Raw genomic sequence first — 57671 nt, 5'->3', positions numbered from 1 at the left:
GATCTGACGGGTGAACTTGTCCATCCGCGTGGCGGTGGTAGGACCGGCAGGGCCGACCACTTCGTCACCGACCGGATCGACCGGGCCGACGTAGTAGATGAAGCGACCTTTCAGATCCACCGGCAGGGTTTCACCCTTGTTCAGCATCTCGACCATGCGCTTGTGCGCCGCGTCGCGACCGGTGAGCATTTTGCCGTTGAGCAGGACGGTTTCGCCCGGCTTCCAGCTCTGCACTTCTTCAGGTGTCAGGGTATCGAGATTGACGCGACGGGCCGACGGACCTGCTTCCCAGACGATTTCCGGGTAGGCGTCCAGCGGTGGCGCTTCCAGCGAGGCCGGGCCGGAACCGTCGAGCACGAAGTGCGCGTGACGGGTGGCGGCGCAGTTGGGGATCATGCACACCGGCAACGAAGCGGCGTGGGTCGGGTAATCCATGATCTTCACGTCGAGCACGGTGGTCAGGCCACCCAGGCCCTGGGCGCCGATGCCCAGTTGGTTGACCTTCTCGAACAGCTCCAGACGCATCTCTTCGATACGGTTGGACGGGCCGCGCTTCTTCAGCTCGTGAATGTCGATGGACTCCATTAACACTTCCTTGGCCATGACGGCGGCTTTCTCGGCGGTGCCGCCGATGCCGATGCCGAGCATGCCAGGTGGGCACCAGCCGGCGCCCATGGTCGGAACGGTTTTCAAAACCCAGTCGACGATTGAGTCGGATGGGTTGAGCATGGCCATTTTCGACTTGTTCTCGGAACCGCCGCCCTTGGCCGCCACGTCCACTTCCACGGTGTTACCCGGAACGATGGAGTAGTGAATAACGGCCGGGGTGTTGTCCTTGGTGTTTTTACGAGCGCCCGCCGGGTCGGCGAGGATCGAGGCACGCAGGACGTTTTCCGGCAGGTTGTAAGCCCGGCGCACGCCTTCGTTGATCATGTCGTCCAGGCCCATGGTGGCGCCATCCCAACGCACGTCCATGCCCACGCGCACGAACACGGTAACGATACCGGTGTCCTGGCAGATCGGGCGGTGGCCGGTGGCGCACATGCGCGAGTTGATCAGGATCTGCGCCATGGAATCGCGGGCTGCCGGCGATTCTTCACGCAGGTAGGCCTCGTGCATCGCCTGGATGAAATCCACGGGGTGGTAATAGGAAATGAATTGCAGGGCGTCGGCAACGCTCTGAATCAGGTCGTCTTGCTTGATCACGGTCATGAGTCGCGCTCCTCTAAAAGACGGGAACATTCAATAAGGTGCTTGCAGCTTGGGTGCATCGGTCGGTTGCAAGCACCTTTCAAGGCACGCCGGGCATGCTGGCGCGACGCTAAAAAGGCGCGGCAGTATAGCGCGCCTCGATGGCGGGCACATCCGTTGACAGTCAAACGTTGGTCGCATACATCGGTGGTTATGATCGCCAGTTATCGCACGACGCGAACCTGTAGCAGCTGCCGAAGGCTGCGTTCGGCTGCGAAGCAGTCGCAAAATCAGATTTTGCGGTATGTCAGGCAGACCGCGTCAGCCGGATTCACGACTGCTTCGCAGCCGAACGCAGCCTCGCAAGCTCGACAGCTGCTACAGCGAACGCAGGCTTCGCCAGCTGCTACAAGGAATGCAGCAAGGCTCGGCTCCTATGGAAATGGGTCATGGCTTTGACGCCAGTTTTTTGCCCAGAAAATTGAATGGTCATTTATCAGACTCGCCACTAAAGTGGCATCCGGCCTGTAGAGTAGGACACTCGATCAGCCTCCTTTTCCACGGTGAATCAACGATTGACCCATAACGCCATCCAGCGGCTTTTGCTCAAACGCTTTGCCCTCGCAGCTGGCACCTACGCCCTGGCTTTGCTGCTGCTGTGGCTGGCGTTTTTCACCGGTCACTATCAGGAATCCGTCAGCGGCATGGCGATTGGCAGCGCGTTGGTGGTGCTCAGTCAGGCGGTGTTGTTCGCAGTGTTCTCCAGCGGCTGCAACCTGCGGTTTTCCGACCCGAGCCTGACCGAAGCGCAAATACTTCTGGGGCTGGGTTGGCAAACCTGGCTGATCGCCCATCTGAACGAGGCGCGCGGCGCGTTTCTGGTGTTTTACCTGTTGATTCTGTTGTTCGGGTTATTTCATCTTTCGCGCACGGCTTTCGCCCGTTGCGCGTTTCTGGTGTTTTTCAGTTTCAGCGCCCTCACCTTGTGGGAGGGTTACCACTTTCAGCTGTCCGACCCGACGCTGGCGCTGTTGCAGGTGTGTGTGCTGTTTGTGGTGCTCGCGTGGCTGGTGCTCTACGCCCGTTACGTGCAGATGTCGCGCCAGCGTATGCGTCAGCGGCGGTTCGCCTTGCAGGCGCACCAAGACACCCTGCGGGGCATGATGCGCCAGCTCGAAGACCTGGTGGCGACCGACGAACTCACCGGGCTGTTCAATCGCCGGCATTTCCTGCGCCTGGCCTCCCGCGAGTTGAATGCCATGGAAGCCGACGTGGTGCATGGCCTGGCGTTGATCGACCTGGACCACTTCAAACGCATTAACGATGTTCACGGCCATGCCGCCGGCGATCAGGTGCTGCAAGCGTTTGCCGCAGTGGCCACCGCCTGCCTGCGCGATGGCGATGTTCTGGCCCGCTATGGCGGCGAAGAGTTCGTGGTGCTGTTGCCCGATTGCGATGCCGAGCGCCTGACGGCGTGTTGCGAGCGGTTGCGTATTGCCTTTATGGATGTCGAGTTGGTCGGCCTGGATGTGCGCAACCTCAGCCTGTCGGCGGGCATGACCCTGCTGCAATTGGGGGATGATCTGGACGACGCCTTGCACCGCGCCGATCAGGCGCTGTATCGCGCCAAGCGTGATGGCCGTAACCGTTGCGCGGCGGCTTGGGAGAATGTCGATGCCTGAGTTACGCGTCGGCGAACGTCAATGGACGGTGGCGGCGGGCAGCAATTTGCTCGATGCCTTGAATCAGAACGGCGTGTCGGTGCCCTACAGCTGTCGCGCCGGCAGTTGCCATGCGTGCCTGGTCAAATGTGTCGAGGGCTTGCCCAGCGACAGTCGTCCCGATGCCTTGAGCCATGAGCAGCGTCAGCAGGGTTGGCGGTTGGCCTGTCAGTGCCAGGTGGTCGACGATCTGCAAGTCGAAACCTTTGACCCGCTGCGTGATGGGCTTGCTGCGCAGGTAGTCGCCAGCGATTGGCTGAGCCCCAGTGTTTTGCGCTTACGCCTCACCAGTGAGCGACCGTTGCGCTATCAGGCGGGGCAGCATCTGGTGTTGTGGGCGGGTCAGATTGCGCGGCCGTATTCCCTGGCCAGTCTGCCGGAAGAAGACCGTTTTCTGGAGTTCCACCTCGATTGCCGTCAGCCGGGGCAATTCAGTGATGCGGCGCGTTGCTTGAAAATCGGCGATCCGATTCGCCTCGGCGAGTTGCGCGGCGGGGCGCTGCATTACGACCCGGACTGGCATACCCGACCGTTGTGGTTATTGGCGGCCGGCACCGGTCTGGGGCCGTTGTTCGGTATTTTGCGCGAAGCATTGCGCCAGGATCACCAAGGCGCCATCCGTGTCATTCACCTGGCCCATGACGCAGAGGAGCATTATCTGGCCAAACCCCTGCAAGCCATGGCCGACGGCCGTGAAAACCTGACAGTCGAGCTGTGGACGGCGGCCGAGTTGCCCGCGGCTTTGGCGCAACTGCGCCTTGTTTCGCGGCAAACCCTGGCCTTAGTCTGCGGAGCCCCCGACAGCGTCGACGCCTTTGCCCGGCGCCTGTACCTGGCGGGTTTGCCGCGCAATCAACTGCTGGCGGATGTCTTTCTACCCCGTGGTTGAGCGCTGATTTTGATCCTCTCAGGTCAGGACTCACCATGCCCGATACCATCCGATTTGAACGCGAGCGCGGCCTGCTGACCCTGCGCATCAATCGCCCCGAAAAGAAAAACGCCCTGACTCGCGCCATGTACAGCCACTTGGCCGAGGCCCTGAAGCAAGCCGATACCGACCCGGAAATCAATGCGGTGCTGATCACCGGTGGCGCTGAGTGTTTCACCGCCGGCAACGACATCTTTGATTTCCTCCAGCAACCCCCGAGCAACCTTGACAGCCCGGTGTTCCACTTCATGCTCAATTTACTGGAGTGCCGTAAACCGGTGATCGCCGCCGTGGCCGGTGCGGCGGTGGGGATTGGCACGACGATGCTGCTGCATTGCGATCTGGTTTACGTCAGCACCGACACCCGGTTGCGCATGCCGTTCGTCAACCTCGGGTTATGCCCGGAGTTCGGTTCCAGCCTGATCCTGCCGCGCTTGCTCGGGCAGGCCAAAGCGGCGCAGTTGTTGTTGCTCGGCGAAGCGTTCAGTGGTGAACAGGCAGCCGCGTGGGGGATAGCGACTGAAGCGTTGCGCAGTGGCGAAGCGGTGTTGGCCAAGGCGCGGGAGATAGCGTTGCGATTTGAATCACTGCCACCAGAGGCGGTGCGCATCAGCAAGCAATTGATGAAAGCGCCGGATCGGGAACAGTTGCGCAAGGTAATAGAAGAAGAGGGCGCATTGTTTACCCAGCGGCTGCGTTCGCCGGAAGCGATGGCGGCGTTGTCAGGGTTTCTCAACAGGCATTAAATTCGCGGTGGCCGGGCGGGCCTCTTCGCGGGCAAGCCTCGCTCCTACAGGTTTTGTGTTGAACGCTGATTTTGTGGACACCCGCAATCCCTGTAGGAGCGAGGCTTGCCCGCGAAGAGGCCCGCCCAGACCACACATCTCCAGGATCAAAAAACCAAAAAGCCCCGCCATTCACATGGCGGGGCTTTCCTTTTTCAGCAATCGATATCCGCAGACCATCGGATCGCCAGCAGGCGAAGGTAGTTAAAGAGGCAACCGCATAAGGCGGTGAACGGTTGCTTTTGATGGGCCCGTTGTCACTGGCTGGTGTTCAGAAAGCGCGCGATCAAGGCTGCGTAGCTAAAGCCGCCCCAGTCGCCTACCACCAGTATATTTCCATCCTTTTGCAGGCCCATGTTTTGAGCGACGGTGTAATGATTTTCGAATTTAGTAGAACTCCAACCCTTGCCGCGCCCAAATTCGAGATCCAGTTTGCCGTCAAGCTGATAGCGAGCTACTACGATTGAAGGTTGACCGCTTGCCGTTGACATCCTCCCGGACACGATAATTTTTCCGCCAGTTATCCCGACACTCATAAATAAGACATTATTTTCGTTTTCAAAGGATTGAAACAGTACGTTGCCATTATTGAACGATGGATCGAGTTCGCCGTTATCTGCGAGTCCGACCAGCACGCCCTGACGCGGGGTTAATCCCCAACCTGCGATAACAACCTTTGATTCGGAGTAGTGACTGAGCTTCTCAAAAGATACTTCGGTGTTATCGATCAGTTTGAACCCACTTTCACCGAAGCGAGTATCGAAAGATCCGTCGTCATTAATACGAGCCACCATGCCTTTGTTTGCCAGCGTTCCGCACACGGTGATTTTCCCGTTATGCACCAGCACATCCTTGATAGAGCTATTTCCCCAATATTGATTGGTCACGGCGACATAACCGACCTTGTTGAAGTCTGTGTCAAACGATCCATCAGTGTTAAGCCGGATCAACAGCGCGACGTTGGCGATCCAGGTGGGCATGTACATTTCCATGACAACATGAATTTTCCCATTCGATACCGTGCAAGGCCCTGAGGCATTGACGCCGACTGTCGTCGACGGTTTAAAACCCAGTCCGAGATTTTTAGCGAGGCTTTGCGGCGGTTTGACAGTCAACAGGCCTTTAATGCCGAAATTCTCATCTACACGCCCGTTGGCATAAAGACGAGCTAACACGACTTCTCCTTTTTTAGTATCGATACCGGATAGAAGAATTCTTTGTTCCCCTCCGACCATCAGAAAAAGGATCTGTCGCAAGTGGGTGTCTTGCATGGGGCTAAAAGGTAAGACTACATACCCCCCTTCGCCGAATTCTGTATCGGGTGTGCCATCCTTGTGCAGGCAGGCGATACCTAGCTTGTGAATGACGTCATCAGTTTCGGCGTCAACGCCTCCGCCAACGTAGATTTTGCCGTCGGGACCTTCTTCAATACATTCACCAGTAGTATCTCTGGCACCAGGGAAGCGCATGACCAACTGGCCATTGCCATTGAATGTCGAGTCGAGATCACCGGCGGCACGAGAGGTCATTGCTGTAGAAGGACTCATCGTTTTATTCCTTTAATCGATGTGGATACCCGTCGAGTGCTGCCAAATGACGGGACCGCAACAGCCAAGCGAGCGATAGTAGCGGTGGACAAGATCGATTAAAGGGGAGGATCGGAGAGACGTCTACTGTCACATCTGACAGGTGATAAATGTTTAAAAGGCGTATTCATCTGTTTTTTGAACCAAAAAGCCCCGCCTTCACATGGCGGGGCTTTGGTTTTTTCAGCAACCGGTCACTCAAACCCACGCTAACCCTGAGGGAGAGGGCTTGCATCAAAATGCAATTACTCGATCAGTCCACGGGCAACGCAAGGGACAGGCCGCCCTGCCACGATGACGCGGCCGAGAAATGTGGCCTTGCCCTCCGTGAATGCAACCGCACTTCTGAACGCTTGTTCAATGGCAAACATCCGCCAACCCTTGCCGTTCGCGTATGACTTGTCGAGGGTGCCGTCATCGATGAACCTAGCAACAACATAGTTGGCAGCATCACTGGATAGTTTCCCGAAAACCAGAATGTTTCCATTGCTCAGGATAGAAGCGGACTGCCAGACGGTTTGATACCCGTCCAGTTTAGTCAGCAACGACTTGCCGCGGTTGAACTGGATATTTTGGCTACCGTCGGCTTCTCGGCTGACTAGCAGACCAGACACGTTTCCTCCTCCCGTATATCCAACGGCCAAAAGGCGCCTGTTCGTTTGTTCGATAATTTTCTCGATACTCAAATCAATGATGTTTTGTTCTGGAGTTACCAACAGATAACCATTGTCGGCGAATGAAGCGTCGATCTTCCCCGCGTGGGTTAATTGAGTCAGCAATGCTGAGGCGGAATAGCCATCGTCATTGTAGACTGTGCCCGCCAGTACATAAGTACCGTCCTGTTTGGCCAATAGATCGTTCAACAACGTGTGGGCAAAATTCGGATGAGAAATATGAACGATCCCTTGCTGGTTAAAACTCGTATCCAAGACACCGTCTGCCGAAAGTCGAATGACCGCGGTAGTCGTTTTCTCGAAGCCCCAACCGACTGATTCATGCAAAAGAATCCTGCCGTCTGGCAACACAGTCGAGGGGTGGTTTTCACCCTGAGATTTCGCAGCCAAGCTGGAAGGTTCGCGTGAAATCTGCAAATGGTTGCTTTCGTCCTTGAGGTCAATAATAGCTTTGCCCTGTTGACCAAATTTCAGATCCAGGCTGCCGTCGGAATTCAGACGTACAAGTGCTTTGGATTTTTTCAGGCTGCCGTCAAAAAAAATGCCGATCAGGAGCAACTTTCCATCGTCCAGTTCCACTATTTCATGGGCATGCGAATGTGTGATTCCTCCATCATCACGATCAAAACGGCCGGTGACATAACCGTCCTTGCCAAACGCAGTGTCGACTTTGCCTTGAGTATCCAGTTTTACGCAGCAATAGTCAGAACGGGCCGTCGAGCGAAGGACATCTCCGGAAATAAAAGTATTCCCCAAGGTGTCGACGAGTAACCCCCTCTGCGTGAACTCCTGATCGAGGGGGTCAGGCGTTTTCAGAAAGACCTTGCCCGCCTCGCCGAAATCCGGATCCAGTTTGCCTCGTGAGACAGTCGTCAGTGTCTGTTGCAGATTCATTGTTTGCATCCTCCCTGAGCACGGGGTGTGTCCAGTTTTTGGTGAGTGGGTAGCGCATCTCCACGTTACTCAGGAAAAAATCAATGGACTACTGACAGAGCTGACAGTCGAATCAACCCAATTGGCATAAAAAAGCCCCACTGTAATAACAGCGGGGCTTGGTTTTTCAGCAATCGATTACTCAGACCTGCGGGTCACCCACGTGCAGGATTTTCATGCCGTTGGTGCCGCCGGTGGTGTGGTAGCTGTCGCCCTTGGTCAGGATGACCCAGTCGCCTTTTTCCACAACGCCGCGCTTGACCAGCTCGTCGATGGCCTTCTGGCTGACTTCGTGCGGTTCCAGCGAAGCCGGTTCGAACGGTACGGTATATACGCCACGGAACATCGCTGCGCGCGCTTGAGTCTCGCGGTGCGGCGAGAAGGCGTAGATCGGCACCGAAGAGCGGATGCGCGACATGATCAGCGGGGTGTAGCCACTTTCGGTCAGGGCGATGATCGCTTTAACGCCCGGGAAGTGGTTGGCGGTGTACATGGTCGCCAGCGCGATGCTTTCGTCGCAGCGGGTGAATTCCTTGCCGATGCGGTGGCTGGACGTCTTGCCGGTCGGGTGCTTTTCAGCGCCGACGCAGATGCGCGCCATGGCTTGCACGGCTTCCAGCGGATACAGGCCCGCAGCGGATTCAGCCGAGAGCATCACGGCGTCGGTGTAGTCGAGCACGGCGTTGGCTACGTCGGACACTTCGGCGCGGGTTGGCATCGGGTTCTGGATCATCGACTCCATCATCTGGGTCGCGACGATCACAGCTTTGTTGTGGCGGCGTGCGTGCAGAATGATTTTCTTCTGGATGCCTACCAGCTCGGCGTCGCCGATTTCCACACCCAAGTCACCACGAGCCACCATCACCGCGTCGGAGGCTTTGATCAGGCCGTCGAGGGTTTCGTCGTCGGCCACGGCTTCGGCGCGTTCGATCTTCGCCACCAGCCAGGCAGTACCGCCGGCTTCGTCGCGCAGTTGGCGGGCATATTCCATGTCGGCGGCGTCACGCGGGAAGGATACCGCGAGGTAGTCGACTTCCATTTCGGCAGCGAGCTTGATATCGGCCTTGTCTTTCTCGGTCAGGGCCGGTGCGGTCAGACCGCCACCGCGACGGTTGATGCCTTTGTGGTCCGACAGTGGGCCGCCGATGGTCACGGTGCAATGCAATTCGGTGGCGGTGGCGGTATCGACGCGCATGACCACGCGACCGTCGTCGAGCAGCAGCTCGTCGCCCACGCCACAGTCTTTCACCAGGTCCGGGTAGTCGATGCCGACTACTTGCTGGTTGCCTTCGGTCAACGGATGGCTGGTGGAGAAGGTGAATTGATCACCGATCTTCAGCTCGATCTTCTTGTTGGCGAATTTGGCGATACGAATTTTCGGGCCTTGCAAGTCACCCAGCAGGGCGACGAAGCGGCCGTGCTTGGCAGCGAGGTCACGCACCAGCTTCGCGCGAGCCTTGTGCTCGTCGGGGGTGCCATGGGAGAAGTTCAGGCGGGCGACGTCCAGGCCAGCCAGAATCAACTGTTCGAGAACTTCCGGCGAGTTACTGGCCGGGCCAAGGGTAGCGACGATTTTGGTACGACGGACGGACATGCAAAGACTCCTGAGTTCAAGCGCTAGCAGAGGCTACTATGGTCTTTGGGTGTAGTCATTGTTCGTTTGCACTACTTATTGCTTTCTTTATTGAACCCCGACAACTTTGCAGCAAGCCAGCCTGAAGATTTCCGCCAACGGGTCGATACAGAGCTCAAGACAGGAGATCCCCCATGCGATTCGTGCTCATTGCCGTCCTTGCCCTCAGTGTTGTGGGCTGCACCCGTTGGTCGATGAACCATCATTTGAATAATGCCTACAGCGCCTATGACCGTGGTAATTGCGAGCAGGTGATGCTTGAGTTGTCCAAGGTCGAGCGCGCAAGCCAGGCGCGGCCTTATGTGTGGCCGGAAGTGTCGATGATGCGCGCCCAGTGTCTTGAGCGGCAGAAAATGTTTATCGATGCGGCGCAGACTTACCAGTTCATCATCGCCTCATACCCGCAAAGCGAATACGCCTACCGCGCCCGTGCCCGTCTGGAAACCTTGCAGAGCCTGGGGCATTACCCGACCCGCAGCGCGGCGGCCGTGCGCCCGACCCGGTTCTGATTGAAGCGGCTGGCTGACCGGCGGCGGTGAGCTATAGTCGAATAAATCGACTTAGAGCCTTGCTTCTAATCGAGGTAACACCTGTGATCGGCAGCAGTAAGCGACAGCGGATGAATGGACTGTCGCACCAGGATCGGGGAGAGCGCGGCTTATGCCTATGAAGCAATAGGGCAGGCCCGTTCCGAAGCATTAGTGCGGCCCTGCTTAAGGGCCTTGCATAGCGAAATCAGCATGTTCACTGACCGCCGGATCGAGCGGCATCAACTGCCGTATTTTCTCAAAGTGTTCAACAGCGTCACCGACAAGCCCATTGGCTTTCTGGGCAATCTGTCCCAGGACGGGCTGATGTTGATCAGCCAGTTGCCGATGATGGTGGGCGCCGATTTTAATCTGCGCCTGAAAATCCCTATGGATAGCCATTGTCAGCAAGTGATCGACCTCAATGCCTGCTGCCTGTGGTGCCACGAAGACGCAACCCCCCATCACTATGACGCCGGCTTCAGCCTGCAACGGGCACCGCCGGAGTATGAGCAATTGATCGAGGCACTGAAGCAGTACTTCAGTTTTCAGCCGTTGCCTGCTTCGGCCTGAGGGGCTGCGGCGCTTTCACTATTGCTATCGCGAGCAGGCTCGCTCCCACAGTTTCGGCGGTGTTCACTTATTGTGTGTTCACCGAAGATCCCTGTGGGAGCGGGCTTGCCCGCGATGGCGTCAGACCAGACGGCCAATACTTAAAAGCTAGGCCGGCTTAATCGCCCGCTCGTTATCCAGCGACCTCTCCGCCAGCATCAACCCCATCTCACTCATCTGATAAATCGCCATCGCAAGATGCCGCTGTTTGTCTTCCAGGCTTTCCGCCAGGTCGAGTAGCAGAATGCTGACCGAAGAAAAGGTTTCGTAGGTCTGGATGACGAGGGCTTCGGGATTTGCATCAGCTACGACGGTGAACATTTTCATGGCACGGTCCTGGGGTGAGCGCAGCGATTCGATGTCGGGTTTGAGGTAATGGTCGAGGGCCTTTTTGGCGGCGGCGTGGAGATTTTTTTTTTGAATCGAGGGTGGCGTAGGGGGAAACCGGGTCGGTTTCGGGTGGTGGATTGGGTGTGGCTTTGAACATGGTAAATCTCCTTGTTGGAGCTACCACCGGCTCGCGACTAAACGAAGGGTGGCGGCTGTACGCAGGTTAGTCGACCGGGAGGAGATATGAAAAACCGGCGCGCCCGAGGGCGCCCTGCGCACAGCCACCATCAAGTGCGGGGATAGGGATTACCCGACTGTATGACGCTTATACACATTCATATCACCTCCGGGCGACTAAACCCGATCGCTGATTGGCAGCGACGTGGATCAAGTTACGGGGCAACGCCAAGGTGCACAAGCCGGCGGATTCTGAGTGATGTGTAGGCAACGGCGCAAGCCGCTGTAGCCATGTGATGGCGGCTGAAGGACGCCGCCGTACTTGGATGTGGGATAAGTTACCGCTCGTCGGGACTGTCAGATTTTACAGGTGTGGGCGCACTTGCCTGTTTAGTACAAAGGGTCTTATCGGGACGAAGTCCACAGCAGGAGTGCAACCATGCCAGAAGATAAACACACGACAATCAGTTTGTCACAGGGCACTTCCATTCCCGAGGAGCCTGAGCCGCCTCTAGAGTCCGCAGATGCGAACTCGGAAATTCGGGGTTGGAAGCCTATCGAGTTTCCCCAAAGGAATAGGACATTACTCGTCTGGTCGATGATGCCGCTTACGTTCAATGTTCCGGCCTATTCAGGAGAAAGCCATCAGGTTTGGTTGGATTTCCACTCTGTAAACAATCCAAGCGCTTACCGGAGAATCCTTCATGGCGCGTGGTTCGAAGCTGTTAAATGGAACACTATTCAAATTAATGCGGGAATCGTGGAAGGTAGGGCGAGACTTGACGCTAAATGGCATAAAGGTGACGAAGAGGCCCCTTGGACGGCGCAGCATATTTGGGTGAGAAAGCCTGCTTATTTCGATAACCCCGCAGTGGTAACCACGCAAATTAAGGTATGGGCCCGTGCAGGTAGCACCATCACGCTTGTGCGTTACGGCACGACCGTGCCGCAGAGCGTCCCGATCATGAGCCCTAATGCGGACATGTGGATGGACTGCAGGCTGTTGCCGAGCGTTCGCCAAGGCGTGCACGACTTGCAAATCCGTGAAGACGTTGCCGGGACACATGGCCGATACACTGAGAGAAAGACTTACACGGTTCTAGCCCCTCCCTCCATTACCCTGCCGATCTCTAATCCGCCAACTGCTGCTCAGCGCCCCGTGATCAGCGGCTCGGGGGCACATCCGGGAGCCCAAATTACTGTTTACGTATCGAACTCTGGTACGCCAGTCGTAGTCGACGAGACGGTAAAGGGCGATGGAACGTGGAGCGCAACCAGTCTCCATACGTTTGCGCCGGGGCCCCACTCCATTGTGGCCAGACAGACCTATCAGGGAGTCACCACTGCGTGGGGGGCAGATCGCGAGTTTTATCTTGTTGGCCCTCCTCGAATTACAACACCCGGTTCGTTGCACACCGTGGAGGGGACCTCGACGTTTGAAGGGGCGGCCCCTGCGCACCGTTGGGGGAACTCTGTCAGATTACGTTCGGAAACCACAAACGCTGACTTGGGCAGCACTTCGGTCATTTACGAGACCGGTAGGTGGTCCACATCAGTCACCTTGACGCCGGGCCCGCATTCGATTGTCGGCACCCACACCTATCTGGACGTGACTTCAGTAGGTAGTTCGCCATTCACCTTGCTTGTGCGGCCGGCCAAACCGACCCTGTTATCCAGGCCAAAAGGGGACGGTGTTGAGCTACATGGCACCGGCGACAACGGTGCCCGAATGGATATTCATTTCTCTAACAATGAAACTCCTTATCTTGATACATCCGTTTCTTCCATGGGGATTTGGACGAAGGATCTACCGACTGATTTAGTGCCCGCCACCCATCGATTGACCGGTCGGCAAAGCGTTTCCGATGGTGGCAGCGGGCGTATCTATAATTCCGGTTGGGCCAATGAAGTCTCGGTCAGCATCCCCACGCCCCCACCGACGAACGTCATCGCCACCGTCTACGGGCAGAGGGCCACCTTTTCCGGCAGAGGGCGTCAGTGGGGCACGTATGAGGTCAAGATCGGCATTTACAATAATGGTAGCGCCCTGGCCGGCGTGCCACAGACCACCGTGCAGACCAACCTCGGCTGGAGCATCTCTGCAACTGCCGATCTTGCACCTGGCGTTTACTCCGACCTGACTGCTCGGCAATGGGTGAACCATCGGTGGTCCGGCGACAGTGCCAAAATTGCAACAATGACCATCCCTTCGCCTCCCCCCGAATTCATCAATCCGCCTTCGAATGTCCCCAGCGGGCAGCGCCCGCAGATTTCCGGCAGTGCCTGGCCGGAGTCGGCCATCGTTTTGAAGATTCCGGAAAAACCCGATGTACCGCTGACGGCCACGCTCGGCACGTTTACCCTGAATGCCGACGAAGACTGGGCGCCGGGCACCTATACCCTCACGGCCACAGCGGCTTTCGGCGGCGGGTTGCCGTCTGCACCGGGCTCGCGATCGTTTACGGTTAAATCCCCGGTACCGATTATCACAACGGCTGGCAATGCCGAGGTCGATCTTGTTCCGGTCATTGAGGGGACAGGTTTCCCGGGTTGCTGGGTGGTTATTTATTCGCAAGCCACTCATCTGGCATTGGGAAGCAATCAGGTGCTTGCTGACCGTAGATGGACGATGACGCTGGCTGAGCAGGCCCCGGCCCACCTGACTATTTATGCCATTCAACAGGACGCTCAATTCAGTGATAACAAATCCGACCCGACTGCAGCGCAGACTGTGAAGGTTCGCGTGCCGAAGCCCGGAATAACGCTGCCGGAGCCAAACGGCAGGCCGGCCCGTACCTCAATGTTTTGCGGAACGGCGAATTATCCCGGCTTTGTCGCGTTGTCGATCAAAGGTCAGCCCCAGCCCTTCCTCAAAGACATTGCGGTAAATGAGAACGGCACCTGGGAGGCGAGGGTAACGCTGGACGCTGGCGGGCCCGTCACGATAGAGGCGAGGCTGCAGCAAAAAACCTTCACCAGTGAGCCGGCCGAGCGTGTGATCACCGTGGTGCCGGCGGTGCCGGTGATCGATACGCCACGCGACGGTGAGGCGCTGGGCCGTTACTTGAGGATTTCCGGGCATGGCCATGTCGGCGATGAGGTGATTCTCCAAAGAACGGGCAATCCTTATAACTTCGCTTCCCTGCTTGTCACGGAGGATGGCACCTGGTCGGGGCGCTTTGGGCACAACATGCTTGCCGGCGATGGTATGAGGGCGTTTGCGCGGGCGGGTGCGGGGCTGGATTCCTCGGCATCCGACATTCGGATTTTTTCCTTGCTCGGCGCTGCCCCGCAAATCACCGAACCTCTGCCGGGCGACTGGGTGGGCGTCCGGCCACTGTTCAGCGGGATTGCCACGCCCGGGGCAACCGTCGCCGTGGCCACCTGGTTCAATACCGACGAGGTCCTTGCCCCGCCGGTGGAGGCGGATGCCAATGGTCGATGGGCAGTGACGGGTAACAAGGACCTGCCCGTCGGCGCGGCGCGAGTGGTGGTTCGTCAGACGGTAGAGGGCGTGCGTTCAGAGTGGGCCAAGAGCGGGCGCTTTATGGTGGAGCGCAAGGCCAGCGATTTTGACGCCCCCACGGTAGATTACCCGCTCATGGGCCAGGAGGTCGGGCGGTGGCCAATGTTTTCGGGGACGGGAGAGCCGGGGGCCGAAGTTTTGATTGTGAAAACCAATGATATGTCCACGGTATTGGGCCGCGTGTTGGTCTATCGTGACGGACGCTGGGCATTGCGCTCGCAGATCGAGCTGCCGGTTGCAGCGAATGCCTATGCCTATTCGGTTCGTCAAAGCCGCGACGGTGCCACCTCGCAGTGGCTGCTGCCCAACCGCTCCGTTGTCGTGGCGCAGGTTGCCGCCAATTTCGAAAAACCGGTCATTGGAAAACCGTTGAACGATGCAACTCAGGTACTGGAGCGCTTACCGCTATTCAGTGGCACGGGCGTGCCGGGTGCAGAACTCAAGGTTTACCGACATTCAAGCGATGAAGTCTATGCCACGACGAGGGTAAATGCCCAAGGTCGCTGGTCGGTTCGAAGTCAGGTTGAATTGCCCGTTCAGGAAGCTGCGCATCAGATTGCTGCTCAGCAGAACATGGACGGCCAGCTCTCGGCTTGGTCGGGCGCCGAAATCACCTTCAAGGTGGCAGACAGGATCGACAATCCCGTGTTCACCCACCCGGCACAGAACGCCTTCGTTTCACCGCATACGGTTATCCGCGGAGCCGCACTGCCTGGGGCGGAAGTGCAGTTGGTCACATCAGGCAATGCCGGCAAGCTTTGGGGCAAGGGGATAACGGATGAGCAAGGGCAATGGGTGATCGTGGTCAATGATCTACCGTTGCCGGAAATCAGCTTGTCAGGCAAGGCATACAAGAACGGCAACGCCTCTGGCTGGATGGCTGGTCTTGTATTGAACGTGATCGATGTGGGCTAAGCCCCCGCTCCTGCATTGGCCTTCTTTTGAGGGCCTTTTTTTCCCGCTTCGAAATGGCCTGCATGACTGCGTTTTCCGATCAGCGGTCATCAAACCTGTCAGATATGACAGTAGACCTGCCATCGTCAGCAGGCGCTAAATCATCCTGACGCAAGCAACCGCCAACCTGCTCACGGGATTCGGCTCTGGTTTTGCCTGAAGGGAACATAGCGCAATGAATGCATCCGACCATCGCCCGATTCATCAATTGGTCAAGGCCGTACTCGGCGAGCGCAACGATAAATCATTGCGGCCTTTCGATGGGTACATTGAACAAAACCCGAGCGTGTTCGATCTGATAAAACTGGGTGCTGTCGGGTTGCAGCAGCTCGGCCTTGACCGCAAAGAGGCCCATGCCCTGATGGCGCGCGGCAATGCCATGGCGTTGTACGTGGCCCGCTTGTATCGCGAACAGAGCCTGCGCGCTGCACCGCCTCCAGACGATGAAAAAACCCTGGTAACGCTCCCCTCGTACAAGGAGCAATTCAATCCCGACATCGACGGCGCCGCTCTGCCGGGCAGTCCCGAACACATCGCTTCAACCACCGCGTACATGGTGGCCCTGCGCGAATGGGTGCAAGAAAATATCGTGCCCAAGGGGGAAGATGGAAGATTTACCCCACTGCAAGATCGCCGCCCCGATGTGGATGCGTTGCTGATCGATGAGCAGGCCATCAACCAGGTGCTGTCACGGCTGCAGATCGCCAACTTGGTGCTTGAAGCGCTGATTCTGAGCCGCTACAGGCTAACTGACTCGACCGTCAAGTCGTACTTGCGCACGATCCGTTTTCATAACAGTCTGCCTTATGACCACGACTGGGAGAGCATCACCCATGTCGCCGCCACGGCAATCAAAAACGGCACGCTGGGCGACGTTGTTCGTCGGGTCGATCAGGATTATCCATATTTCAAGAATGCGAATGGCCGTGGATCGCGCGCCGAGGTGGCGATGCAACTGAACATCGGCATCGGACCTCTGCATTTGGCATTGTTGCTCGAAGATCCGTACTTCAAGCTGAAGCCCGATGCCCCCGATTCCATTCTTTTCAGGGTGGATCCTCTGACCCGGCTGGTCGATCCGAATCCGCAACAGTCCGCCACTGATTTTTATTTAACCAACTTTGGCAGCATGTCCATCGGTCTTCAAAATGTGCGCCAACTGTGGGTCTTCAAAGATTCGACGCGCCTGAGTCAGCGCGAGGTCGATTGTCTGTTTGCCATTGGCCCTTTCACCCCCACGCTATCGAGCAATGCGCCTCTGCTGGATGACCCTGATGTACCCGTCACCGGCGTAGAAACCGGGGCGAGGTATATCCATGGCGCCGAAGCGCCCGCAATAGAACTGATTCCGGATGGCATTGGGAACCAGTTCCGGTTGCACCATGTGGGAGAGGTTGGTTTCGCTCAGTTCGAACATCGCATGGACCGGATCAATCGCAAGTGTCGCCTGGACCGCATGTTGCAGTTGCCCAGTTATGAGGTCGATCAACTGCTGATAGCTGCGATGAATGCCGAGCGTCGCGGTACCGGAGAGGAGACGAACTGGATCAGAGCCAACACCCTGCGCTGCCTGGGATTGTTCAAGGAGTTGAATAATGCTTACGGCTGCAAGGCCGAAGAGTTCTCCGCGTTGATCGATGTCTTGTCGGTATACGGCCAGGATGGACAACCGTCGCACTTTGACCGTGTCTATAACCGCGAGAACGGGTTTGAGGATTCGTTGCGCATCGATGGCGAAAATTTCGCGGTTGTGCCGCGCACGCATGACGAACAACAGACGGTGCACCAGATTTGCAGCGCGCTGGAAATCAACTTCGAGACCTATCGCTACCTGGCCAGTGTGATCGCCAACGCTTATGGACTCACCACCCACCTGACGCGAACCCTGCCGATACTGTCCAGTTTCTGGCGGCTGGTGTGGGTGGGCCGGTTATTCGGGGTGACGCCTATCGAATCCACGGCACTGCTGCAATCGCTGGGCAACGGCGACGGCATGGTGGCGCAGCTGGCCTGTGAGCCTGTGGTTTCCGACCACGGCTCATTCGACGGTGCGGATGCACTCAGTGCCATACGCGGGTTGATGAGCTGTGCCAAATGGTGCCGCGAATATGAATTGCCGCCGTTGTGGTTGATGCAAAACGTCAGCCCGGTCTATGTGCCGACTGTCTGGACGGAAAGTCAGGAACAGTTTTTGCGGCAATTGCGCAGCCAGGCCAGCTCGGTACTGGTAGAGCCGGCGACGTTGCTGGAGGCCGGTGCACCGCTGCGTGACTCAAAACACGTGCTTATCGACTGGATGCAGCAACTGAGTCAACTGGTCGATTCCCAAGGTGTGGTCATCGGCAGCATTGACGAAACGCAGGCGCAGTACGAGGCGCGTATCGAGCTCGTGGTTGTCGATCTGGTCGCGACTATTTTCAGCGATATTGAGGATGAACCCAAGCGCGAGCCGCTGAAGAACCTCATCGTGACGATTGTGTTGCGCTGCCGCGACGAGCAGCGGGTCGTGGTGGAAGAAGGCCTTGCGGTCTACCTGAGACTCGACTCATTGCTCGCGGCGCAAGTGCTGGGCTGGGCGCAGGGCCACCCTTACGAAATTCTCGCCAAGGCCATGCCGCTGACGCCGGCTTTTACGCGGGTCGGAGAGGTTCCGGAAAAACCGGATTCTTTCCTGCAAATGCTCGCCGAGCTGGAACGCCGTGGACGGATTGCCGCCAGGCTCGAGTTGAGCCCGGCCATGCTCAAGATACTGCTGACGGGCGAGCAATACCTGTGGTTCAGTCTCAATAGTCCTTACGAAATTTCGCTTCGTACAGTGTACTACCTGGCGTTCTACCGTCGACTGATCAGTCGGGCCAGGCAACCCGAAGAAAAAATGCTCGACTACCTCACTCAGGTCAACACGTTGCCCACTGACATGAGCGAGGACGGCCTGCTCCTGGTGCGCGATGCCGCCGCTGACAAACTGGCCAGTTACCTCGGCTGCGGGATTCGCCATGTACTCGAATGCGCTGCTCATATCAGCGAATCGGGGGAAGAAAGTGACACTGCGCCGCCGCCCATTTTGTGCACTCTGGCGCATCTTGATTTGCTCGATCGCACCCTGGAGCTGGCTCGCAACGGCATGGACGCAACCGCGGCACTCGCACTAGGCCGCTTGTATACGCTGGATCAGGAACCGGCTTACGCAGCGGCTGCCCAAAATGCGCTGGAAAGCCTGGCTCGCTTCAACGCCATGAGCACTCCACAGGACTCGGCTGAAGTTGGACAAAGTTTCACCAGTCGATGCGTGGTGGACAACCCGATTCTGATTGCGAACGTGTCACAGGAAGTCGCCACTTACCGGATCACCCTGACCGATTTCTTCGGCAAACCCCTCAGGGGCGTCGTTCTGTACATCGGAACAGACTTGGGAGCGGTACTCACTCCTGAAGTACGCACGGATGACCAAGGGTGCGCATGGGCGCAATTGCAGGCCGGGAAATGGATGGGCACCGCCCACTTGCACTACAGAGTGCCGCTGTATGAACCGGTCTACGCGCCCTCGGTGCTGATCGATTGCGACGAGCCTTCACTGCAGTTCAACCCCCAATTGGGTGGGCTACCACCCAAGGACGCGGTGCTGGCAGGGCGTTTGTGGGCGCAGGAAATATACGCCGTGTTGAGCGACGCTTACGGCAACAGAGGCGCTAACCGCCAGGTGGCCTGGTCCACCACCGTGGGTGAAATTCGCCCCGCCGAAACCTACACGGACAAGGACGGCGTGAGCCGGGTGTGGATTTCCAGCCTCAGTCCGGGTGACGCCTTTGTAACGATCAGCAACGTCGAGGGCAGCCACAGTTACAAGTGGAACAGGCCCATTGTGTTCGACAACATTCCACGAATCTTCGATGCGCCCGCTGTCCTTACGCCTGCATTGATCAATCAGGCGTTGCGGCTCAATTGCCAGGTTGTGGGACTCGATGATCTGCCCGTTGAAGGGGAGACGGTGGTTTGGTCGACCAGTGCCAATGATGAGCAAGAAGAAATCCCGAGCGATGACGAAGGGTTCTCCGAGTTCACAGTGGTAAACCCGCCAAAAGGCCCTTTGGTGGTCTACGCAAAGCTGGGTACTGCCCCGGCTGTCGAGGTCAGCATTTACGTGGCTGATGATGCAGTCATACAGAGCTATTCGGCAGTCACTCGCTTCCCGGTAGCCGGCGCGGAGCGGCTGACGTTGCTGTGGGTGGATGTAACGGAAGGTGCCTCCGACACGGATATGCCAGTGCCTCGTTATCCCGTGAAGTGGAAGGACGATTCGAGACCTGACGAGGATCAAACCTTCCCCACTGACGCGCAAGGGCGATCGGTTTATGCGTTTAAATCGGATGCGACGGGCGTCTTCACAGTGACCGCTGAACTGGAACTCCATCCTTCTGTAAGCCAGACGTTCGAGCTGACGGTGGTCGAGACCTTTATATGGAAAGTTGAACTGTGCATCTCCGTGGGCAATATCTATGAGTGCGAGGAGATCATTCCGGGCATGGACGAACTCATCCTGTACAGAGACGCTAAGTACTGGCTGAAAATTTCGACACCCCACATCGACAAGCTCCAGGGCCGTCGGGTTTCGCTCGGGTGGAGTTCCGAATACTCGACTCGGGCACTGGGGATGGAGTTCACGCCGACACTCGGAACAGAGCTTGTGGCCACCAACGGCTCGTTCGAAGTGGCGATCGACACCAGAGATAAACGCAACGGTCGTTTCCAGTTGATTCTGATGTGCGACGCCTTGAATGAGTCACTGGTGCTTGAGGGCACGTTGACCAAGCGACCGTTCACCCGACGTTTACCGTCGAGGCGTTGATTTGATCGCTTTCCTTAAATGCTTTGGCCAGGCCGTGTGTTGGCCGTTTGGGTCATCACACTGCGACAGGGAGAAATATTATGGAAAAGCTCGCATTCGACAGGCTGACGGAAAGTTACACGAAGGCAATGGTGGAGGCGGTGTTGGGTCAACGATTGTGGAAAGGTAGCGGCGTGTTGAAAACCCCCTTGGACCTTAGCCGATACCTGATGCTTGACACAGAGGACAGCGCACAACTGCAAGCAACGTTGGTGTCTTCGACCGTGCGCTGTTTGCAGCAATACATCCAGTCGGTCTACAGCGGTATGGAGCCGGGGTATGAGAATGCACATTTTGACGAAGAGCAATTGCAGTACTGGTACCAGTTCCTCAATCGCTACAGTATCTGGTCGGCCAATGTGCTGCTCAGCGATCAGGCGGAAAATTACATTGTTCCCGCGCTTCGCCTAAAAAAAACCGAACTGTTTCGGTCCTTGGAAAACAGCCTGAATCAGATGCGCCTGAATACCGAATCGGTGCAGCAGGGCTTGATGGAATACACCCATGCCTTCCAGCGCGTCTGTGATCTGGATGTGCTGAGTGGCTACATCGATGGCTCAAACACTCAGGATGCGCACTATTACCTGGTCGGGCGGGAGCGGACGGCACCTTTTGCCTACTACCTGCGCAGGGTCAACGTCGAACTGGATGACCACAGCAAGAAAATCAACCCGGCTGCCTGGGCGGAATGGCAGAAAGTCGACATCGCGACCACCGGCAAAGTGATCGATATCCGCTGCGTGAACTGGCTTGGCTTGCCGGTGATGGTCTGGTGTGAATGGCGTGAGCGCCAGATCGATAGCAACGGTGTGGTGCAAACGCCATGGGTGCTTGAACTCAAATTGGCCTTCAGTACGCTCAATGGCCAATGGTCGGCGCCGCTGTCGTTGCATCAGCGTGAATGCGAGCACGATGTTTCCAATGGCCGGTTGACTGCCGTGTCGCTGGGGGATGGCGACCCGCGCGATGACCAGTTGGCTGTGTGTTACACCAACCGCCACAGCCTGGACGGTCCGGCCGCATTCCAGGAAATTGAAATCTACGAAACCCGCGATGCGTTGTTTCGCAAGATTCCCGACAGGCTCTCGATCTTGCTGGCGCTCATCTTTGGTCGTTTCAACGATGCCGCCAGCCTGCAGCAAAAAGTGATACCCGCGGAATTTTCGCCCGTTGAGATTATTCCAGGCGAAGTGGAGCTCAAGGTTCAATCCATCGCCGCGAATTTATTTCTGGATGTCATCTATACGCGCGAGCAGGCGACAGACAAAAATTTTTATGAGGTGCTCAGGGTTCGCGGACGCTGCAACGCCGTGAAAGAACAGGGGCGAGTGCTTGAACGCTTGTCGATCAGTTGGCGGGTGCCTGCCGTGACTACCCCCCCCCCAGAAGTCCGTCCGGCATTCGACATCACGATTGTCGACGCTGGCGAGCAGGCGTTGCGGATCACAATGAGCACTCGCGAGTGCCCGGCAGATACAAAAACTTACAGCGTGCAACTGCCGAAGGGCAATGCGAAAGAAGTTATCCATTTAGTTGAAGGCACTGCATTCAACGAAACCGCGGAGGGAAGTGGAATCTTCGTGGCAGAGGCCGTTGCACAATTGTCTGCCACTGCGCTCCCTTATCTGCTGAGCAGAAGCCGTGACGAAATCATTGCGGGGGCAGGGTTTTCCATCGAGTTCTTGGGGGACGCCGTTACTAATGAAAGCAATCAGGTAGTACCGCGTATCTTTTATGTCTCGATGAATTTCCTGCTCAAATTTCCAGCACGGACTGAAATTGATCCACATGACTGGAATGCAACCGGCATTTTGAACGGTCAATACGCCACACCCTGGATGACCTATCGGCGACAGACTCCATCCTTCGGCACCTTGTTATTTCCGATTGCCGAACCGATGGAGTTTACTTTCGGTGATCCGGATATGGGAGACGCCGGGAACAGAAAGTTTTCGGTCCGTCTGCATAAAAGGCCGGTTGAATATGTAACGCCGTCCCTGGACAAGAGCAGCAAGGAAGGCGCGCAGTTTCTGAGTTTCAACAATCGCCAACAGGCACTCAAGTATTCCCGGGTTAACTCCCATTCCGGCGCGGTGCTGACCAGTCGCGCCGCCGTCTCGGTTGACGCGTTGCTGTCCTGGGACACCCAGCACATCAATGAACCATTGATGCCCGACGGTAAGATCGAGTCGAACGGACCTTTCGACGGTTGTAACGGGTTGTACTTCTATGAGCTGTTCCTCCATACCCCGGATCTGGTCGGTTCACGCTTGTCGGCGGAGGGCCGCTTTCACGAAGCGCAAAAATGGTTCGAGTACGTTTTCAACCCATTGGCGCGTGAAGTCACCCCTCCAGAGGATCCGCCGCCTGATGAGCCGTCGATCATTGCGGCCCCGGCGTACTGGCGTTGCCGGCCGCTGCAAAACGACGACATCGAATGTTCGTATGAAAGTGCGGCGCCGTCGGATCCCGATGCAATCGGTTATTGCGCGCCGATCCACTTCAAGATCGCGATTTTTCTGCGTTATCTGGAAAACCTGATCGAGTGGGGCGACTCGCTTTATCGCCACCTGGATTACGACAGCATGGTCCACGCGTCGCTCAACTACCAAAGGGCCTTGGCGTTGATCGGCGAAGAACCCGTCACACGAACCGCCAGTACCTGGAAGCCGCGCAAGCTCAGCGAGATAGTGGGCGTGGTCCGCGGCCGCGTTCCGCTCAAGGAGTTTGAAGCCAGCCTGGCATTGAGCCTGGCTGATGTGCCCACCGCAATGGCGACCACACCGCGTTTCAATCTATTGGGTGCCGGTGTGTTCCGGCAGGGTATCAACGAACGGCCCAACGCGTTGTGGATGCTGCTCAACAGGCGCTTGAACAACCTGCGCAACAATCTTTCGATCGATGGTCAGCCGTTGTCGATACGCCTGTTCAACCCGACGATGGACCCGCTGGAACTGTTACGCGCCCAGGCCAATTCCCATCTGGGCGGTGCGCGCAATCCCGGTGGTCAGGTTCAGGTGGTGCCTTACAAATGGCAGACCGTCTACAACCTGGCGCTGCAAGGCGTCGAGTTCCTCATCCAGCAAGAAGACCAGCTCCGGTCATGGCTGGAGATGCGTGAACGGGGTGAACTGGAGCAATTGCAGCAAAACCACATGATTGAGCTGGCCGACTATACACGCTCGATTCACGAAGCGACGATCGCGCAACTCGAGGCGACGGCTGCGTCATTGCGGCAAAGCGAAAGCATGATCAAGGCGCGTGCCCGGCATTACGAAGAGTTGGTTGAGGAAGGCGTGTCCGAGGCAGAGAACCTCGTGCTGCGTAAAAACCGGGCGGCCCGCATAGCTGCTTCGATCGGTGGCAGCATGCGCATGACAGGGGCGGCGCTGGATTTGATTCCCAGTATTTTCGGAGTGGCCAATGGCGGGGCACGTCCTGCGGCTATCCCGTACGCGCTTGCCGAACTCATCCAGTTGACAGCGGATTACACGATGCGCGAAGCCGAAGACATCAGCATCAACGAACAATACCGGCGGCGCAGGCAGGAATGGGAGCTGGCCCGCGATCAATCCCACGCCGAAGCCCGGGTAATGCGCGAGCAATTGCTGGCTCAGGAGCACGCAATCAACGGCGCGCGGGCCGGTCTGCTACAAGCCGAAGTTGCCAACAGCCAGGCAAAAGAGGTGTACGCCTTTTACAAGAATCGCAGTACCGGCCCTGAGTTGAGTAACTGGGTGCTGGGGCAGGTCAAGGCCCTGATCTACCAGGTTTACGATCTGGTCACGGGGTTGAGCCTGTGTGCCGAAACCTGTTGGCAATACGAAATGGGCGACTACAAGAGCCGGTTTATCCGCCCGGATGTGTGGATGGACACCTATCATGGTTTTACTTCCGGTCAGTCCTTGAAACTGGATCTGTTGAGGATGTCCGCAGCGCGCATCAAACGCGACGAACGGCGGCTGCAATTGGTCAAGACCATTTCTCTCAAAAGTCTGGGCGACACCGCGTGGACTGAATTCAAAGGTAATGGCAAGTTGCAATTTGATCTCACCGAAGCCTCTTTCAACGAAGACTACCCCGGTCACTATTGCCGTCAGGTAAAAGCCCTGTCGTTGACTTTCCCGTGCCTGTTGGGGCCTTACCAGAATATTTGCGCCACGCTGGTACAACTGGGCAGCTCGATCATTGTCGAGCCGGATATCGAAGCCGTCAAAGAGCTGCACAAATTACCTGCCAATGCGCAGACAGGTTCGATCGTGCACAACCTGCGCCCTTACCAGCAAATCGGCTTGTCGTTGGGGCTCGAAGACGGCGGTATGGCCATTGAGGAAAACGATGACCGTTACCGGCCGTTCGAAGGCACGGGCGCTCATGCCACGTATGTACTGACACTTCCCAGGCCTGAACGGCCTTTGCAGGCAAGTCTCCTGAAATCGCTGACGGACGTGATTTTGACCCTGGTTTATCAGGCGCGGGATGGCGGACCGACTTTCGCCACAGAAGTTGAAAAGCTGCCCGTACCTGAATATCAGCACATTTCATCCGACAGACCCTCGATTTCACGGGCAAGGAGGATGCAGCCATGAGCGACGAAAATATTTTTGCCAACCATAACTTTATAAAAAATGGCGATTTTGTGTTGGATCTGGCCGACTGGGAAATTAATGACGAAAGAAAGGTGACCCACCAGACCGGGCGCTGGAACGACCAAACAGTCCCGTTTATGAGTGCGGTGAATGAGGGCGAGGGGGAGCAGACGATTGACCTGCCTGAGCATCCACGTCCCATGCCGAAAAAAGCGGAATACAAGCTGCTGTTCCATGCCCAGGCGAATGGTGTTACCGGCGGTAAGATGCGGATCAATCCATCGATGGGCCCGGAAGCGGAGATGCCGATTACACCCTCGCGCAAAGCGGACATGAAAACAGCATCGGATGACAACGAAGTCTTACTCGATATTGATCTGGTCCCGTACGATTTCTGTCTCGACCTCAATACCGAAGAAAAGCGCGTCAAATTTACCCTGAGCAGCCCGAAAAACGACAACGCGGGCGATATTAGAGGCCTGCGGCTGGCTTTCGTGCGCGTAGAACTGTTCCTGGAGCCTTTGCAACTCTGTGGGCTGTCTGTCGATGGTGAGCCGCAGGCGCTGGAGGACAAGCTGCACCTGTGCGTTGCTGCAACGCATGAACTGCATTTGCAGCCAGCGCAGGACAACATATGGACCGGACTGGAGGCAGGCTTGCTGGTGGGCGATGGGGTGGTTGATCCCGCAAATTTGCTGACTGTCAACCCGCAATGGGGAGAGGAGCAACTGATCGAAACTCCGTGGCAGATCGCCTGCGCCCTCGTTCAGGGGGATGAAGAGATCCAATACACCTTGAAGGTGCGCAGCAAGTACACCGCCGAACTCTATCCATTGCCCACGGTTTGCGGGCATTTTCATCTCGATGTCGTTGTGCTGCAGGAAGCGGCCTACTATCCGGTGATCGATCTCCATCAAAGTGTCCCACTGCGCGTGCGGGTGGAGTCCCATTACACCAACGAGGCTCTGGCCAACCGTGAAGTGACCTGGACGTTGAAAGACCCGAGTGGGGCAGACGATATCGAACTATGCAGGCACGCTACGGACGAGAAAGGTGAGGCGGAGTTTATCTGGACGCCGGTAAAGGCTGGCGATTGGAAAATCGAAGCCTCTGTTGACAGTTATTACAAAAAGGACGAAGCCCGGGTTTTATTCGCGATGCGTGCGCTGCAGGAAGACCCTTGGTTGACTGCGAACTTTTCACTGGATGACGCTAAACGCGAATGGATCTGGAGCACGAAAACCGCATACCCCTGCCGTGGCGCTATGCATAACGTTGAGCTGGCCTTCGCAGACGGACATGCATTGGCCGAAACCACCCAAAAGTTGCATTGGACGAGTGAAGACACTGCCGACGAGCTGGGAATGGTGTTCGTGCCGAAGCTTGAGGCTGAAAACCCTGTTTCAGGGCGGAGTGCGAAGTGGCAGATGAAGTGCGGCAATCTCAGGAACAGCCAGTTCAAGTTCAGAGTTGAGTGTTCAAAGTTGTTGGAGCCATCACCTTTGCAGGTGTTGGAACTTGCGCACAACTCGCTGGAGATCGGCGATACGGGACAACCCTCACGGTTCCCTTCTGTGGGCGATGCAGATGTGCCGTTACAGGTTCAAATCTTGTCGACGGTCGAAGGGGTGGGGGCCGTGCCGGGGGCCGATGTGATCTGGAAACTCGCTGGCAAGGACGATGAGACCCTGCCAACGGGCGCCGATGGCATGTCGCAATACGCGTTTACTCCTGAGGTGGAAGGCTCATTCAAAGTCTTCGCCGAGATTTACTGTCCTTATGACGAAAAGACAGACAAGCATGAATTCAAGCTTGAGGTGTTGCCTGAAAATCCATTGGCAACGATGACAACGGTGAAATTGGATAACCGTGAGCTAGGGGCGACTGGGCTAATCTGTTTTCGCAATGCAGAGGCGGTAATGTTGTGCGTTATCCCGAAGAATGACGACCTGGAGGGCGAATGGTTTTACCTGGATGTGACGAGTGAAGTGGATCTGGGTTTTCATTTCGAGCCGCCAATGGATGAGCGACGTCAAATGCCCATTGAAGGCTTGAGTTGGGAAGTCAGCGCAAGCTCCGATGTCAGTGCGCGTTTTCAGTTGACGCTGCACCACGCCGAAATCGAACCCTATGTCATGGAGGGCAGGCTCTTATCGCAAACCCTCGAAGATGAAGGTACGTTCACCTTTGATGAAACGAAACTGAGCGATGCAGGTACGGCGTTTCCTTGTCGGGGAGGGGTACATGTCCTGCGTTTCGAGCCAAATCCGGGCAGCTTATTGACCGGGCTTGCCGTCGCCGCGAAGTGGACTGATGAACCAGATCCTGCACTCAATGTGATACTAAAACCTGTCTCTGATCGGGATCTCACCAGTGCAGGCCTGGAGTGGACGCTTGACGCTAGCAAAAGCAATGGAGATGGAGCGTTTGCGCCGGCGCTGGAACTCTCTCAGGCTGACTTCAAGTTCCCTGCGGTACCTATGCAGTTGGGGCACAACCGAGTCGAGATCACCGAGTACCGACACCCTACAGCTGATCCCTTTGTCGGCGAGACCGTGGACATGCAAATCAGGAATCAGTCGTACTACACCAAAGAAACACTAACGGAGCTTGAAGTAAGTTTCTTTGACGGGGATACCTCAACATCCGTTTCAACTTCGGATACGGGTTGGGCGGCCTTTAATTTCACCGCTACCCAAGCGGGCCCTGTAAGAGTGGTTGCCACGGTGCCAAGCCCCTACGACGGTCCCGATAATATCCCCTCCCATAAATTTGAATTCAAGGTACTCGGGCAACTGAGTTCATCCACAACGCTGACAGACGAGAAGTCGCTCACGCCCATCCAACAAAAGCCTGTAAACAATGATGCGGAATTTTCCGAGGTACGTGAGCCCCCGTTTGATCCGGTAGTGGGCCAACCCGTCTGGATAGAGATCAGAGTTCTCTCGTCAGGCACACAGCGGGCAGCGTCCGGTGTCGAGGTGACGTTCTTTGCCGAGCAGGAGTCCACTCGTGTGACGACAGACGACCAAGGGTGGGCGCGTTTCGCCTACACGGCCGAGAAAGTCGGGGACATCGAGGTGCATGCTGTGCTGGAAAGCGTTGTCAATGAAGCCGGGGTGGCACCGTCCCGTACCTTTCGCTTCAAGTCATTGGCCACTGGGGGCTGGGACGATGCCATGATCCAGATGAATTCGGATTCGCCTGAGGTCTGGGGCAAGGAAATCAGTTTTCCGAGGATCAGCCAGCCTCATACCATCAAATTATCGGTCAGCAATCCAGACAGCCCTTTGATAGGGCGCGCTATTTGCTTGGGGTTGGAAAGTTACTCTTCGCTCAGTGAGCTGGGGATAACACGTGTGGTGCCCGCTCTGGGCGAATCCCGACCGCTTACCGCCAGCGGTTTGAGTTGGGAGCTCACCGGCAAGATCGGTGGCGCATATGCCTTGGTACTGGAGGCCTACCGCCTGCTCATGCGATCGCCGGCCAATCAAATGTCGTTGGGGCCAGTGCCCACTGCCGAATTGGCCGACGGTTAGAGGGCAGCGGCTTTCTTGAGACTTAAATACCGCGACACCAGATCTGCTCCAAACTCCTCGGGCCGGGTGTGCAGCACCGCAACACCCTGAGCAGTCAATTGTTCATGGTGTTGCGCATTGGCATTGAGATAGTCCACCGCGCCGCAGTAGGCCAGAGCATCCTCCAGTGTTTGTACCGGGCGCAGGCGTATTTCATCGAGCACTTTTTCCCGGAGGCTCGCCACCAGCACCCGGTACCGGGCGCTCAGGCGTTTGACGGCGGTCAACAGCTCCGCATCGTCTTCATCGCGCAGATTGGTGAACAATATCACCAGCGCCCGACGTTTCTGTCTGGCCAGCAATTGACTGGCCGCAGCCTGGTAGTCGGCTGTGCGCTGACTGCTGTTCAGGTCATAGACCGAGTTGAGCAAGGCATTGAGCTGGTTGGAGCCTTTGACGGGGGCGAGATAGCGCGGCTGATCACAGGCAAACGTGCTCAGGCCGACCGCGTCGCCCTGGCGCAACGCCACATAGCTGAGCAGCAGGCAGGCATTGAGCGCGTGATCAAAATGCGAGAGTTCATCATCCTGACTGCGCATGCGCCGGCCGCAGTCGAGCATGAAGATGATCTGCTGATCGCGCTCGTCCTGATATTCCCGGGCAATCGGTGTGCGGTGGCGGGCGGTGGCTTTCCAGTCGATCTGACGTAGGCTGTCGCCGTCACGGAATTCGCGCAGTTGATGGAATTCCAGACCTTGGCCGCGGCGTTGCCGTTGGCGTATGCCGAGTTGGCTGAGCCAGTTGTCCACAGCCCGCAATTGTCCACCATAGAGGCGGGCGAAGTCGGGGTAAACGCGGGTGTTGTCCAGCACATTCAGCAGACGTTTGTCCGACCACAGGCCCATTGGGCTTGGCAGACTGATTTGACAATGTTCGAAGGTGAAGTGGCCGCGCTTGAGTGGGCGCAGGCGATAGCCGATCTGGCTTTGCTGGCCGGGTTGCAGTTCGACAGACAATGGAAGATGTTCGAAGTCCAGGCCATGCGGCACATGGTCGAAAATCTGTACGTTCAGTGGTTGAGCAAAGTCGTGCTCGACTTCCAGTCGCACTTCGCCCCATCGCCCGAGCGCCAGGCTGCCGGGCATTTGCCGTTGCACGCGAGGCAAGGCCAGGCGTTTGAGGCGGATGGCGTCGAGTATCGCCAGGGCCAGCATCGCCAGCAGCAATCCCCAGTTGATCGACAAAAGGCTCGATGGAATCGGGATGTCCAGTGCCCGCAATGCGCCGAGCACGATGCTGATGGCCAACAGCGTTGCTAGCCAGATCAGCAGCGGGCGCGTGGGTTTCATGGCATGGTACCGTGTGGCCTGTTGAAAAGATCGCAGCCTTCGGCAGCTCCTACGGGGGCCCGCGTTCGACGTAGGAGCTGGCGAAGGCTGCGATCTGGGGCGATGCAAATATCGATCACGGCATTCACTCCCTTGGCGCCGGCACTTGATCGAGCAGTTGCTTGAGCACCTGATCGACTTCCAACCCTTCGATGTCCAGCTCCGGGGCAATTCGTACACGGTGACGCAGCACGGCCAGCGCGCAGCCTTTGATGTCATCGGGAATCACAAATTCGCCACCGCGCAACAAGGCGCGAGCCCGCGCGCAACGCACCAGCGCGATTGACGCGCGTGGCCCGGCACCGAGGGTCAACCCCGGCCAGGTTCGGGTGCTGCGCGCCAGGCGCACGGCGTAATCGAGCACCTGATCGTCCATCGGCAGATCACTGGCAATGCGCTGCAAGGCCAGAACGTCTTTGGCTTGCAACACGGTGCGCAGTGGTTGCACATCAAGCATGTCGGCCCGGGTCGAGCGGCTGACCTGGCGCACCATGTTCAATTCCTGCTCGGCATCCGGGTAATCCATGCGCACCTTGAGCATGAAGCGGTCGAGTTCGGCTTCCGGCAGTGGATACGTGCCTTCCTGTTCAATTGGGTTTTGCGTGGCGAGCACCATGAACGGTTGCGCGATGGGCAGGGCGCGGCCTTCGAGGGTGACTTGGCGTTCCTGCATGGCTTCGAGCAATGCCGCCTGGGTTTTCGCCGGGGCGCGGTTGATCTCGTCGGCCAGCAGCAGGTTGGTAAATAGTGGGCCTTTACGCAGTTTGAATTGCTCGGTTTGCAAGTCGTACACCGCGTGCCCGGTGACGTCGCTGGGCATCAGGTCCGGGGTGAACTGGATGCGTGCGAATTCACCGCCGAAGCAGCGAGCGAGGGCGCGCACCAATAACGTTTTGCCCAATCCCGGCACGCCTTCGAGCAGCACATGGCCGCCGGCGATCAGGGCGGTAAGCACATCGTCGATCACGATGTTCTGGCCGATCACGGCTTTTTGCAGTTCCGTTCTTACCGCTTGGGCCAACTGGCTGGCGCGTTGGCGCTGCTGGGTGGCGTGGGTCTGTGTGCCGGGCTCGATCTGTTCACTCATAAGGCATTCCTCAAGGTTTGCAGGTGGGCGACCTGACGGCTGAATTCAGCGCTAGACAGCCGCTGTTTCGGTCGCGGGCTCATGGCCTGGCTGATGGCGCGTGTGGGTTGGCCAGTCAGGCGTGCGAGCACCAGCCATTGTTCGGCAACGCCGAGTTGTTCAAAACCGGGATGACGGTGACGGACACGCCGCAGGATGTCTTGTTGCAAGGCTTGCAACAGGCTGTGCTGACCGTTGTGACGGAGCATGAAGTCGGCGCTGGCACGCAGGTGTTCCTGAAGCTGGCGGCGGGCTCTTGGGGCCGGCTCCAGCAGCGGGCCGTTGCGCACGCCGACGTGCCAGAACCCGAAAACGATCAAGGCGATCAGGGCCACCAGGGCTTGTGGAAAATAGCGCCACAGCAAGGTCAGCAAGCTGTCGTGATCGGTATTGAACAACAGGGTCACGTCTGTGTCGGCCGTCAGGTACCACAGCAGCCAGGCGTTGTCGTACTGGTCGATGGCTGGGGTTTTCCAGAGGTCGGCGTCGGTGACCACGGTGATCGAACCGAGCCCGTGAGTCAGTTGCATCATATGCGTGGCCTTGCCGCTGTTGGCCCAAGCCTGGGCGATGTTTTTCGGGTCGTCGAGGTGGAACGCGGTATCGAAGCTGACGTAGGCCGGGGCTTCTTCGTTTTCCAGGTAGAGCTTGGTCAGTTTCGGGTAGGGATCGTCGACAGGATCGGGCGGCGGTTCCTTGAGGTCTTTGCTCAGGGACTGGTGCAACTGCACACGGTCGAGCAGCAGGTCATTGCTCTGACCGGTCTTCTCATCCCACAGGGCTTCGGCGACGAATAAAAGACGTCCACCGGCCCGGGTCCAGTTCAACACTTGATCCACTTGTCGCGGCGACATGTTCGATCGATCGCCGAGCAACAACAAACTGCGCTGATGAGGTTCGAGGGTGGGCAGGATGTCGAGGCTGTTGGCATGGCTGACGGTCAGGCCCTGTTTGCGCAGAAAATGCTCGGCCGCCAGGTAGGGGTTGGCCTGGGCTTCGGGGGATGGGCCGTGATCGATTTCTGCTGGATAGGGTATGGCCTTGAAATACACGTAAACACTCAGCGCACACACTAGCAGGGCGATGAGGGCACCGACCGAAAGCCACAAACGCCGGTTCAACGGACCGCTCCCGTGCCGAACAGCGCGCGCCAACCGTCACAGAGTTCCTGCTGCAAATGCGCCGGTGGCAGACGATGCCCGTAGGCCATGTTCTGCCAGTGCCCGGTGAGGTTTTTACTGAAGGCCAGCAAGGCAGGTTGTTGCAGTTGCTCAATGCGCTGCAGAACTTCGCCTTCGGTGTCGGCGGGTTTGAGCGCCATGTTGAAGTCGTGCAGCAAGTGGCTGAGCAGGGCGCGATAGAGTAATCCGAGGGCTTCACGGGGATTGCTCTGCCAGAGGCTTTCGGCGCTGGCTGCGATGTCGGCGGGCAGGGTTTCGCGGTTCAGATCCAGGCCGAACGCCTGTTGCGGTAACGGCCGCGCGACTTTGCGGTTTAACGTCGGCCGACGGTTGACGAAGGCCTGCAACCAATCGCGGTAACGCCAGATCAACAACCCAATGGCGCCGATCACCGTGCCCCACAGCAACACTTCGATCAGGCTGGCCAATACGCCAAAGCGTTGGCTGTCCAGCAAGCTGAACAACGCCTTCAGCCAGGCAGGCGTTTGACGATCGTCGGCAGTGTCGGAGGCGGGTTTGTCTTCGCCAAAACGATAGCGCGTGACTGTTTCCTTATTCTTGAAGGGGGGCCGATCGAGGATAGCTTTGATGCTGTCGCGCGATGCCTGACTGGTCAGTGGTTGCTCCAGCAGGCGCGGAGAGTCCGGTGAGATAACCGGTTCGGCGGCCCAGACGTTTGGCGCCGTCGGCACCAGCAGGATCGCGGCCAGCAACAGCGTGACGACCGTGCTGGTCAAGCGTTGGCGCAACCGACGGAACACCAGCTCGATGTCCCAGGCCTCCAGCCGCGTGCGCCGGTTCAGATAAAGGCTGAAACCGCAGGCCACATAAATCGGTTCCCAGACAATCAGCACCAGAACGTAAAAGGTATTGGTCAGGTGTTCCAGCCAGCGCCAGTCTTGGGTGGCGGCGGTTATCAAGGTCTGCCAGCCCCAGTCGAGTTCGACCTGTTGCGGCAAGAGCATATAGAACAGCACCATCAAGCCGATCCACAGCGCGGTTTCCAGATGCACGCCGATGATCGTCAGCCACTGGGCAGCGCCCGCGTTGCGTTGCAGCAACACGCGCAAACGTTGTTGGCGTTCTTCGCCCGCCAAACCTTCGAGTTGCACCACCGGCATCAGAAAACTGCGGCTCAGGCTCAGGCGGCGCCAGGTCAGGCTGGCCAGCAATTGTGGCCTGAGCAGACGGGGCCATTGGCGCAGCGCCTGCTTGAGCGTGGGCGTTTCGCCGAACATGGCTTTGGACAGGATGTACAACGGCAACCGATCGAACACCGGTTTGAGCCACCAGAACAGGAACACGGCGAGGGAAGGCGAATCCCACAGCAGCAAAGTGAGCAGGGCGAAGATCGGCAAGGTCACGATGGCCCAACTGGTTATCAACAGACGTCGATGGCGCTGGCTCAGCAGCACCCCAAGATCCATGGCTTCCCAGGTTGTGCGCGGGCGGATCACCACACTGGCATCACTCAGGCGCATGGCGGGTCCGTCCGGCGAACAACAGATAAGTCGCCACCAACAACCAGAGCGCCGCGCCGACCAGGTATTTGGTCAGCGGCGTGACCCCGGTCCGCGACGACCAGTAGGCTTCGATAAACGCCGCTATCAGCAGAAACAGCATGACCCCACAAATCAGCAACACGCTTTTGCGCGCTGCCAGTCGCAGGGCCTCGGCGCGGGGTAAACGCCCCGGCGCGATCAGGGCCCAGCCCAGTTGCAGGCCCGCGGCACCGGCCAAGGCAATGGCACTCAGTTCGAAGGCACCATGGCCGATCACGAACGACCAGAAGGTTTGCCCATAGCCAATATGCGTCAGGTGCCCAGCCACCGCGCCGATCATCAATCCGTTGAAGAACAGGAAAAATGCGCTGCCCAAGCCAAACAGCAAGCCACTGGCGAAGGTCTGAAAAGCGATGCCAATGTTGTGCATGATGTAGTAACCGAACATCACCCAGTTTTCACTGGCCGCCCGTTCGGCCGAACGTCCCAGGTGGCCAGCGACGGGGTCGTACATGCTTTGCATCTCACTGACCTGCTCGGCCGGGATCAGGTTGTAGACCAGCTCCGGGAATAGATACACCAACAACGCGAAGCCGATCAGGCTGCCAAAAAACATCAGGCTGGCGGCAAAAACGAAGCGCCACTGTTCGCGCACCAGTCTCGGGAAATCGGCAAGGATGAAACTCAACACGTTGGCACCCAGTCGACTGCGATGCCGATAAAGCTGTTGATGCCCGCGCAGGACCTGTTGCTGCAATGAGTCGATCAGGAAACTGCTGTAGCCGCGCTCCTGTGCCAGGGCCAGGTGTTGGCAGAGCCGTCGATAATCGCTGGGGAAACTGGCGACTCCAGAGGCGTCCTTGCCTCGTTCCAGCCGTTCAAGCATGAATGCAAACTGCTCCCATTCGGCGCTGTGGCGACTTTCGAAAAGGCTTTGCTTCATGTGGGACCCAACAGTCCACGGGCGATGCCGTTGAGTTCGGCCTTCGCCTGAGGCTTCGATACCTGTAACGGTTGCGCGAGTATCGAGGCGAGTTCGTTGGCCCGTGCCTCGGAGAGTTCACCCTGGCGTTCGGCAAACCCGAGGATGGCGCGTTGCTCGGTCAGCGTCAGTGCGAAAGCTGCGCGCCGCGGCGGGACATCAGGCAGTTGGGGGCGGGTGAGCGGTTGTTCGCGGTAGATCACCAGCGTACCGGCGGCCAGGTCGCCGAGGCGTTTGAAGGTGGGATGTTGCAGGCAACTGATTGCCCCGAGAAAGTAGCCGAACGGCAACATGTCGACAAATCGCAGCAGGTTGCGCAGCAAGGACGCGGACCAGCCAATCGGTGTGCCATCGTCATGTACCACGCGCAACCCCATCCATTGCTTGCCCGGCGATCGGCCCTGATTGAGCACCTCGAACAGCACCATGTACCACCAGCTCACCACGAACAGCAGAATCGAACCCAGCCCGGCACCGAGTTTTCCAAGAAACGCCAACACCATAAACAGCAGGCCCAGGATCAAACCGCGCAGACCCAGGTCGATGGCGAACGCCAGCGCACGTACCATCAACCCGGCCGGGCGTAGCGGCAAGTCGATGCCTTCGGGCGTTTCGACGTGATACCGCGTATCCAGTGGCGGGGCCAGCGTCGCTTTCCCTGGCAGTGCTGTGGTTTCGAGCATGGGCAACCTTGATGTGGCCTGGTCCGTCGGATGCTAGCAGCCTCTCGGGGGAAAACGACATAACTATGTATTGCACGGTGCGTGGTCAGAGATGATTGAATGACAAGATTTCTGGTCGAGGCAGCCTCTGTGCGCCTAGACTTCGCCGGTCTTCAGTTCAGGAACAACCCGTGACCTCGATCTTCTGGTACGACTATGAAACCACTGGCATCAACCCCCGTTGCGACCGTCCGCTGCAAGTGGCGGGGATTCGCACCGACTTCGATCTCAATGAAATAGACGAACCGGTCAACCTTTATTGCCAGCCCAGTGACGACATCCTGCCGCATCCGGCGGCGTGCGCGATCACCGGTATTACGCCTGGCTGTCTGGCTGAACGAGGTTTGAGCGAAGCCGATTTCATGACCCGGGTGCATGCCCAGCTCGCGGCGCCCGGCACCTGTGGGGCCGGGTACAACACGCTGCGTTTTGACGACGAGATGACCCGTTACAGCCTGTATCGAAACTTTTTCGACCCCTACGCACGGGAGTGGCAGGGCGGCAACAGTCGCTGGGACCTGATCGATGTGGTGCGCGCGGCTTATGCCTTGCGTCCTGATGGCCTCGTCTGGCCCAAGGACGACGAAGGGCGAGTCACGCTCAAGCTCGAACGTCTGACCGCCGCCAATGGCATCGATCACGGGCATGCACACGAGGCGCTGTCGGATGTTCGCGCCACCATCGCCCTGGCGCGCCTGATTCGGGAAAAACAGCCGAAGTTGTATGACTGGCTGTTTCAGTTGCGCGGCAAACAAAAGGTCATGGATCAGATTCGACTGTTGCAGCCGATGGTGCATATTTCCGGGCGCTTTTCGGCGGCCCGCAACTATGTCGGTGTGGTGCTGCCGTTGGCCTGGCATCCACGTAATCGCAACGCGCTGATTGTCTGTGACCTGCACCTGGACCCTCAGGGGCTGCTCGATCTGGATGCCGAAACCTTGCGTCAGCGCCTTTATACCCGCCGCGATGACTTGGCCGAAGGCGAACTGCCGGTACCGCTCAAGCTCATACACATAAACAAGTGCCCGGTAGTCGCGCCGTTATCGGTACTGCGTCCTGTAGATCAGCAACGACTGGGGCTGGATATGGCGCTTTATCAGGAGCGGGCGCTGCGGCTAAGTGACGCACAACAAGTTTGGCGAGATAAAGTGTTGGGGATTTACAGTCGCGACGATTTCTCTCCGAGCCAAGACCCCGAGCAACAGTTATACGACGGTTTTATCGGTGATCGGGACCGGCGTCTATGTGAGCAAGTCAGAGCCGCCGATCCTGCGCAATTAGCACAAGAACAGTGGCCTTTCGATGATGAACGTTTACCTGAATTATTATTTCGTTATCGCGCCCGCAACTTTCCCGATACGTTGAGCCTGGAAGAGCAAGCACGCTGGCGAATATTCTGTCAGAAACGTTTGTGTGCACCCGAGTGGGGCGCGCCAAATACGCTGGATAGTTTTCTGGAGGTTGTGGCCCAATTGACGATTAGTGCTACATCGTTTCAGCGAGAGGTTCTGGATGAATGGCAAAATCATGTCCAGGCATTACGCAAACGTTTGAATCTATGAAAACGAAAATAATCTGCGCTTGAATTCCAGGCATAAAAAAACGCCAGCATTTGCTGGCGTTCTTTTGGTCGCGAATCAGTCTGCGAGACGCTTGCGGCTTAGCCCAGCAGGGTAACCCAGCTTTCAACCACGTCACCGCCCCACTTGGCTTTCCACTCTTTCAGAGTCTTGTGGTTGCCACCTTTGGTTTCGATGACTTCGCCATTGTGCGGGTTTTTGTATTGTTTAACTTTGCGAGCACGCTTGGTGCCGGTAGTTTTTACTGCGCCGCCACGTGGAGCCTTGGTTTTGGATTCTGGATCCAACAGCGCGATGATGTCGCGCAGGGATTTGGAGTATTCGCCCATCAGGGTGCGCAGTTTGCCTTCGAATTCCAGCTCGGTTTGCAGTTTGTCGTCTTGGGACAGGTTCTTCAAACGGGCTTGCAGCTCTTTGATAGCTTCTTCGGTGGCGCGATATTCGTTGATCAAGGACATGAGGACTACCTTATGTTGGGCGCTGGATGCAGGGTGACAGTGCGACAATAATAGTCAGGGTGTTTCATCAAGTAAACATTTAACCGGGGTTTTATTTAAATTAGTTGCGGAATAGGACACACATTGGAGTGACAGTTAAATAGCGTCACAAATATTCACAGTTGAGCTCTTGAAGATTGCCCGCAAGAACACCATCGCGTGGGGCAGTCTGGTGCTTGCAGAACCTGTTACCGGTCCTGTGGCAAGGTCATACGTCATCAATACTGCAGTTTTGCTGCGCAATCGCTAGAATGGCGGCCTTTGCGAAGTTCTGGAGTTTCCCCCTCATGCGCACTTTTCGGCTGGTGATTGCTTGCCCGGACCGCGTCGGCATCGTTGCTAAAGTCAGTAACTTTCTGGCGTCACATAACGGCTGGATCACTGAAGCGAGCCATCACTCGGATAATCTCAGTGGCTGGTTCTTCATGCGTCACGAAATTCGGGCCGATTCGCTGCCTTTCGGTATCGAAGCCTTTCGCGAAGCGTTTGCACCAATTGCCGAAGAGTTCTCGATGGACTGGCGTATTACAGACACCGAGCAGAAGAAACGCGTGGTGTTGATGGCCAGCCGCGAATCCCACTGCCTGGCCGACTTGCTGCACCGCTGGCACAGCGACGAACTGGACTGTGAAATCGCCTGCGTGATTTCCAACCATGATGATTTGCGCAGCATGGTCGAGTGGCACGGTATTCCTTACTACCATGTCCCGGTCAACCCACAGAACAAGGAGCCGGCCTTCGCCGAAGTCTCGCGTCTGGTCAAACAGCACGAGGCCGAAGTGGTGGTACTTGCCCGTTACATGCAGATTCTGCCGCCTGAGTTGTGCAGCGAATATGCCCATAAAGTCATCAATATTCACCACAGCTTCTTGCCGTCGTTCGTCGGTGCCAAGCCGTATCACCAGGCTTCGATGCGCGGTGTGAAGTTGATCGGCGCCACTTGCCACTACGTTACCGAAGAGCTGGATGCCGGTCCGATCATCGAGCAAGACGTGGTGCGCGTCAGCCACAGCGATAGCATCGAAGACATGGTGCGCTTCGGCCGTGACGTTGAGAAAATGGTGCTGGCCCGTGGTCTGCGTTATCACCTGGAAGACCGGGTGCTGGTGCATGGCAACAAAACCGTGGTGTTCTGATGGTCTGGGGATCGTTCCCACGCAGAGCGCGCAGAGCGTGGGAACGATCCAAGTGAAGAGAGAACATAACCATGGCCGATCCACGGGACAAAGCCACTTCCAAGGCACCCACCACATTGGGGGAGGGCTGTTTGAGTCGCTATGACCCCGATGACCTGAGCGCCGAAGACGGCACGGAGTTTCCCGGCGCCGCCGAGTTGTGGGAGCAGTTGCAGGACGATTCCAAGGATGAATCCGGGGACTCCTGAAAAGATCGCAGCCTTCGGTAGCTCCTACAAGGGCTTGGCGTACACCCTGTAGGAACTGCCGAGGGCTGCGATCTTTCTTTTAAGCCTGCTTGAGCTTCATCAACTTCCTGAGCAATGGCCGCCCGAGCATCAGCAAAAACACCGGGCCACCGACCACCAGATAGAAGTAATAGGTCACTGTCCGCCAGATCAGAATCGCCGCCGCCGCGGTGGATTTTCCGACCATGGGCGCCAGCAGCGCCGCCGACGTCAATTCCGCCGCCCCGGCACCGCCCGGCAACAAGCTGAACTGCCCCGCACTCAGCGACAGCAGCTGGATCAGAAAACACCAGGCCCACTGCAAATCCACGCCCAGCCCACGCAATGCCAGATACAGCACGCTATAACGCAAGAGCCAATGCAGGCAGGTCAATGCAAACACCGTGATTAACGTCTGAAAGGGCAACTTCAGTGTGTCAGTGAACGCCGCCAGGAAGTGCAGGAGTTTTCGTGCCCAGCGCATCCGGGTGGTGCCTTTGACATTGAGACGAACGAGCAATCGACCACTCAGACGAATCAGCGAGCGGTGGTAGCGAGCCGCCAATACGCAGCTGAACAGCCCACCGAACATCGAGAGGGCGCTGACGATCAGCAGCCATTCCATGCGCTGGCTGAGGTGCTGGAACAGTGCATAAATCAGAATCCCGCTCAGCGCGCAGAGAAAAAACAGCAGGTCGCTCAACTGATCCATGGCGAACACGGCACTGCCCTTGGCCGGTCGTACGCCGTGGCGTGCCAGCAGCGCCATGATGGTCAGCGGTCCGCCACTGCCGCCGGGAGTAGCGCAGTAGGCAAATTCGGCGGACATCACCACCCCAAGGCTTTTGAAGCGACTGATCTTGCCGCACTGATCCCCCAGCAACAGGCGCAAGCGCAGGGTGTTGAGCATCCAGCAGAGCAAAATCATGCCGAACATTATCAGCAACCATTTCAGCGGAAAGCTTTGCAACCGCGACCAGGTCTCTCCACCGCCCAGCAACGAGGGGATCAGCACCGCAGCGAGCAGGGCGACGACCAGCAGGATCCCGCGGCTCATGCGGCGCGGCCGATGGCGTCGCGTTGCTGTGCCAGCCAGTTGACCTTGGTCATCGGCACGCGGCCCTCGTCGAGCAGACGCTTGAGCGTTTGCAGCCAATACTGACGCGAAAACTCATGGCGCATATCAACCGGATGCAGGCCGAGACGAATCACCGGCGCTTGCTTCCAGCGTTGTTCGCACTGATCGCTGACGATTTTTGACAGGCCGCGGCGCCAGGCACTGCGCGCGCTCCAGACCAGACCCGGGGCATCGATCGCGGTGAAGTCCGGCAAACGATACAGATGCTGCGAATCGCTGGTGTAGCTCAGAGGTAACTGGCGCAACGCCTGGCGGGTGCCTTCGCTCATCAGCCAGGCCGGGGCGACGAAACCTTCCAGTGGCCAGTTGTAACGGTGGAACACCTCGATTCCGGCACGCAGGCGGGAGAGTGCGGCTTCCTGTGGCAGGTCGTAGAATTCGCCTTCATGGGTATAGATTCGGCGCATGAACCAGTCTCGGGGGGTGAGGGGGATCGGTCCTTCATCGCAATGAAAGTAACCGTGCAGTGCCAGTTCGTCGCCGCGAGCGACGCGTTGGGTCAGTAAACGGCGAAACGCCGGATACGCGGCCAGATCATTATGTTTGTGGAAATTCGGCACCACCAGCCATGTGATTGGCACCTCACCCAGCGCGTCGACGGCTTCGACAAAGGTTTGGTAATCGGGCCAGGTTTGCGGCGCAACGTCGTGCAATACCAGTAACAGGCCGGGCGCGTTCATGGGGTCAACCATTGGCGGTCAGCGGCCATTGAGTACCGATTACGGCGTGATAGTGCCCCAGCAGGTTGTCGACCACGATGTCCCAGGCGTAATGCTGCTCGACATGGCTGCGGGCTTGTTTGCCCAGCGCGGCACTGCCCTGACTGAACAGTTCGCGCACAGCGTTGGCCATCGCCGTTGGATTGTTCGGCGTGCAAAGCAGGCCGCATTGATCGGTGACAATTTCCTGAAAAGCCCCGGCGGCCACGGCCACCACCGGAATGCCACTGGCCATGGCTTCGAGGACCACCAGGCCAAAGGTTTCCTGATCACCGGCATGCACTAGCGCATCGGCACTGGCCATCAAGCGCGCAACTTGCGCCGCCGGGTAGAACTCATTGAGCACGGTGACATTGCGCGGTACCAGGGTCGGCATTGACGAGCCCACCAGTAACAAGTGATAGCGACGGCCCAGGCGTTTCATGCATTTGAGCAGCACCGGCAGGTTTTTTTCCTTGGATCCACGGCCGGCGAAGATCAGCAGATGCGTATTTTCATCGATGCCCAACTCGGCCCGCACCCCTGGATCCCGTGCACTGGGGTTGAACATTTGCAGGTCGACGCCCAGTGGTTGTACGAAAACGTTTTTCACGCCCAACCCGATCAGTTTATCGGCCATGATTTGACTCGGTGCCAGAACCCGGTCGAAGTTGCCATAGAGCTTGCTGACATAAGCTTCGACATTGGGTGTAACCCAGTTGCCCATGCGATTGCTGACCAGCAGCGGCAGGTCTGAGTGATAAAAACCGATCACCGGCACATCAAGTTGCCGCTTGGCGTCCAACGCCGCCCAGGCAGTCAGGTAAGGGTCGCCGACTTCGATCAGATCGGGCTGCAAATCCTGCAGGACGTTGCGCCAGGGCGCGAGACGGAGGGGGAAGCGATAACCCTTGCCAAACGGAAGGGCAGGGGCCGGAACAGTGTAGATACCGTCCTGTTCACTGAAATGAGCCCCGGGAATCAACAGGCTGTGGCGAATGCCCGGTTTAATGCCCAGACGACGGTGTTTGGCATCCAGATAAGTGCGCACGCCACCGCTGGCAGGGGCGTAGAACATGGTTATGTCAGCGATATGCACGATGAACATTCCTCCGGTCCGTTTGTTCTCCCTTGGTTGACCTATATGAAGGATAGATGTTCGGTTGGGGTTTTGCGGCGGAGGGTGTCAGCGGGGTTTTGCGGGGATTGGCAGACCGTCTTCGCGGGCAAGTCGGACCGCCGCACCGCTCGCTCCTACAGGTATTGGCGCATCATTTTGAACTGCGCATAACCTGTAGGAGCGAGGCTTGCCCGCGAAGGGGCCCGCAAGAGCGACTTAAATCCGGAAGCTACCCACCAACTGCTTCAATCGCGAAGCCTGTTGCTCAAGGTCCGAGCACGCCCGCAACGTCGATTGCAGGTTTTCCACGCCTTCCTGGTTCAGTGTGTTGATCTCGGTGATGTCCACATTGATCGACTCAACCACCGCCGTCTGTTCCTCGGTCGCTGTGGCCACTGACTGGTTCATGCCGTCGATTTCGCCGATGCGCAGCGTCACGCTGTTCAAGCGTTCGCCCGCCAGGTTGGCGATTTCCACGCTGTCCTGGCTGTGACGCTGGCTGTCGCTCATGGTGCTGACCGATTCGCGGGCGCCGACTTGCAGTTCCTCGATCATGGTCTGCACCTGTTGCGCCGACTCTTGCGTGCGATGCGCCAGGTTGCGCACTTCGTCGGCCACCACGGCGAAACCGCGCCCGGCTTCACCGGCCCGCGCCGCTTCAATGGCCGCGTTGAGCGCCAGCAGGTTGGTTTGCTGGGAGATGCTGGTGATCACTTCGAGAATCTGCCCGATGTTCACGGTTTTGCTGTTCAGCGATTCAATGTTGGTACTCGAGGCGCTGAGCATGCTCGACAACTGATTCATCGCGGCAATGCTGCGATCCACCACTTGCTGGCCATCTTCGGCCAGGCTGCGGGCGTCGCTGGCCTGATTCGACGCTTGCGCGGCGTTACGGGCGATTTCCTGGGCGGCGGCACCGAGCTGGTTGATCGCCGCGGCCACGCTGCTGGTGCGCGAGGCTTGCTGGTCAGAATTGAACATCGAGGAGTTCGAGGCGGCTACCACACGCAGGGCCACTTCATTGACTTGGCCGGTGGCCGAGGACACTTCGCGGATCGACGTATGAATCCGTTCCACGAAACGGTTGAACGCCGTGCCGAGGACGCCGAATTCGTCCTGATTCTGGATGGTCAGGCGCTTAGTCAGGTCGCCTTCACCGTCGGCGATGTCTTCCATGGCGCGGGTCATCACGTGCAGCGGCTGGATCAGGATGCGGATCAGCATGCCCAGCAGGGCGATGATGATCGCCACGGCAATAAGGGTGGCGACGACCGCCGAGGCGCGGAATTCGCTGAGCATCGAGAAGGCTTTGTCCTTGTCCACCGACAGACCGATGTACCAGTTCACCGACGGCAGGCCTTTGATCGGGGTAAAGGTGACAATGCGGGTTTTACCGTCGACGTCCACCTCAGTGAAGTTGCTGCTAATGCGCGGAGTGTTTTTCGGGTACGCCTCGCTCAAGGACTTCATGACCAGGGCTTTGTCCGGGTGGACCAGAATCTTGCCATCGGCACTGACCAGAAAGGCGTAACCCATGCCGCCAAAGTCGCGGGCGCTGAGGGTGTCGATCAGGGTTTGCAGGCTTAGATCGCCGCCCACCACACCCACGCTTTTACCGGCCTGTTTCGAGGCTGTGGCGATAGAGATGATGGTCTGGCCGGTGGCCGCGTCGATGTATGGCTCGGTCAGGGTTGCGGTGCTGCTGCTTTCGGCGCCTTTGTACCAAGGGCGTACTCGAGGATCGAAGCCGGCGGGCATTTTCGCGTCGGGGCGAATCGTGAAGCTGCCGGTGGCATCGCCCAGGTAGGACGCCATGAACGTCGATGTCAGCGCTTTCTGCTCAAGCAGACTGGCGACGGTGGCCTGTTCGGGGTTGATCGCGATGTTCTGGGCGAGGTTATCGATCAGCAGGATTCGGCCGGCCAGCCAGCTTTGGATGTTGTTGGCAGTGACGTCTCCCATCTCATTGAGATAGTTGTCCAGGTCTTTGCGAATGGCGTTGCGCTGCAAATAGTCGTTGTACAACGTAAACGAGGCAAAGGCAGCTATAACGATGAGGGCGGCGGCAAGCAGTATTTTATGGCTGAAGCGCAGATTTTTATTCATGGCTTGGGGTCCGCTAAAGTCTTAATGTCCAGGGCGTGCTTTTATAAAGGCGCGCAAAATGGGCAGTGTTGAAAGTAAGCTGATATTTCCACCTCTCCTTAGGGAATTACCGACGCTATTTTCAGTCTGGTCTCTGGCGTGTTATCGGCCATGAAGGATCAAAGATTAACCATGGGTGACAAAATGCCTGACTCATCGCAACTCGTTATCGGCGCCGATCTCGCGGGCCAGTCCATCGCCCAGGCCATGCGCCTGGCCAATCGTCATGGCCTGGTGGCGGGCGCTACCGGGACCGGTAAAACCGTCACCTTGCAGCGCCTGGCCGAAGCCTTCAGCGATGCCGGCGTGGCCGTGTTCGCGGCGGACATCAAAGGCGACCTGTGCGGCCTGGGCGCTGCCGGCAACCCTCAAGGCAAGGTCGCGGAGCGGATCGCCGGGATGCCCTGGCTGAACCATAAGCCTCAGGCGTATCCGGTGACCCTATGGGACATTAATGGTCAGTCCGGTCATCCACTGCGCACCACCTTGAGCGAAATGGGGCCGTTGCTGCTCGGCAGCCTGCTGGAACTGACCGACAGTCAGCAGTCGGCGTTGTATGCCGCGTTCAAGGTGGCCGACCGCGAAGGGTTGTTGCTGCTGGATTTGAAGGATTTGAAGGCGCTGCTCAATCACCTGCGCGACAGTCCTGAATTGCTGGGAGATGATGCGGCGCTGATGACCACCGGCTCCAGCCAGGCTCTGTTGCGCCGTCTGGCGACGCTGGAGCAGCAAGGCGCCGAAGCATTGTTCGGCGAACCGGCGCTGCAACTGGAAGACATGTTGCAACCGGCCGTGGATGGTCGCGGGCGCATTCACTTGCTCGATGCCAGTCGTCTGGTGCACGAAGCGCCGAAGGTCTATGCGACGTTCCTGCTGTGGTTGCTGGCCGAGCTGTTCGAGCAGTTGCCGGAGCGCGGTGATGCCGAGAAACCGCTGCTGGCGCTGTTTTTCGACGAAGCGCACTTGTTGTTCGCCGGTACGCCCAAGGCGTTGCAGGAACGTCTGGAACAAGTGGTGCGACTGATCCGCTCGAAAGGCGTGGGGGTGTATTTCGTCACCCAATCGCCGGGCGACTTGCCAGATGATGTGTTGGCTCAATTGGGCCTGCGCATTCAGCATGGTTTGCGTGCATTTACCGCCAAAGAACAGAAATCCCTGCGCGCGGTGGCCGACGGTTTCCGGCCGAACCCGGCATTTGAAGCCTTGTCGGTGTTGACGGAGTTGGGGATCGGCGAGGCGCTGGTCGGCACCCTGCAGGACAAGGGCACACCGGGGATGGTCCAGCGGGTATTGGTTGCACCGCCGCAATCGCGGATCGGGCCGCTGACCGAAACCGAACGCACGGTGCTGATCGCCGGATCGCCGTTCAAGGGGCGTTACGACAAGCCCGTCGATCGCGAATCGGCGTATGAAGTGCTGGTGGGGCGTAAAGGGCTGGCACCGGATCCTGAAGCAGCGCCGGGCAAACCCGCGCCTGAAGAGCCGAGTTTCACCGAACAGGCCGGGGAATTCCTCGGCACGGCGGCCGGACAGGCGTTGAAATCAGCGATGCGACAGGCGGCAAATCAATTGGGGCGACAATTGGTACGCGGGTTGATGGGGTCATTGCTCGGTGGCAGTAAACGCCGCTAAAACCTTTGATTGAACACAATCAATCCCTGTAGGAGCGAGGCTTGCCCGCGAAGCTTTTGGCGGCCTCAAGGGCCTCTTCGCGGGCAAGCCTCGCTCCTACAAGGGTTATGTGGCAATTTCAGGTTTTGGGTTTTGCGTGAGCCGCCAGGCGTTCGAGGGCCGCCCGCAGGTTCGGGTCGGTAATCCCGTCAGCCGTCGCCTGAATGGTCGCCGCCGCATCGGTCGACAAATTTATCGTATGCCCCGCAGCCCCTTGCTGAACGGTAGGCGGTTGAACCTTGAACAGAATTCGCGTCAGGCTGGCGAACTCGTCGAACAGCTGTAACTGCCGTTGCAGACGCTTTTGTTGATAACGCAGGCGGGTGGCCCAGTGACCGTCGGTGACAATCAGCAATAAACTGCCTTCGCGCCACGACGCTACATGGCAGTGCTCGCGGGCAGCTGGCTGCAACTGACTTTCCACCAGACGTTGTAAATGACCCAGGCGTTGAGCGTGGCCAAAAATGGCTTTTAGCGGTTTGGCTTCGCGAAGCAGAACGGCGGGTGCTCTGGCCGTGAGAGGGCGAAATGCCATGATCAGACACCTGAAGTAACAGAGCGGCCATGGTAACAGAAAGCACCCGCTGCCCCCGACCCATTGCTTTGCGAGCGCTTTACCCATTAAATCAACAAGTAACTTGTGCCCTCGATGGGTTGAAGTTCAGCAAAATGCCCTTATTTTAAGTGGGCCCCGTCACAGCGCAGTGCATGCATCGTGGAATAACGCCACTTTCCTCACCATCGTTTCCGGGTAGAATACTCGTTCGCATGCGGCCATGAGGGCTGCACGGGCGACTCTCGGGGCCGCCCTCCATCCCTTTAGTGTGGAAGATCCTGCCGATATGTTTGCGCCTTTGTTAAAGAAACTTTTTGGAAGCAAGAACGAGCGTGAAGTCAAACGCATGCTCAAGACGGTGCAGCTCGTCAATGCCTTCGAAGAGCAAATGGTGGCCCTTTCGGACGATCAATTGCGTGCCAAGACCGACGAGTTCAAGGCCCGCCTCGCCAAAGGGGAAACCCTCGACAAGCTGCTGCCCGAAGCCTTTGCGGTCGCCCGCGAAGCCGGCAAGCGCGTCATGGGTATGCGCCACTTCGATGTCCAGCTGATCGGCGGCATGACCTTGCATGAAGGCATGATCGCGGAAATGCGTACCGGTGAAGGCAAGACCCTGGTGGCAACACTGGGTGTTTACCTCAATGCGCTGTCCGGCAAGGGCGTGCACGTTGTGACGGTGAACGACTACCTGGCTCGCCGTGACGCCAACTGGATGCGTCCGCTCTACGAATTCCTCGGCATGACGGTCGGCGTGGTCACCCCATTCCAGCCACCGGAAGAGAAGCGCGCCGCTTACGCCGCCGACATCACTTACGGCACCAACAACGAATTCGGTTTCGATTACCTGCGCGACAACATGGCGTTCAGCATGGAAGAAAAATTCCAGCGCGAACTCAATTTTGCCGTGATCGACGAAGTCGACTCCATCCTCATCGACGAAGCCCGTACCCCGCTGATCATCTCCGGTCAGGCCGAGGACAGCTCCAAGCTGTACATCGAGATCAACAAACTGATCCCGCAGCTGGAATTGCACGTCGAAGAAGTCGAAGGCGAAGTCACCAAAGCTGGCCACTACACCGTCGACGAGAAGAGCCGTCAGGTCGAACTCAACGAAGCCGGTCACCAGTTCATCGAAGACATGCTGACCCGCGTCGGCCTGCTGGCTGAAGGCGAGAGCCTGTATTCGGCGCATAACCTCGGTCTGCTGACTCACGTTTATGCCGGCCTGCGCGCGCACAAACTGTTCAATCGCAACGTCGAATACATCGTGCAGGACGGTCAGGTCGTGCTGGTCGACGAACACACCGGTCGTACCATGCCGGGTCGCCGTTTGTCCGAAGGCCTGCACCAGGCCATCGAAGCCAAGGAAAACCTGAACATTCAGGCCGAGAGCCAGACCCTGGCGTCGACCACGTTCCAGAACTACTTCCGTCTGTACAACAAGCTGTCCGGAATGACCGGTACCGCAGACACCGAAGCGTTCGAATTCCACCAGATCTATGGCCTGCAGGTCATGGTGATTCCGCCGAACAAACCGTTGGCGCGTAAAGACTACAACGATCTGGTGTTCCTGACCGCCGAAGAGAAATACGCGGCGATCATCAACGACATCAAGGAATGCATGACTCAGGGCCGTCCGGTGCTGGTGGGTACCGCCACCATCGAAACGTCCGAGCACATGTCCAATCTGCTCGTGAAGGAAGGCATCGAACACAAGGTTCTGAACGCCAAGTTCCACGAAAAAGAAGCCGAAATCATTGCACAGGCCGGTCGCCCTGGCGCACTGACCATCGCCACCAACATGGCCGGTCGTGGTACCGACATTCTGTTGGGCGGTAACTGGGAAGTGGAAGTGGCTTCGCTGGAAAACCCGACCCCTGAGCAGATTGCCCAGATCAAGGCCGACTGGCAGAAACGTCATCAGCAAGTGCTGGAGTCGGGCGGTTTGCAGGTGATCGCTTCCGAGCGTCACGAATCGCGCCGTATCGACAACCAGTTGCGTGGTCGCGCCGGTCGTCAGGGCGACGCCGGTTCCAGCCGTTTCTACCTGTCGCTGGAAGACAGCCTGATGCGCATCTTCGCCTCTGATCGGGTGAAGAACTTCATGAAGGCGCTGGGCATGCAGTCCGGCGAGGCGATCGAGCACCGCATGGTGACCAACGCCATCGAGAAGGCTCAGCGCAAGGTTGAAGGCCGCAACTTCGATATCCGTAAACAACTGCTCGAGTTCGATGACGTCAACAACGAACAACGTAAAGTGATCTATCACATGCGTAACAGCTTGTTGGCAGCTGACAACATTGGCGAAACCATCGCCGATTTCCGTCAGGACGTGCTCGATGCCACCGTCAGCGCGCACATTCCACCGCAATCGCTGCCTGAGCAGTGGGATGTGGCCGGTCTGGAAGCGGCGTTGCAGAGTGACTTCGGTGTGACGCTGCCGATCCAGCAATGGCTCGATGAAGACGATCACCTGTATGAAGAAACCCTGCGCGAGAAGCTGATGAACGAGCTGATCGCCGCGTACAACGAGAAAGAAGACCAGGCCGGTGCCGAAGCACTGCGCACCTTCGAGAAGCAAATCGTTCTGCGCGTACTGGACGACCTGTGGAAAGACCACCTGTCGACCATGGATCACCTGCGTCACGGCATCCACTTGCGTGGTTATGCGCAGAAGAACCCGAAGCAGGAATACAAGCGCGAGTCCTTCACCTTGTTCTCCGAGTTGCTGGATTCGATCAAGCGCGATTCGATCCGCGTGCTGTCGCACGTTCAGGTTCGCCGCGAAGACCCGATCGAAGAAGAAGCTCGCCTGCGTCAGGAAGCCGAGGCATTGGCTGCGCGCATGCAGTTCCAGCACGACGCAGCCCCTGGCCTGGAGCACCCGGAAGTGTTGGGTGAAGAGGTCGATGTAGCCCTCGCCACCGCACCGGTGCGCAACGAACAGAAGCTGGGCCGTAACGAGCTGTGCTACTGCGGTTCGGGCAAGAAGTACAAGCATTGCCACGGGCAGATCCAGTAAACCCGTTTCATACGCTGAAATACCCGCGCCGCGACCGGCTTATGCCGTCGCGGCGTTTTGCCATTTAAACCACCGCGCCACGTTAAAAGAACGGGGTAATGACGGTGCAGACACTACTTTTTTAAGGAGCGCATTCATGGCTGTTGGTCTTGGTCCTTTGCCAACGTTGCACCCGGTTGCCGGTTTTGAACTCGGTATCGCCTCGGCCGGCATCAAGCGCCCGGGGCGCAAGGATGTCGTGGTCATGCGCTGTGCCGAAGGTTCCACAGTGGCGGGCGTGTTCACCCTGAACGCCTTTTGCGCCGCGCCCGTTATCCTGGCCAAGCAACGTGTGCAAGGCCCGGTGCGTTACCTACTGACCAATACCGGCAATGCCAACGCCGGCACCGGCGAACCGGGTCTGGCAGCTGCCGAGCGCACTTGCGCCAAACTGGCTGAACTGACCGGTGTCGATGCAAGCCTGGTGCTGCCGTACTCCACCGGTGTGATCGGTGAGCCGCTGCCGGTCGAAAAAATCGAAGGCGCACTGCAAGCCGCCCTCGACGACCTGTCGGTGAATAACTGGGAAGCGGCCGCCACTGGCATCATGACCACCGATACTCTGCCCAAGGGTGCCAGCCGCCAGTTCCAGCATGACGGCGTGACCATCACCGTCACCGGTATCAGCAAAGGCGCGGGCATGATCCGCCCGAACATGGCGACCATGCTCGGCTACATCGCCACCGACGCCAAAGTCTCCCGCGATGTGCTGCAAAACCTGCTGCTGGATGGCGCCAACAAGTCGTTCAACCGCATCACCATCGACGGCGACACCTCGACCAACGACTGCTGCATGCTGATCGCCACCGGACAGGCTGCACTGCCGGAAATCACCGAAGCCAGCGGTCCGCTGTTTGCATTGCTGAAACAAGCGGTGTTCGAAGTTTGCATGGATGTAGCGCAGGCCATCGTGCGTGACGGCGAAGGCGCGACCAAGTTCGTCACCGTGGAAGTCAACGGCGGCGGCAATCACCAGGAGTGCCTGGATGTCGGTTACACCGTGGCCCACTCGCCACTGATCAAGACCGCGCTGTTCGCCTCCGACCCGAACTGGGGCCGCATTCTGGCCGCCGTGGGCCGTGCCGGCGTACCGAACCTGGACGTGAGCAAGATCGACGTATTCCTTGGCGACGTGTGCATCGCCAGCCGTGGCGCTCGCTCTGCCACCTACACCGAAGCCCAGGGCGCGGCGGTGATGCAGCAGGAAGAAATCACCATCCGCATCGAGCTGGGGCGCGGCGATTGCAGCGAAACCATCTGGACCACTGACCTGTCCCACGAATACGTGAAGATCAACGCTGAGTACCGTACGTAAGACTGCGTCGACCGCTATCGCGGGCAAGTCCGCTCCCACAGGTTCAATGGTGTGCATAAGCATTGTGTACGGCGCGATCCCTGTAGGAGCGAGGCTTGCCCGCGAAGTCGGACCACCAGACGCTAAAAATTCTGGATTTGTTCCCCTGACGAGAAGGCACCAACACATGAGCCTCCACCTGATCATCGGCGACAAACTGTATTCCTCCTGGTCCCTGCGCGCCGCACTGGCCCTTGACCTGACCGGTGCGTCCTACACCGAAGAATTGATCAAGCTGAACCAGCCGGACACTCGCGAGCGCGTGCTCAAGCATTCGCCGACCGGGAAAGTCCCGCTGCTGAAAACCGAACACGGCACCATCGCCGATTCCCTGGCGATTGCCGAGTACCTGGCCGAACAATTCCCCGGCGCCGACCTCTGGCCCAAAGACACTGCCGCCCGTGCCCAGGCGCGTTCGGCGTGCGCGCAGATGCACAGCGGTTTTTTCGCCATGCGCAGCAATATGCCGTTCGACCTGAGCCACGACGCGCCACTGTCGCCAATGCCGCCTGAGGTTCAGGCTGAAATCGAGCGCATGCTGGCGTTGTGGGCTGAATGTCGTGCCACCGCGACTGAAACCGGGCCGTTCCTGTTTGGCGGCGCGACCCTGGCCGATGCGTTTTTTGCACCGATCGCCGTACGCCTGCGCACCTATCAGGTAAAGCTGCCCGAGGTCGACGCGGCCTATGTCGAAACCATCTACCAATGGCCAGCCTTCAAGGCTTGGCAGAAGGCGGGTCTGGAGGAAATAGAGCGGTGAAACGAGTCCATGTAGCAGCCGCGGTTATCCGCGATAGCAGCGGCAAGATCCTCATTGCCCGCCGTGCCGACACCCAGCATCAGGGCGGTTTGTGGGAGTTCCCCGGTGGCAAGGTCGAGGATGACGAATCCGTCGAAACGGCCCTGGCTCGCGAGCTTCACGAAGAGCTGGGGATTGTGGTCAACACCGCGCGGCCGATGATCAAGGTCCGCCACGATTACCCGGACAAGCAGGTGTTGCTGGATGTCTGGGAGGTCTCGGCGTTTACCGGCGAACCCCATGGCGCCGAAGGTCAGCCTTTGGCCTGGGTGAGCGCGCGGGAGCTGGTGGACTACGAGTTCCCGGCCGCCAACCAGCCGATCGTCGCCGCTGCACGCTTGCCCGGCGACTACCTGATTACCCCAGAGGGCCTGGAAACTCCGGCCTTGCTGCGCGGTATTCAGAAAGCCATCGCTGGCGGCATCAAGTTGATTCAGTTGCGCGCGCCCAACGGCTATGACCCGCAATATCGAGATCTGGCGGTGGACGCGGCGGGGCTGTGTGCTGGCAAGGCGCAGTTGATGATCAAAGGGCCGTTTGAATGGCTGGGGGACTTCCCGTCCGCCGGTTGGCACATTACTTCGGCGCAGCTGCGCAAGTATGCGGCGGCCGGGCGACCGCTACCGGCTTCGCGCTGGTTGGCAGCGTCCTGTCACAATGCTGAAGAACTGGCGCTGGCCGAACAAATGGGCGTGGACTTCGTGACTCTGTCGCCGGTGCAGCCGACGCAGACTCATCCGGATGCTCTGCCATTAGGTTGGGAACAGGCTTCGACCTTGATCGAGGGCTTCAGCAAACCAGTATTTTTGCTGGGTGGGGTCGGCCCGGCAGAGCGGCAGAAAGCCTGGGCAGCGGGGGCGCAGGGGGTGGCGGGGATTCGGGCGTTTTGGCCTGAGGCCTAGCACTCGATCGTTCCCACGCTCTGCGTGGGAATGCCTCAACGGACGCTCCGCGTTCGGCTCTTGATGGGACGCAGAGCGTCCCGGGCTGCATTCCCACGCAGAGCGTGGGAACGATCATCGCGCAGCGTGGGAACGATCACTAAACCCCTGGTTTCGCAGCCGCTTGCCACAAAATCTCTGCAATCCCCTGACGCTTGGCAATCAGTCTCGCCGCCACAAACAACAAATCCGATAACCGATTGATATACGCCAAGCCAACCCCGGCCAGCGGCTCGATCGCATTCAACTGCTGACAGCGCCGCTCGGCACTGCGCGCCAGGCAGCGGCATACATGAGCCTGGGCAATCAGCGCGGAACCGCCGGGCAGGATGAAATTCTCCAGCGGCCCCAACTCTTCATTCCACACATCGATCGCCGCTTCCAGCCGCTCGATTTCTGCCGTGTTCAGTGCTTGATACACCGGCATCGCCAGTTCGCCACCCAGGTCGAACAACCGATGTTGGCAGGGCGCCAATACCTCGATCACTTCGTTCAAGCCCGGATACGCATCACTTTGCGCCGCCAACCCGGCCAACAATACACCCACCTGGCTATTCAACGTATCGACTTCGCCAATGGCCTCGATGCGCGGATGGTCCTTGGGCACCCGGCGGCCATCGCCGAGCCCGGTTTCGCCTTTGTCGCCAGTGCGGGTGTATATCTTCGACAAGCGAAAGCCCATGGTTACCTCGACAGCTGATTGAGTTCTTGAGAGACCACCGCAGTGCCCGACAACGGCAGGCGCAAGGTGAAGCAAGTGCCTTGGCCCGGCGTCGATTGCACTTCCATCTGGCCCTTGTGGTTGTTGGTGATGATGAAGTACGAAACCGAGAGCCCAAGGCCGGTGCCCTGACCGATTTCCTTGGTGGTGAAGAACGGCTCGAACGTGCGTTTGCGCACGCTCTCGCTCATGCCGATGCCGTTGTCCTCGACCTGGATTTCTGCCCATGGCGGATTCAGTTTTGTACGCAGAATGATCCGCCCCGGTTCGCGATCATCTGTGCGCTGGTGAATGGCTTGCGCGGCGTTTTTCAGCAGGTTGAGCAGCACCTGTTCCAGTTCGTTGGCGGTGCCGGGCACCGGGCCCAGTGCCGGATCGAACTGGCGAATGATTGCTTGGCCCTTGAAGTCGAAGCCGATAGCGAGGTCGAAGTCATTGCCGGCGATTTCCACTGCTTGATCAATCAGCGCAGGCAAATCGCACGGCGCCATTTGCCGGGTACTGCGGCGGCTGAAGCTGAGCATGTGCGTCACGATTTTTGCCGCCCGGGCGCCAGCCTGTTGAATGCCATCGAGTAACTGCGGCACTTCGCGAGCTTTCAAATACTGGTTGACCGTTTCCAGTTCGATGCCCAGTTGCTCGGCCTGTTCGAGGTTTTTCGGCAGATCGGGTGACAGGCGCCGACGTATGTTCTGCACGTTGTGCAGGATTGCGCCCAATGGATTATTGATCTCATGAGCCATGCCGGCGGCGAGGCCACCGACCGAGAGCATTTTCTCCGACTGCACCATCATTTCTTCCAGCGACAGACGCTGAGTAATGTCGTCGATCCGGATCACCACGCCGCGCCCGGCACCGCCCATCAACGGGTAGAACGTCAGGGCGTAATGCCGTGGCTCGTCGTCCTTGAGCCAGGTAACACGCTCGATCTTCGCCACCGTGTGCTGTTCGACGGTTTGCCTGAGCTGCGGCAGGAACGGCTTGAGCGGTTCGAAGGCGAGGAAGATCGGTTGGTTCAAGGCTTCGGCCAGGCGCGTGCCGGACAGGGCGCTGGCCTCCTGATTCCACTGGGTCACGTAGAGCTGCTCGTCGAGGGCGATCAGTGCCGACGGCATGGAGTCGATGATGCTGTTGAGGTAGTTCTGGAAACCGGTGAGTTTCTTTTCGATCTTGCTGCGCACCTGAACTTCCAGCTCCAGCTTGCGGTTGGTATGACGGGTTTCTTCGGCCAGCCCTTGGGCTTGGTCGTAGGCAGCCTGGGAATCGTCGCGAGCGCGCTTGAGTTGCTGCTCCCGGGCCTCGATGCGCGAGAGCATGGTGTTGAACGCTTCGGCGAGACTACCGATTTCGTCGTGGTTGCCGCGAGAGGCGCGCAGGGCGTAGTTCTCTTCCCGGGTCACTTGCCGGGACAACTCTTCGAGCTGATGAATCGGCTGGGTAATCAGGCGTTTGATCTGCCGGGCAATCACCAGCCACAGCAGCACGCTGAAGATCAAAATCCCCAGGCTGGCGGTCAGGGTCCCGGTGTAGAACGCCATCGGTAATTCGCTGCTGGCCACCAGCAGCAAATGCCCCGGCGCGGTACCGGGGCGGGGCAGGGTGATCACTTGATTGCTGCGAAACTCCGTGGCTTGCCAGGCTTCGAGGTGCCGGTAGTGCTCCGGCAGGTTGAGCTTGTCTCCCTGCTGCAACTGCGCCAGACGCACACCTTTGCCATCATAGAGAGCTGCCGCGCGCAGCGGTGTATAGCTGTTGAGTTCGTTGAGCAGGCGCTCGGCGGTTTGCGGCGACTTCAAGGCGTCGGAGATCAGGCTCGGGTTGGACACCAGCCGGCCGATGGTCTGCAAGGCCTGGGGCGCCATGCTTTCCTGAGAGATGTAATAGGCGGCGCTGATAAAGGTCAGGTTGGCGACCAGCAAAACGGTGGTCAACAGCACCAGCAGGGCGGCCAGCAATTTCTGGCCGACTGGAAGGTTTTCAAGGCGCTGGCGCAATGGCATCGGGTTCATCGCTGAAAAGGAACAAGTGGCCAGCGTATCCGCTGCTCAGTCGCTGGGCAATCCAAGGCTGCGCAGATGGGCGATCAAGCGCTGCTGCAATTGACTGAGGTGGGGCAGGTTCAACTGATGCCGGGACGCGCCTTTGCAGGCATAACCCAACAGGTAGCTGATTTCAGTGCGGCGCTGATTCGCAACGTCCTGGTACATCGAGGAAAAATTCGCGGCGGTGGCCTGGATCACCCGTTCGACTTCCTCCTGGAGGTTTTGCGCCGCCGCCGGCTGGCCGCAGCGCTCCAGCAGCTCGGTGAGCTCGGCGCACAGGGTGGCGACTTCGCAATGATGTTGCTGCAAACCGCCATTACGGCATTCGTGCAGCACGGTCAGCGGGTTGATCGCACAATTGAGCGCCAGTTTTCGCCACAGCCTTGTGAGGATATCGGTGCTCCACTCATGGGGAATACCGGCGGCACTCAAGTCCTCCAGCCAGATCGGCGCTACCGGATGGCCGACATCTCCTAGCCAGGTGTAGCCGTGGCCGGCGAACACCACGCGCCAGTCGCCGTCGCGAAACGCGCCTTCGGTACTGGAGGCGAAGATACAGCGCGCCTGAGGAACCAGCGCGGCAACCGCGTCCTGACTGCCGAGGCCGTTCTGCAACAGGATCAGCTCGGCGTCGGGTGTCAGGCGGTGGGCGAGCCGGGCCACGGCGTTTTCGGCGTCGTAGGCTTTGCAAGCCACCAGCAGACGGCGGATGGGCTCGTCGCTGTCGGCTGTTTCACCGGGCACCGGATACAGCTGCGCTTCGCCGTGTTCGACCAGCGTCAGCCCGCCCGCCGCCTGATAGGCCTGCAAGCGCGCCGCGTCCCGCACGATCAGCCTGACTGGCACATCGGCCCGCGCCAGACGTGTGGCCCAAAGGGTGCCGAGGCTGCCGGCGCCCAGAATATGCCAAGGGGTGGACATCAGCTTTTTGCTCGGTTTGACGCTGGCATGTGAGGCTCGCAGTATCGGTTGGAAAAGACCCGTTATAATGAGCCCGATTTTAACCGCAAGCCAAGCGCGCTCCATCGTTATCGAGCGTGCCTTTTTATTGGAGAGATTACATGCCGTCGTTCGACGTGGTATCCGAACTGGACAAACACGAAGTCACCAACGCGGTCGAGAACGCCGTCAAGGAACTCGATCGTCGTTATGACCTGAAAGGCAAAGGCACCTTCGAGTTCAAGGAAAAAGACCTGACCGTCAACCTGACCGCGGAAGCCGATTTCCAGCTCGAAGCGATGATCGAGATCCTCAAGCTGGCCCTGGTCAAGCGCAAGATCGACGTGCAGTGCCTTGAAGTCAAGGACGCCTACGCGTCGGGCAAGTTGATGAAGCAGGAAGCGGTCCTCAAGGAAGGCATCGACAAAGAACTGGCGAAGAAAATCGTCGCTCACGTCAAAGACGCCAAGCTCAAGGTCCAGGCCGCCATTCAGGGCGAGCAAGTGCGCATTACCGGCAAGAAACGTGATGACTTGCAGGAAGCGATTGCCGCCCTGCGCGCCAAGACGTTCGACATGCCGCTACAGTTCAATAACTTCCGCGACTAAAGCGGGAACCTCTCGACGTTTTCGACGTCCGAGGCCCCAGCAACGGCAGAAACGATTGAATCCCCCATGGGTTCGGTCTTTCTGCCGCTCATTTTTTGCGTGCCGGGTAGCCGGAAATCAGGAGAAAGAAGATGGATTTGAATGCTGAAGTGGACAACCTGGTCAAGGCATCCCAAGCCTGGGTTCCGATGATCATGGAATACGGCAGCCGCGTGCTATTGGCGGTGATTACCCTGGCCATCGGTTGGTGGCTGATCAACAAGGTCACGCAAAAACTCGGTGGCCTGCTGGCGTTGCGTAACGCCGACCTGGCGCTGCAAGGTTTCATCAGCAGCCTGGCGAACATCATCCTCAAGGTTCTGTTGATTGTCAGCGTAGCGTCGATGATCGGTGTGGAAACCACGTCGTTCGTCGCGGCCATTGGTGCTGCCGGCCTGGCAATCGGTCTGGCGTTGCAGGGCAGTCTGGCGAACTTCGCCGGTGGCGTGCTGATTCTGTTGTTCCGCCCGTTCCGCATCGGTGATTGGATCGAAGCCCAAGGTGTTGCCGGTACTGTCGACAGCATTCAGATCTTTCACACTGTACTGCGCACTGGCGATAACAAAACCATCATCGTGCCTAACGGTAATCTGTCGAACGGCATCATCACCAATACCAACCGTCAAACGACACGCAAAGTAGTGTTTGATATCGGTGTGGATCACCACGCGGATCTGCAAAAGGCCCGTGAAGTGTTAATGGAATTGGCCAGGGATGAGCGGGTGTTGACTGATCCGGCACCGGAAGCGGTCATTTCCATGCTGGGCGAAAGCTCGATCACTGTTTCGCTGCGAGTATGGGTCAAGACTGCTGATTACTGGAATGTACTGTTCATGTTTAACGAGCACGCCCGAGATCGTTTGAAGGCCGCGGGTATCGATATTCCGTTT

38 protein-coding genes and 2 pseudogenes (2 of these 40 cut by a window edge) are annotated in these 57671 nt (G+C 58.1%); 19 read left to right on the top strand and 21 right to left on the bottom strand.

All coding sequences use genetic code 11. The features are described 5' to 3' along the window. Positions 1-1212, bottom strand: the 5' portion of a protein-coding gene (locus tag NHU87_RS17165; RefSeq protein ID WP_123719314.1) for a fumarate hydratase. 312 nt of this gene lie to the left of the window's left edge; the window shows 1212 of its 1524 coding nt (coding positions 1-1212); the start codon lies at positions 1210-1212; its stop codon lies beyond the left edge, outside the window. A 554-nt stretch (positions 1213-1766) separates the two neighbouring features. Between NHU87_RS17165 and NHU87_RS17160 the strand changes: the two genes are divergently transcribed. From NHU87_RS17160 to NHU87_RS17150, 3 genes are read left to right on the top strand one after another with little or no spacing between them, the layout of a single operon-like run. Then, positions 1767-2873: a GGDEF domain-containing protein gene (locus NHU87_RS17160; RefSeq protein ID WP_253550998.1), complete on the top strand. Its 1107-nt coding sequence runs from the start codon at positions 1767-1769 to the stop codon at positions 2871-2873. Then, on the top strand, positions 2866-3801 hold the full coding sequence (locus NHU87_RS17155) for an iron-sulfur-binding ferredoxin reductase (RefSeq protein ID WP_253550997.1): 936 nt from the start codon (positions 2866-2868) through the stop codon (positions 3799-3801). The genes NHU87_RS17160 and NHU87_RS17155 overlap by 8 nt, the downstream gene beginning before the upstream one ends. A 35-nt stretch (positions 3802-3836) precedes the next feature. Next, entirely contained in the window at positions 3837-4586 is a 750-nt protein-coding gene (locus tag NHU87_RS17150) for an enoyl-CoA hydratase-related protein (RefSeq protein WP_253550995.1), read from the top strand. A 296-nt stretch (positions 4587-4882) separates the two neighbouring features. On the opposite strand, the gene NHU87_RS17145 is transcribed toward NHU87_RS17150, so the two are convergent. From NHU87_RS17145 to pyk, 3 genes are all read right to left on the bottom strand, one after another. Then, positions 4883-6172 carry a hypothetical protein gene (locus NHU87_RS17145; protein WP_253550993.1) on the bottom strand — a complete coding sequence of 430 codons (1290 nt, stop codon included), beginning with the start codon at positions 6170-6172 and terminating at the stop codon, positions 4883-4885. A 284-nt stretch (positions 6173-6456) separates the two neighbouring features. Further along, positions 6457-7779, bottom strand: a complete 1323-nt coding sequence (locus NHU87_RS17140; RefSeq protein ID WP_253550991.1) for a delta-60 repeat domain-containing protein — start codon at positions 7777-7779, stop codon at positions 6457-6459. 181 nt (positions 7780-7960) lie between these two features. After that, positions 7961-9412 (bottom strand): pyruvate kinase, encoded by a 1452-nt coding sequence (gene pyk, locus NHU87_RS17135; RefSeq protein ID WP_253550989.1) that lies wholly within the window; start codon positions 9410-9412, stop codon positions 7961-7963. Between the two features lie 173 nt (positions 9413-9585). Here pyk and NHU87_RS17130 point away from each other — a divergent pair, with 173 nt between their 5' ends. Next, the gene (locus NHU87_RS17130) at positions 9586-9960 is read left to right on the top strand and encodes a tetratricopeptide repeat protein (protein ID WP_253550987.1); all 375 of its coding nucleotides are present in this window, start codon (positions 9586-9588) and stop codon (positions 9958-9960) included. Positions 9961-10191: 231 nt separating this feature from the next. Continuing rightward, entirely contained in the window at positions 10192-10551 is a 360-nt protein-coding gene (locus NHU87_RS17125; protein ID WP_253550985.1) for a PilZ domain-containing protein, read from the top strand. Positions 10552-10698: 147 nt separating this feature from the next. Here the strand turns inward: NHU87_RS17125 and NHU87_RS17120 are convergent. After that, positions 10699-11077: pseudogene (locus NHU87_RS17120) on the bottom strand (DUF6124 family protein). A gap of 459 nt (positions 11078-11536) precedes the next feature. On the opposite strand from NHU87_RS17120, the gene NHU87_RS17115 reads away from it, so the two are divergent. The 4 genes from NHU87_RS17115 to NHU87_RS17100 all read left to right on the top strand — a co-directional run bounded on the left by NHU87_RS17115 (position 11537) and on the right by NHU87_RS17100 (position 28590). After that, the gene (locus tag NHU87_RS17115; RefSeq protein WP_253550984.1) at positions 11537-15538 is read left to right on the top strand and encodes a hypothetical protein; all 4002 of its coding nucleotides are present in this window, start codon (positions 11537-11539) and stop codon (positions 15536-15538) included. Positions 15539-15752: 214 nt separating this feature from the next. Beyond that, positions 15753-20423, top strand: coding sequence for a Tc toxin subunit A (locus NHU87_RS17110; protein WP_253550982.1), 4671 nt, complete (start codon positions 15753-15755; stop codon positions 20421-20423). Between the two features lie 80 nt (positions 20424-20503). Further along, positions 20504-25051, top strand: coding sequence for a neuraminidase-like domain-containing protein (locus tag NHU87_RS17105; RefSeq protein ID WP_253550979.1), 4548 nt, complete (start codon positions 20504-20506; stop codon positions 25049-25051). Beyond that, a complete protein-coding gene (locus tag NHU87_RS17100; RefSeq protein WP_253550977.1) occupies positions 25048-28590 on the top strand; it encodes a hypothetical protein in 3543 nt (1180 codons plus the stop codon). The genes NHU87_RS17105 and NHU87_RS17100 overlap by 4 nt, the downstream gene beginning before the upstream one ends. Here the strand turns inward: NHU87_RS17100 and NHU87_RS17095 are convergent. From NHU87_RS17095 to NHU87_RS17070, 6 genes are all read right to left on the bottom strand, one after another. Continuing rightward, positions 28587-29918 (bottom strand): DUF58 domain-containing protein, encoded by a 1332-nt coding sequence (locus NHU87_RS17095; protein WP_253550975.1) that lies wholly within the window; start codon positions 29916-29918, stop codon positions 28587-28589. The genes NHU87_RS17100 and NHU87_RS17095 overlap by 4 nt on opposite strands. Before the next feature lie 124 nt (positions 29919-30042). Next, complete coding sequence (locus tag NHU87_RS17090) at positions 30043-31044, bottom strand: AAA family ATPase (protein WP_253550973.1); 1002 nt, start codon at positions 31042-31044, stop codon at positions 30043-30045. Next, positions 31041-32204, bottom strand: a complete 1164-nt coding sequence (locus NHU87_RS17085) for a DUF4350 domain-containing protein (protein WP_253550971.1) — start codon at positions 32202-32204, stop codon at positions 31041-31043. Before NHU87_RS17085 ends, NHU87_RS17090 begins: the two co-directional genes overlap by 4 nt. After that, positions 32201-33745, bottom strand: a complete 1545-nt coding sequence (locus NHU87_RS17080; protein WP_253550969.1) for a DUF4129 domain-containing protein — start codon at positions 33743-33745, stop codon at positions 32201-32203. The genes NHU87_RS17085 and NHU87_RS17080 overlap by 4 nt, the downstream gene beginning before the upstream one ends. After that, positions 33732-34709, bottom strand: a complete 978-nt coding sequence (locus tag NHU87_RS17075; RefSeq protein ID WP_253550967.1) for a stage II sporulation protein M — start codon at positions 34707-34709, stop codon at positions 33732-33734. Before NHU87_RS17075 ends, NHU87_RS17080 begins: the two co-directional genes overlap by 14 nt. Then, positions 34706-35431, bottom strand: coding sequence for an RDD family protein (locus NHU87_RS17070; protein WP_253550965.1), 726 nt, complete (start codon positions 35429-35431; stop codon positions 34706-34708). Before NHU87_RS17070 ends, NHU87_RS17075 begins: the two co-directional genes overlap by 4 nt. A 170-nt stretch (positions 35432-35601) precedes the next feature. Between NHU87_RS17070 and sbcB the strand changes: the two genes are divergently transcribed. Beyond that, on the top strand, positions 35602-37032 hold the full coding sequence (sbcB, locus tag NHU87_RS17065; protein ID WP_253550963.1) for an exodeoxyribonuclease I: 1431 nt from the start codon (positions 35602-35604) through the stop codon (positions 37030-37032). A 98-nt stretch (positions 37033-37130) separates the two neighbouring features. Here the strand turns inward: sbcB and mvaT are convergent, their stop codons facing one another. Then, on the bottom strand, positions 37131-37508 hold the full coding sequence (gene mvaT / locus NHU87_RS17060; RefSeq protein WP_253550961.1) for a histone-like nucleoid-structuring protein MvaT: 378 nt from the start codon (positions 37506-37508) through the stop codon (positions 37131-37133). A gap of 326 nt (positions 37509-37834) precedes the next feature. On the opposite strand from mvaT, the gene purU reads away from it, so the two are divergent. Beyond that, positions 37835-38683 (top strand): formyltetrahydrofolate deformylase, encoded by an 849-nt coding sequence (gene purU / locus NHU87_RS17055; protein ID WP_007903852.1) that lies wholly within the window; start codon positions 37835-37837, stop codon positions 38681-38683. Between the two features lie 71 nt (positions 38684-38754). Then, the gene (locus tag NHU87_RS17050; protein ID WP_253550959.1) at positions 38755-38931 is read left to right on the top strand and encodes a hypothetical protein; all 177 of its coding nucleotides are present in this window, start codon (positions 38755-38757) and stop codon (positions 38929-38931) included. A gap of 79 nt (positions 38932-39010) precedes the next feature. On the opposite strand, the gene NHU87_RS17045 is transcribed toward NHU87_RS17050, so the two are convergent. The 5 genes and pseudogenes from NHU87_RS17045 to NHU87_RS28655 form a co-directional block, all read right to left on the bottom strand. Beyond that, positions 39011-40006, bottom strand: coding sequence for a lysylphosphatidylglycerol synthase transmembrane domain-containing protein (locus NHU87_RS17045; RefSeq protein WP_253550957.1), 996 nt, complete (start codon positions 40004-40006; stop codon positions 39011-39013). Further along, entirely contained in the window at positions 40003-40779 is a 777-nt protein-coding gene (locus NHU87_RS17040; RefSeq protein WP_253550950.1) for a DUF2334 domain-containing protein, read from the bottom strand. Before NHU87_RS17040 ends, NHU87_RS17045 begins: the two co-directional genes overlap by 4 nt. Then, on the bottom strand, positions 40772-41893 hold the full coding sequence (locus tag NHU87_RS17035) for a glycosyltransferase family 4 protein (protein WP_253550948.1): 1122 nt from the start codon (positions 41891-41893) through the stop codon (positions 40772-40774). Before NHU87_RS17035 ends, NHU87_RS17040 begins: the two co-directional genes overlap by 8 nt. A 228-nt stretch (positions 41894-42121) precedes the next feature. Further along, entirely contained in the window at positions 42122-42886 is a 765-nt protein-coding gene (locus NHU87_RS28660; RefSeq protein WP_425439644.1) for a methyl-accepting chemotaxis protein, read from the bottom strand. 93 nt (positions 42887-42979) lie between these two features. Next, positions 42980-44011: pseudogene (locus NHU87_RS28655) on the bottom strand (HAMP domain-containing protein); the annotation flags it as partial. A 183-nt stretch (positions 44012-44194) separates the two neighbouring features. Here NHU87_RS28655 and NHU87_RS17025 point away from each other — a divergent pair. After that, on the top strand, positions 44195-45682 hold the full coding sequence (locus NHU87_RS17025) for a helicase HerA-like domain-containing protein (protein ID WP_253551037.1): 1488 nt from the start codon (positions 44195-44197) through the stop codon (positions 45680-45682). A 118-nt stretch (positions 45683-45800) separates the two neighbouring features. Here the strand turns inward: NHU87_RS17025 and NHU87_RS17020 are convergent, their stop codons facing one another. Further along, positions 45801-46256 carry a DUF721 domain-containing protein gene (locus tag NHU87_RS17020; protein WP_007906612.1) on the bottom strand — a complete coding sequence of 152 codons (456 nt, stop codon included), beginning with the start codon at positions 46254-46256 and terminating at the stop codon, positions 45801-45803. Positions 46257-46563: 307 nt separating this feature from the next. Here NHU87_RS17020 and secA point away from each other — a divergent pair, with 307 nt between their 5' ends. From secA to NHU87_RS17000, 4 genes are all read left to right on the top strand, one after another. Then, positions 46564-49299 carry a preprotein translocase subunit SecA gene (gene secA, locus NHU87_RS17015; RefSeq protein ID WP_253550944.1) on the top strand — a complete coding sequence of 912 codons (2736 nt, stop codon included), beginning with the start codon at positions 46564-46566 and terminating at the stop codon, positions 49297-49299. Positions 49300-49435: 136 nt separating this feature from the next. Then, the gene (gene argJ, locus NHU87_RS17010; RefSeq protein WP_008015216.1) at positions 49436-50653 is read left to right on the top strand and encodes a bifunctional glutamate N-acetyltransferase/amino-acid acetyltransferase ArgJ; all 1218 of its coding nucleotides are present in this window, start codon (positions 49436-49438) and stop codon (positions 50651-50653) included. Positions 50654-50819: 166 nt separating this feature from the next. Continuing rightward, positions 50820-51452, top strand: coding sequence for a glutathione S-transferase family protein (locus NHU87_RS17005; protein ID WP_253550942.1), 633 nt, complete (start codon positions 50820-50822; stop codon positions 51450-51452). Beyond that, positions 51449-52393: a Nudix family hydrolase gene (locus NHU87_RS17000; protein WP_253550940.1), complete on the top strand. Its 945-nt coding sequence runs from the start codon at positions 51449-51451 to the stop codon at positions 52391-52393. The genes NHU87_RS17005 and NHU87_RS17000 overlap by 4 nt, the downstream gene beginning before the upstream one ends. 139 nt (positions 52394-52532) lie before the next feature. Here NHU87_RS17000 and NHU87_RS16995 read toward each other — a convergent pair whose 3' ends face one another. From NHU87_RS16995 to NHU87_RS16985, 3 genes are read right to left on the bottom strand one after another with little or no spacing between them, the layout of a single operon-like run. Beyond that, complete coding sequence (locus tag NHU87_RS16995) at positions 52533-53114, bottom strand: cob(I)yrinic acid a,c-diamide adenosyltransferase (protein ID WP_253550938.1); 582 nt, start codon at positions 53112-53114, stop codon at positions 52533-52535. Between the two features lie 2 nt (positions 53115-53116). Further along, entirely contained in the window at positions 53117-55153 is a 2037-nt protein-coding gene (locus NHU87_RS16990; protein WP_253550936.1) for a sensor histidine kinase, read from the bottom strand. A gap of 45 nt (positions 55154-55198) precedes the next feature. After that, positions 55199-56116 carry a putative 2-dehydropantoate 2-reductase gene (locus tag NHU87_RS16985; RefSeq protein WP_253550934.1) on the bottom strand — a complete coding sequence of 306 codons (918 nt, stop codon included), beginning with the start codon at positions 56114-56116 and terminating at the stop codon, positions 55199-55201. A gap of 140 nt (positions 56117-56256) precedes the next feature. On the opposite strand from NHU87_RS16985, the gene NHU87_RS16980 reads away from it, so the two are divergent. Together NHU87_RS16980 and NHU87_RS16975 are read left to right on the top strand one after the other, a co-directional pair. After that, positions 56257-56742: a YajQ family cyclic di-GMP-binding protein gene (locus NHU87_RS16980; protein WP_007906601.1), complete on the top strand. Its 486-nt coding sequence runs from the start codon at positions 56257-56259 to the stop codon at positions 56740-56742. A gap of 131 nt (positions 56743-56873) precedes the next feature. Next, positions 56874-57671, top strand: the 5' portion of a protein-coding gene (locus tag NHU87_RS16975) for a mechanosensitive ion channel family protein (RefSeq protein WP_253550932.1). It continues 45 nt past the right edge of the window; only the first 798 of its 843 coding nucleotides appear in the window; the start codon lies at positions 56874-56876; its stop codon lies beyond the right edge, outside the window.

It is taken from the genome of Pseudomonas mandelii (genome assembly GCF_024138395.1).
GTDB lineage: Bacteria > Pseudomonadota > Gammaproteobacteria > Pseudomonadales > Pseudomonadaceae > Aquipseudomonas > Aquipseudomonas mandelii_E.
The sequence above is the reverse complement of the archived record's forward strand: the minus strand, read 5'-3'. Positions and strand labels throughout refer to the sequence as shown.

What these genes read in the sequence shown, in the direction of transcription:
- NHU87_RS17155 (WP_253550997.1), top strand. Translation starts at nt 2,866, where the DNA reads ATGCCTGAGTTACGCGTCGGCGAACGTCAATGGACGGTGGCGGCGGGC.
- NHU87_RS17150 (WP_253550995.1), top strand. Translation starts at nt 3,837, where the DNA reads ATGCCCGATACCATCCGATTTGAACGCGAGCGCGGCCTGCTGACCCTG.
- NHU87_RS17145 (WP_253550993.1), bottom strand. Translation starts at nt 6,172, where the DNA reads ATGAGTCCTTCTACAGCAATGACCTCTCGTGCCGCCGGTGATCTCGAC.
- NHU87_RS17140 (WP_253550991.1), bottom strand. Translation starts at nt 7,779, where the DNA reads ATGAATCTGCAACAGACACTGACGACTGTCTCACGAGGCAAACTGGAT.
- pyk (WP_253550989.1), bottom strand. Translation starts at nt 9,412, where the DNA reads ATGTCCGTCCGTCGTACCAAAATCGTCGCTACCCTTGGCCCGGCCAGT.
- NHU87_RS17130 (WP_253550987.1), top strand. Translation starts at nt 9,586, where the DNA reads ATGCGATTCGTGCTCATTGCCGTCCTTGCCCTCAGTGTTGTGGGCTGC.
- NHU87_RS17125 (WP_253550985.1), top strand. Translation starts at nt 10,192, where the DNA reads ATGTTCACTGACCGCCGGATCGAGCGGCATCAACTGCCGTATTTTCTC.
- NHU87_RS17115 (WP_253550984.1), top strand. Translation starts at nt 11,537, where the DNA reads ATGCCAGAAGATAAACACACGACAATCAGTTTGTCACAGGGCACTTCC.
- NHU87_RS17110 (WP_253550982.1), top strand. Translation starts at nt 15,753, where the DNA reads ATGAATGCATCCGACCATCGCCCGATTCATCAATTGGTCAAGGCCGTA.
- NHU87_RS17105 (WP_253550979.1), top strand. Translation starts at nt 20,504, where the DNA reads ATGGAAAAGCTCGCATTCGACAGGCTGACGGAAAGTTACACGAAGGCA.
- NHU87_RS17100 (WP_253550977.1), top strand. Translation starts at nt 25,048, where the DNA reads ATGAGCGACGAAAATATTTTTGCCAACCATAACTTTATAAAAAATGGC.
- NHU87_RS17095 (WP_253550975.1), bottom strand. Translation starts at nt 29,918, where the DNA reads ATGAAACCCACGCGCCCGCTGCTGATCTGGCTAGCAACGCTGTTGGCC.
- NHU87_RS17090 (WP_253550973.1), bottom strand. Translation starts at nt 31,044, where the DNA reads ATGAGTGAACAGATCGAGCCCGGCACACAGACCCACGCCACCCAGCAG.
- NHU87_RS17080 (WP_253550969.1), bottom strand. Translation starts at nt 33,745, where the DNA reads ATGCGCCTGAGTGATGCCAGTGTGGTGATCCGCCCGCGCACAACCTGG.
- NHU87_RS17075 (WP_253550967.1), bottom strand. Translation starts at nt 34,709, where the DNA reads ATGAAGCAAAGCCTTTTCGAAAGTCGCCACAGCGCCGAATGGGAGCAG.
- NHU87_RS17070 (WP_253550965.1), bottom strand. Translation starts at nt 35,431, where the DNA reads ATGCTCGAAACCACAGCACTGCCAGGGAAAGCGACGCTGGCCCCGCCA.
- mvaT (WP_253550961.1), bottom strand. Translation starts at nt 37,508, where the DNA reads ATGTCCTTGATCAACGAATATCGCGCCACCGAAGAAGCTATCAAAGAG.
- purU (WP_007903852.1), top strand. Translation starts at nt 37,835, where the DNA reads ATGCGCACTTTTCGGCTGGTGATTGCTTGCCCGGACCGCGTCGGCATC.
- NHU87_RS17050 (WP_253550959.1), top strand. Translation starts at nt 38,755, where the DNA reads ATGGCCGATCCACGGGACAAAGCCACTTCCAAGGCACCCACCACATTG.
- NHU87_RS17045 (WP_253550957.1), bottom strand. Translation starts at nt 40,006, where the DNA reads ATGAGCCGCGGGATCCTGCTGGTCGTCGCCCTGCTCGCTGCGGTGCTG.
- NHU87_RS17040 (WP_253550950.1), bottom strand. Translation starts at nt 40,779, where the DNA reads ATGGTTGACCCCATGAACGCGCCCGGCCTGTTACTGGTATTGCACGAC.
- NHU87_RS17035 (WP_253550948.1), bottom strand. Translation starts at nt 41,893, where the DNA reads ATGTTCATCGTGCATATCGCTGACATAACCATGTTCTACGCCCCTGCC.
- NHU87_RS28660 (WP_425439644.1), bottom strand. Translation starts at nt 42,886, where the DNA reads ATGTTCAATTCTGACCAGCAAGCCTCGCGCACCAGCAGCGTGGCCGCG.
- NHU87_RS17025 (WP_253551037.1), top strand. Translation starts at nt 44,195, where the DNA reads ATGCCTGACTCATCGCAACTCGTTATCGGCGCCGATCTCGCGGGCCAG.
- NHU87_RS17020 (WP_007906612.1), bottom strand. Translation starts at nt 46,256, where the DNA reads ATGGCATTTCGCCCTCTCACGGCCAGAGCACCCGCCGTTCTGCTTCGC.
- secA (WP_253550944.1), top strand. Translation starts at nt 46,564, where the DNA reads ATGTTTGCGCCTTTGTTAAAGAAACTTTTTGGAAGCAAGAACGAGCGT.
- argJ (WP_008015216.1), top strand. Translation starts at nt 49,436, where the DNA reads ATGGCTGTTGGTCTTGGTCCTTTGCCAACGTTGCACCCGGTTGCCGGT.
- NHU87_RS17005 (WP_253550942.1), top strand. Translation starts at nt 50,820, where the DNA reads ATGAGCCTCCACCTGATCATCGGCGACAAACTGTATTCCTCCTGGTCC.
- NHU87_RS16995 (WP_253550938.1), bottom strand. Translation starts at nt 53,114, where the DNA reads ATGGGCTTTCGCTTGTCGAAGATATACACCCGCACTGGCGACAAAGGC.
- NHU87_RS16990 (WP_253550936.1), bottom strand. Translation starts at nt 55,153, where the DNA reads ATGCCATTGCGCCAGCGCCTTGAAAACCTTCCAGTCGGCCAGAAATTG.
- NHU87_RS16985 (WP_253550934.1), bottom strand. Translation starts at nt 56,116, where the DNA reads ATGTCCACCCCTTGGCATATTCTGGGCGCCGGCAGCCTCGGCACCCTT.
- NHU87_RS16980 (WP_007906601.1), top strand. Translation starts at nt 56,257, where the DNA reads ATGCCGTCGTTCGACGTGGTATCCGAACTGGACAAACACGAAGTCACC.